We start from the raw sequence: 56553 nt of genomic DNA, 5'->3' as shown, positions 1-56553 counted from the left end.
AGGTGTTTTTTTATCCTTAAAGCCAGCTTCCCTGAAAGAGGAGATTTTCCCGCCCAGATGGCCACGGTAGCTTCGCGTTTTAGGGAAAGGAAGATATCTCCGCCGTTTTCAACCACTATTTCCGAAGTAAGGCCTTGGTCAAGTAAAGTTTTTCCAATCTCCTGGGCAATGGCCCCTGCTACCGCCGCCATGGGTCCTGTTCCCGCAAGTTTTCCTGCCTTTATCATTTTTCTTGCCAGAGAAGGTGCGCTTTCGTCCTGAGAAATCGGGGTAAGTGAAGTGAGGAATTCAGGCCTTCTGGCAATGTAGTCTTCAAGCTCTTTGCGCAGAGAAAAAAGAAGAGCCAGCGTTTCTGAGGAAAGATCTCTTTCGGCAAGGACCATAAGGTCTGATTCGTGTAAAATCACCCTGAAAGAGACCAGATTTTTAGTTTTTATACGTGTACGGTAGTCTCTAAGTTCAAAATTCATGGTAGCGTAAAGGTACAATTAAGCTAAAATACAAACACGATGCCAAAAGTTAACAGCGTAAATATAGCAGATTTTTCAATAGGTGGGGGAATCCCTCTTCTTATTGCAGGTCCCTGTGTGCTTGAAGACCTTGAAACCGCCCTGGCTTGTGCTTTTTCAATGAAAGAGGCGGCAGAAAAAGCAGGTTTTAACTATATTTTTAAAGCCTCTTTTGACAAGGCCAACCGAACTTCTCTTTCTTCCTATCGGGGGCCGGGCCTTGAAAAAGGCCTTACCATGCTGGCAGAAATCAAGCGCAAGGCCGAAGTCCCCGTTACTTCAGACATACACGAACCCTGGCAGGCCGAAGCAGTAAAAGAAGTCCTTGACCTCATCCAGATTCCGGCTTTCCTTTGCCGCCAAACAGATCTTATCGTGGCCGCGGCCCGTACCGGAAAACCCGTAAACATCAAAAAAGGCCAGTTTGTTTCGCCTTGGGATATGTACTACGCGGTGGAAAAGGCCCGTAAGGCCGGGGCTTCAGGCGTCCTTTTGACAGAACGAGGCTACACCTTTGGCTATCGTAACCTGGTGGTTGATATGCGGTCCTTTCCTATTATGCGAAGTTTTAGGGTGCCGGTAATCTTTGATGCTACTCACAGTGTGCAGCTTCCAGGAGGTGGTGGCGGCGCTTCGGGGGGAGAGCGTGAATTTATAGCCCCTTTAGCGCGTGCTGCGGTAGCTGTTGGGGTAGATGGTATCTTTATGGAAGTTCACCCTGATCCAGAAAGGGCCCTTTGTGATGGTCCTAACTCTTTGCGCCTGGAAGAAGCCAAAGAGCTTCTCTTCGTGTTAAAAGATCTTTACGAAGTGGTAAAAAAATATGATGTCCTTCCCTGAAGAAATCCTTAAAAGAGCTTCCAAAATCAAACTTTTGTTGCTAGATGTTGACGGAATTTTGACAGATGGTCGCATTATTATTGACGCTAGCGGGAGTGAGATAAAACACTTTTGTGTAAGAGACGGTATGGGTATCAAGCTTTTACAAATGGCAGGCATTGAAGTGGGGCTGCTCTCCAGTCGAACTTCTCTTCCAGTTTCTCACAGGGCCCAGGAACTGGGGATAGACCTTATTATTCAGGGAGAAAAAGACAAGCTCTCTCTTTATGAGAAGATAAAGCAGGAAAAGTCTCTAAAAGACGAAGAGATTGCTTTTATGGGAGATGATTGGGTTGATATACCGGTGCTTGCCAGAGTAGGGTTGGCTATTTCAGTGCCAGAAGCCTGGCCACCCGTAAAAGATTATGCCCATTACGTGACCAAACAAAATGGCGGCTACGGGGCGGTAAGGGAAGTTTGCGACCTTATCCTTGCGGCTTGCGGAAAATGGGAGGAAATCTTTAAATGTTTCGCACCATCTTCACCGCGTTGTTTCTGATGATAGTACTTGCCGCTTGTTCTCCGCAGTTAAAGCCATCCAAAACGCTTCCCAAAGGCGAGAACAAACAAATTCACGCTTTTTTAAAGCAAGAAGAAAAAAAGCCGGAAATAGAAATAAAAAAGCTTCATTATGTCCTTTATGAGCAAGGCCAACTTAAATGGAACGTTTGGGCTCAAGAGGCGCAGTTTTTTGGACGTTCTCATATCAAACTTTACCAACTAAAACTATGTGCAGCGCCTGATATGAATTTTTGCATTTCAGCAGACAAAGGAGACTGGCTAGCAAAAGACGGAAAATTTGTTTTTGAAGGCCAAGTGGTCCTTAATACCAAAACCAAAGGCAGGCTTTTAACTAATTATCTTGTTTACTTTCCTAAAGACCAAAAACTTAAAACCAAGGCCTTTGTTCAGATCATAAAAGATGGTCTAATCATAAAAGGGCGGGGTTTTAGCTACGATATAAAAACTGGTGTTATGAAAGTCTTTGAAAAAACAAGGGTTGAGATCAATGCGTAAAGCTCTTTTTTGGGCAATGATGATCTTTCTTTTTTCTAGTGGCGTAGTTTTTGCCAAGGATGCTATTTCCATTAAAGCCGAACGGATGGAGGCCCTTGAGACCAAAAATCAGGTGATTTTTACGGGCAACGTTGAGGTCAAGAAGAAAGATTTTACCCTTTACGCGGATAAACTTTTGGTTTTTTACCAGGAAAAAAATGGCAAACGAGAGGTAGAAAAACTCGAAGCCTTTGGCCGTGTAAAAATAAAAAGGGGCAATTTAATCGCCTTTGCCAAAAAGGCCACCTATTTGAAAGCTAAAGAAGAATTGATCCTTGAAGGAGACCCGGTAGTTTGGGAAGGGGACAACAGCGTTAAAGGGGCGCGTATCATCCTTTATCTTGCTGAAGACCGCTATATTGCAGAGTCGTCTCCTGAGGCGCCAGCAGAGGCGATAATCTTTGCAGAATAAGATGAAAGAAGTTCAAAGACTAAAAGCCCAGGGGCTTCGCAAAAAATTCAAACGTCGAGAGGTGGTGTGCGGCGTAAGTCTTGAAGTTCCCAAGGGAAAAGTTGTAGGGCTACTTGGGCCAAATGGGGCGGGAAAAACAACCACTTTTTATATGATTTGCGGGCTTCTCCCTGTTGATGAAGGCCAAGTCCTTCTTAACGACAAAGATATTACCAAGATGCCCATGCATGCACGCGCCTGGGAAGGTATCATCTATCTTCCTCAGGAGCCCTCTGTTTTTAGGCGTCTTACGGTGGCAGAAAACGTTCTCTTGGTCCTTGAAATTTTAAAAATTTCCAGGCGTGAAAGAGAAACAAGGCTTGCTACGCTTCTTGAAGATTTTGGCCTTGAACGTTTGAGGGATCAACTGGCTTATGCTTTGTCAGGGGGCGAGCGACGCCGGGTAGAAATCATGCGCGCGCTTGCGAGAGAGCCAGAATTTTTGCTTCTGGATGAGCCTTTTGCCGGAATTGATCCCATCGCCGTGGCAGATTTAAAAGAAATAATCAAAAAACTAAAAGAAAATGGTCTTGGCATATTGATATCAGATCATAACGTCCGGGAAACCTTGCTAGTTTGTGATTATGCTTATATTGTTGCCGAGGGCAAAGTCATTGCCCAGGGAAAACCGCAGGAAATTGCTGAAAATCAACTGGCAAAAGAATTATACCTAGGAAAGGATTTCAGGTTAAACTAAAGATATGGCGCTTGAATTAAGACAACATTTGAAACTTACCCAGCAGCTGGTGCTGACACCCCAGTTGCAGCAGGCGATAAAGCTCTTGCAGCTAAATCGCATAGAACTTGAACAGGTAATCCAGCAGGAAGTAGAACAAAACCCAGTCCTTGAACAGGAAATAATCGAGCCCAAGACAGTTTCTTTAGATGAAGTTGGTGCTTCTTTTGAAGCTGAAAATGGTTTGAATCTTGCTTCAGAAAGTCCCCTTGGTCCAGAGGCCGTTAAAGACTTTGACTGGGAAGCCTATTTTCAGGATACCGGAAGCTCTTATCCAAGCTTTGCCTTTGAGCAAAAAGAAGCCATCGATTACGAAAGAAGGCTCACCAGGACAGAAGATCTTGTCTCTCACCTCTTGTGGCAGCTTTATCTTTCAGACCTCCCCGAAGAAGACCGCAAAATAGGCGAATACATCATTGGCAATCTTGATGAAAGGGGTTTTCTCACGGTCTTGCCTGGCGAAATTGCCGCTGACCTAGGGGTTGACGAAGAGCGTGTTTTACGGGTCCTAAAAAGGATCCAGTTTTTTGATCCCGTGGGAGTGGCAGCACGTGACTTGAAAGAGTGCCTACTTATCCAGCTTGAACACTTAGGGCTTAAAGATTCGCTTGCAGCTAAGATCGTCAAAGATCATCTCCATCTTTTGGAACGAAATAACATTGCCCAGCTTGCCAAGGTCTTAAAGGTTTCTCCTGAAGAAGTTGAGGCCGCGATAGAGGTCATCAGGGGGCTTGAACCAAGGCCTGCCCGCAATTTTTCGGATACAGAACCTCAGTACATTGAACCAGACGTTACGGTGTTTAAAGAAGGTGGAGAGTGGGTGGTGCGCCTAATAGATGAAGGTTACTCGCGTTTGCGCATAAGTCCCTATTACCGCAAACTCCTCCAGGACGAATCAACTCCCCTTTCGGTTAAGCAATACATTAAGAAAAAATTACAAGCAGCTACCTGGTTTATAAAAAGTCTTGAACAACGCAACCGCACCCTTCTAAAAGTTTCCGAAAGCATTATGCGTTTTCAAAGGGACTTTTTAGAAAAGGGAATTACTGCTCTTAAACCACTTGTACTCCGAGATGTAGCCCTTGATGTTCAGCTTCACGAATCAACTGTCAGCAGAGTTACCACGGGCAAATACATCGACACGCCCCACGGTATTTTCGAATTAAAGTTTTTCTTTTCGTCGGGATATCGCAGTAGCACGGGAGATGAAATTGCTGCAGAGAGCGTAAAGCAATACATCAAGGAAATTATTGCTTCAGAGGACCCCAAAAAGCCTTATAGTGATCAAAAAATAGCCGATCTTTTAAAAGAGAAATACAACATAAAAATAGCCAGGCGCACAGTGGCTAAATACCGCGATCAGATGGGGATATTACCGGCTAGCAGGCGCAAAAATAAATAAAGCAAGGGGCACAGTCATGAAAAGATTTCATGAACAATATATTATAGATGAGAAAGGCCAAAAAACAGCAGTAATCCTTCCAATTGAGGAATATGAGGAACTTTTAGAAGATCTGCACGACCTTGCAATTATTGCCGAAAGAAGAGATGAGCCTGTAATTGATTTTGATGAGCTCAAAAAGCGTTTAAAAGAAAATGGAATTATACAAGATTAAGTGGAAAAGATCGGCAGAAAGTGACTTGCGGGCTATTGATCCCCAGCAAATTATCAAGATTCTTAGATCTGTTGAAGCCCTTGCTTATAATCCGTTTCCGGTACAGTGTAGGAAACTTCGAGGGTCAGAAAGAGCCTATCGTATCAGGGTGGGAAATTACAGGGTTATTTACAAAGTGGATACCAAGGCAAAAACGGTGATTATTTATCACGTACGCCATCGTAAAGAGGCATATCGGTGATTAGGCTGTATTTTTAAAGATAAATATTGTCATAATGCTTAATGCTTGGATGAATGATTATTAAAAATCGCTATGAAAATATTTTTTAACAGAAGGAGGTTTTATGCAGATTAACGTTACCTTTCGCCATTTAGATTCTTCTCCAGGCCTTAAAGAATACGTCCAGAAACGTCTTTCCAAACTTGAAAAATATTTTAACGGTCCTGCGGAAGCAAACGTGATCCTTAAGGCCGAAAAATTCCGTCAGCAGGCAGAGGTCTCGATTGTCGGTGACGGATTCAATATAAACGGCAAAGAAGAAACTCAAGATATGTATGAAGCCATTGATTTGGTGGTGGCCAAGCTTGAAGCTCAGATCAAAAAATTGCGCGAAAAAAGAAAGGGCCGCAAGAAAGGAGCTCCTAAGGAAGTAGAAGCTCCTTTGGCAAGTTCTTTTGAACCCCTTGAAGAAGAATTACCTATTGAGGTTGAGCGCGTTTTTGTGAAGCCTATGTCTGTGGAAGAGGCAATAGAACAACTCAAAGCTACTGGTCGAGAGTTTTTGGTCTTTAATAACCCTGATACCAACTCGGTTAACGTGATTTATCGCCGCGGGGAAGAACGATTCGTATTGGTACTTCCTGAATTTTCATGATGAATGAAGGGGGCTTGGCCCCCTTTTATAGGTGAGGTTATGAGAATTAGTGATCTTCTGATTGATAGTTGCTTTTTGCGAGATTTTAATGCCAAAGACAAATGGGAGTTTTTTGAAAAGATTGCCAACTGCCTTGGAAAAGAGCTCAATATCCCGCCAGAAGCTATTAAAAAGGCCTTAGAAGAGCGTGAAAAACTTGGTAGCACTGCTATAGGAGGGGGCGTTGCCATCCCTCACAGTAGGGTTTCGGGGTTAGAAAAAATTGCCATTGCCCTGGCGATAAAAGAAGACGGTCTAAATTTTGATGCTCCTGATAAATTGCCGGTTAAACTGATTTTTGTGGTACTTGCTCCTGAAAATGAATCCAACCTTTACCTAAAAACCCTGGCCCAGCTTGCTCGCATTTTGAAACAAGAAAAAATAAAAGAAAATCTCCTTAAAGCCCAAAGCCCTGAAGAAGTCAAGAGGATTTTATCCGAAGTTGACTACGGATACTAAAAAAAACATCCAAACAGTTATTATTACCGGGCTTTCTGGTTCAGGGAAAAGTACGGTTTTGCGAGCTTTTGAAGATTTGGGCTTCTTTGGGGTGGACAACCTCCCTGTAGAACTTCTGCCGGCTTTTCTTGATATTAAAAGCAAACAGCTGACTGACAAAAATTCCTTGCGTTTAGCCTTGGTAATGGATGTGCGCGAAGAGTCTTTTGTCAAAAGCTGCAAAGATATTTTTGACCAGGTAAAAAAAGAAGGCTATCACCTTGAGATAGTCTTTTTAGAAGCAAGTGATGAGGTCCTTATTGCACGTTTTTCCCAGACAAGAAGGCCCCATCCCCTGGCTCCCCGTTCTCCTTTGGCAGAGGCCTTAAAGCTTGAAAGAGCTCTTTTAGCAGATGTAAAAGAGATTGCCGACGTGGTGATTGATACTTCGAAATTTAACGTTCATCAGCTACGTCGTGAGATTAAAGAACGTTTTGGCCCCCGCAAAGATCTTACTTCGCTTTTGGTGCATCTTATGTCCTTTGGTTTTAAATACGGTGTTCCTCCAGAGGCCCACATTTTGTTTGACGTGCGCTTTTTGGCCAATCCTTACTTTGATCCAGCCCTCAAACCCCTAAGTGGTCTTGATGAAAAAATAAGAAAATATGTTTTAGGGGTCCCTGAAACCACGCAATTTCTTGCTCTTTCAGAGCAATATTTGCGTTTTCTGCTTCCTCAATACGAAAAAGAAGGAAAAACATATTTAGTGGTAGGCATAGGTTGTACGGGTGGTAGGCATCGTTCTGTTGTTATTGCCCAAGAGATTGGTGCTATGATAAAAGAATGGGGTTGGGACACCATTATCACGCACCGGGACATTGACAAGGAGGCCGCAAAATGACGGGTATTATCATCGCGGGCCACGGGCGCTTACCAGAAGAAATCCTTACCATCTGTGCTTTTATCCTGGGGAAGATACAAAATGTCGAAAGTGTGGCGATTGATCCCTCTGAACCACCTGAAGAAATCCACAATCGTTTAGCAGAAGCTATTAAAAGGCTTGATCAAGGGCAGGGGGTGGTTATCCTGACAGACCTTTTTGGGGGTACACCTTCAAATATTGCGCTATCGTTTCTACAAAAAGGCCGGATAGAAGTGGTTTCAGGGGTTAATTTACCTATGGTGATCAAGGCCATCCAACACCAAGACTCCCCCGCGGCTGAGCTTGCACCTATTTTGGTTGAAGCCGGGCGTAAGGCTATTACCAAAGCCTCCGATATTCTGGAATAAGATTGCGTTTTAAAAAAGACTTAGAACTTAAGCTTAGGCCTGCACGAAAAGAAGACCTAAAGGAAATTCTAACTATAGAGCGTCTATCTTTTCCCACTCCCTGGCAGCCAAGTCATTTTTTTGCTGAGCTTTATAAAGAGAATGCCCATTTTTGGGTGCTTTTAAAGGGAGAAAAGATTATCGGGTATACTTGCTTTTGGATAATTCAGGACGAGGCGCATCTTGCTAACGTGGCCATTCATCCGTCTTTTCGTGGTAAAGGCTATGGTTCTTTTCTTTTTATTCATTTTTTGCGCTTCCTCAGGCGAAAAGGAGTAAAGAGGGTTTTTTTAGAAGTACGCGAAAGAAATAAGATTGCCCAACGCTTTTACGAGAAGTTTGGCTTTAAAAAAGATGGAATCCGGAAAAATTACTATCAGGATACCAAAGAACATGCCATTTTGATGCACAAATGTTTATAATATTTTTAGAATCCCACCAAAAGGAGGAAAAAGATGGGGGTAAAAGTAGGCATTAACGGTTTTGGTCGTATTGGTAGGGGTATATTCAGGGCCCATCTTAAGTATCCAGAATTCAAGGATATTGAGATTGTTGGCATAAATGACCTTACTGACACGAGAACATTGGCGCATTTGCTTAAATACGATTCACTCTTTGGCACCCTGCCAAACAAAATCGAATACACAGAAAATTCTATTATTGTTGACGGCAAAAAGATAAGAGTTTTTTCAGAGCCAGAGCCAGGGAAAATTCCTTGGGCGGAGGTTGGCGCTGAGTATGTTATTGAATCCACCGGCCGTTTTACTGATGCCAATTTGGCCCGGGCCCACCGGGAAGCCGGGGCCAAAAAGGTCATTATTACGGCTCCTGCTAAAAATGAAGATTTCACCGTAGTGCTTGGAGTTAACGAAGACGATTACGATCCTATCAATCACCACGTAGTGTCAAATGCCTCCTGTACCACTAACTGCTTGGCTCCAGTGGCCAAAGTTTTGCTTGATCATTTTGGCATTAAGCGGGGGCTTGTTACCACGGTACATGCCTATACCAATGATCAGCGCATCCTTGATTTTCCACATAAAGATTTGCGCAGGGCACGTGCCGCAGCAGTCAACATGATTCCCACCAAAACAGGCGCAGCTGCAGCTGTGGGCAAGGTAATTCCTGAGCTTCAGGGCAAGTTTGATGGCCTGGCGGTAAGGGTTCCCACTCCTGATGTCTCTTTGGTGGATTTGGTAGCAGAGCTTGAGCGTGAAACCACGGTAACTGAAGTGAACGAAGCCTTCAAAGCTGCCCAGAGCCGCTATCTTGCTTATACCGAAGAGCCCCTTGTTTCAACGGACTTTTTAGGAGATCAGCACTCAGCCGTGGTAGATGGCCTTTGCACCAGAGTAATTGAAGGCCGTATGGTCAAAGTTATGGCCTGGTATGACAACGAATGGGGCTATGCCAACCGGGTGCTTGATTTAATCCTTTATATGGAATCCAAGAAAGTTTAATTTTTGGGGGCCCGGGTTCCCGGGCCCTTGCGGAGGTAGCATGAAGACAGATACTTTTACCTCTAAAGCCCTCATCGCTAACCTGAAAGAAACCGCTGTTAAAGAATTTCCTATCCCCGAAGAGCATTGGGTTCTTCTGGAAGTGGTAAGCGGATACCAAGGTTTAGAGGCCCAAGCAGTTTCCCTTATCAAGGAGATTAATCACCCCTATCGTAATTTGCGCCTGGTTATTGCAGATTTGCGTTCATTTATTCTTAAAAATTTCCGCGTGATTGCCAAAAAAGAGAAAGGCCCCCAGGCTTTAGAGGTTGCAGCTAGCATTTTGCTTGACATCATACAAAAGGAAAAAACTGACGAGATAATTAAGCAAGCTGCAGAAGCTCTGTTGGCCATCTTGGACAAGATGGCAATTTCTCTTTCTTCTCCTGATATTTCTCGATTCTGGCAGGTTTTTGAACTTGTCTTTTCAAGTTTAAAAAGGCTTCCTTCTCACAAATTACTCCATTTTTTGAGGAGTTATTTCTCTTTTAAAAAGCTAGCCAAAAAACTCCTTACCAAAGAAATTAGCCCTGCTGAGAAAGAGCTTTTGGCGGATTTCCTAAGTTACACTCTGAAAGTTACTTATGAATACTGGCTTTCAGAGCTAGACCCTGCAAAGTGGATAGAAGACGAATGTTTTTGTGCTTTAGGGCCACGCAGTAAGGACTATTTTGTTTTGGTTGAGCCAATCTCTCATGAGAGCCTAAGAAAATATCTCAAAACGCTAGAGGAGCTAAAAGAAAAAAAAGACCTTGAAGCATTACTTTTACTCCCTGATTATCTTGATATCCTGCGTTTTTACAAGGACTTGCCAGACAAGGTCAAGGCCCTTTCCCACGGGACTGATACTGAAGACCCCTTTCACAATATCAAGATTCTTGTGCTTTTTAAAATCGTAGAGACCCCGGGTACAGAACCAATTCATGAAGACGCTTTGCAGCAGATAAATCGTGAGCTAGTTCAGATGATAAGGCGTGAGCCTTCGGAGACTCTTGATGATTTTATTATCAGGGCCTTTGCCCTTCTCAAAAAAAATATCAGGCGTTACCCGTGGACAGCGCTTCAGTGTATTCGCAATATGGGTTTTGAAATTCTTGACAGGGGGGATCCTCGTTTAGCAGAGCTATTCCTTGAAGAAGTGGTCAAGTTTGGTTTTCAGCCTCCTGAGATAAAAGGCGTTGATAAAGAATGGCATCTCATATGCAATCCAGCTCATATTCTCAATATCAGGACCTGGCTTGATATTATTTCGCACCATCCCAAATGGTGTACCACGCTGCTTTCGGCCCTGATTATTAACTTGCAACTAGCAGGGACCTGTATTCGGGATACGGATCTTTTCCAAAAGGACGTATCAAAGCTTTTGAATAGCGAGATTGAACCGGTGTATAACTTGGTTAAACAATTTTGCCGCATTTTGCCGGTTTATTACAACGAAATAGGGGCAGAGGGTCTTTTAAGAGATGTTTCCACAGAGCTTGACGAAATCCATTCCCGGAAAGACGAACTCATACATTTTTTGCGTAAGCAGAGCCACGTTGAAAGTTCCAACCTAATCATTGATTTTATCGAAGCAATTTTTAATTTCTGGCTCACCAAAGACAAAAAACCGCTAAAGCCTTTTATTCCCTTTGAATTATACGAACGCTTGCCCACCACTGGACCATATATCGATCCGGTTCATGAAATTCTGGTAGCGTTCTGGCAAAAGGCCAACATCAGCAAGTTTCAGGATTTGCTTCCCTTAAAAGAAGAAGAAATCGAACAGATTCTTGCCGGGATTAATGCCCCGGAGAAAGAAAAACGGCGCGTTTTTCTCTTGATAAAGATGTATCAGCTTGAAGTACAAAAATACGGCTTTGATTTGTACGAACTTAAATCATACCTTGAGCAATCAAAGGCCTGGGGTTTTGAAGGAGTAGATAAGCTTCTTGAAGCATTGGAAAAAGGTAGCCGCAATGAAAAACTCGAAGCCCTGTTAGACTATTTAGAATACTTACAGGGGATAATTCTTTCGCCCCAAAAGTTTAATCCCCGCGAAGATATTTATTTTAAAAGACATATTGCTGCTAATATTCCTTCCATGTATGGCAGGTACCACGAAAAGAAGTTCGACGCCCTGGGGCTTACTTTTAGGCTCGAGGCCCTTGCCAATGTTTTATTTGAAGAGCTTGTGGCGGAAATTGACATTCCTTTTATCACGCGCTCGACCTTTTTTAAAATTTTAAAGATTCTTACCTACTTTCGCAGGGCCCTTCAAATAGAAGGAATTAGCTCTAAAAAATTCAATACCTATTTAGACTTACTTCAGGCTTCTCTTGTGGTAAGACGTTTCACTTATACGCAATATCTTGACATTTTTCGCGGATTACTTGAGGGGGTAAAAGACATAGCCAAGGTTTACTACATTAGTCCTCACCGGGAGAACCTGGCTATTATTTTGCGCCAGCTTGGGCGCAAAAATCTTTTGCCTAAATATCTGGCTGGGCACGAAAATCTTTCGGATGAGGAATTTTTCCATAGGGTTTCTGAGCGATTTATCAGGGATTTGATCGCACAGGCCTTTGGGCTCCAGGCTCTTGATAATTTTGTTGGAAGACTTTACCGCACCCTTCTTGAACAAAGGGAAAAGCTCTCACAGGAAGACTTGGATCTCTTAATGACCTATGATCCAGGCCGTGCTATTTGTCCCATTTATAAACCAAATCCCCTTACACAGGACCTCATCCATTTGGGCAACAAAGGCCATAATCTTTACCTATTGGCAACTTTAGGTATGAAAGTGCCTCCTGGGTTCATAATCACCACAGAGGCTTTTCGCTGTTACCGCGTAATAAAAAGATATCAAGCCACTTATGAAGATTTTCTCAGTCAAATACGCCAGGCCCTTAACCAGGTAGAAAGTCTAACTGGAAAACGATTTGGTGATCCCGAAAATCCCCTTTTAATTTCAGTGAGAAGTGGTGCTGCCATTTCTATGCCAGGCATGATGGCCACGGTTTTAAACGTGGGGAGCAATATTGAAATTATTGAAGGGCTTGCGCGCAAAACAGGTAATTTATGGTTTGCTTGGGATACTTATCGTCGTTTCCTGCAGAGTTGGGCTATGGCACATGGAGTGGAAAGAGAAACCTTTAACCGGCTAATGCGTGAACACAAAAACATTTATAAGGTCAAGAAAAAAAGAGAATTTAGCGGTGAGCAGATGCGCGAGCTAGCCCTCAAGTACCGCGAAGTAGTTAAAGAAAAAGGGGTCCCTCTGGTAGACGACCCCTGGGAGCAGCTCCTTATTTCCATTGATTTGGTTTTTTCTTCGTGGAATTCAGAAAAGGCGCGAGCTTATCGCCAGCTAATGGGAATTTCTGACTATTGGGGAACCGCTGCAATTGTCCAGGCTATGACCTTTGGGAACCTTTCCCTTGAAGCAGGGACAGGGGTTGTTTTTACCGCACCGCCTTTTGGAAAACTTTCCCGGGTGGCCCTTTGGGGGGATTATACTCCCGGAAATCAGGGAGAAGACATCGTTTCAGGGCTTGTTACCACCTATCCCATTTCTATTGAACAGAAGAAAAGAGAAGGCCGGGCAGATGAGCCTTCTTTAGAGGAAAAATTCCCTGAAATATACAAGTCCCTTTACAATATTGCCCAAGACCTCATTTACAACAAAAAGTGGTCTCACCAAGAAATCGAATTCACCTTTGAAGGCCCTGAGCCCGAAAAACTTTTTATCCTCCAAAGCCGTGATATGGTAACCAAGGAGGAGCGTCCTCGTATCAAGGTCTTTGTACGGACGCCTGCCTTGGAGAAGTCTTTTATTGGTCGTGGTATAGGGGTTTCTGGGGGAGCACTTTCCGGTCGCGTTGTTTTTACCTTGGAAGACATAAACGAATTACGCAAAGAATCTCCTGTCACGCCTCTTGTTTTACTTCGTTTTGATACCGTTCCTGATGACATCAAAGAAATTAGTGCGGCTGATGGACTTTTGACGGCAAGAGGTGGGCAGACTTCACATGCTGCTATTGTGGCCTCACGACTAGGTAAGACTTGTGTAGTAGGGTATGAAAACATGAGCATATACGAAGAAAAACGCTATGCCCGGCTTGATGGTCATATCGTTAAAAAGGGCGATTGGCTTAGCATAGACGGGGTTACTGGCCACGTTTACCTCGGCCGCCACGAGGTGCGCGAAGCAGCAGGCTTCCCTGAAGTGAGCAGCGTTTTTTAATTGCTAAGCAGGCCTTCCTGCTATTATAAATTTAGGTGTACATCTTTTTAAGAAAAAGTGAACTCTTAATGCTATGAAAGGAGGGTTTGATGCGGATAGAAATTAACGAACCACTACCTATGAAGTTAGGTATTAATGGCTTGGGACGTATTGGTAAGCTAACCCTTTGGCATCATGTGGCGCGCAAATCTTTTCAGGAAATAGTGGTCAACCTGGGCCGCAAGGCAGGGACATCTCTTCAAGACATAGCCAATTATATCGAAAAAGATTCCACCTACGGATGGCTCCCCGTTTATCTTTACGGGCATAAAGCCGAGCGAGTCATTGAAAATTTAAATGAAGACGAAGGTACGATGACCATAGACGGGGTCCCTGTGCGGATTTTGAGGGAGAAGCGAAATCCTGCTGAAATTGGCTGGAAAGAATACGGAGTGCGTCTGGTGGTGGATTCTACCGGGCGTTTTCGTGATCCCACTGCTTCTCCTGAGACTTCAGGTGGTGCCCTGCGAGGGCATCTTGTTTCAGGGGCAGAAAAAGTCATATTATCAGCACCTTTCAAGATAAAAGACAAAGAGCTTGGGATGCCAGATGATGCGGTAACCGTGGTTTATGGCATAAATGATGGCGATTTTTTGCCTGATAAGCATCGGGTTATCAGTGCCGCCTCATGCACCACAACCTGTCTGGCCTATATGATCAAACCTTTGCTTGATTATTTTGGGGTTAACCGCATACTTTCCGCCTCGATGGTCACGGTGCATGCCGCCACTGCTTCCCAAGCTGTGCTTGATAGAGTGCCCAAAGCAGGAGCTACGGATTTACGTAAAATTAGAAGCATCTTTAATAACATAATTCTTACCACTACCGGAGCTGCCAAGGCTTTATCCTTGGTCATTCCCGAAATGAAACAGGTTGGCTTTATTGCAGAGAGTGTACGCATTCCTACCAACACCGGAAGCCTTATTGTGCTGGTGGTTAATATCCAGGATGAAAGCCTTGAAAATCGCGTTACCAGGGAAGTTCTTCATAATATTTATGAAGAGGCGGCAAACGGGCCTTATCATCCTTATCTTAAATTCACCTTAGAACAAAATGTTTCTGCTGACATCATTGGCTATCCAAAGGCGGCAGCTATCATAGAGGGATCTGAAATCCATACCAGGACCGGGCTGGTACGGGTAGATTTAACCAAGGCCTGTGGCCCTGATGGGCAGAAACTTGAAGGGCTTACCTGTGCCCAAATAGAAATTCCAGTGACTCAGGCGGTAATTTATGGCTGGTATGATAACGAATTTGGGTCTTATACCAATATGCTTGGAGAGTTAACCCTCCATATAGCCCAGCAAATGCTTTAGGAGGGAAGACTATGAAAATAATCGACGAAATTCCTGTTGCGGAAAGGCGGGTTTTTTTAAGGGTCGATTACAACGTACCCCTTAAAGAAGGAAGGGTTGCTGATGATTCCCGCTTAAGAGCTACTTTTCCTACCATCAAATATGCGCTTTCTCAGCGAGCAAAAATAATCCTTGCTTCCCACCTTGGGCGTCCAAAGGGAAAAAGGGTTCCTGAGCTTTCTTTGGCTCCGGTGGCCCAAAGACTTGCCGAATTACTTGAGCAAGAAGTAAAATTTGCTCCCGATTGTGTGGGAGAAGAAGTTGGGGAACTTGTTTCCACTCTTAAGCCAGGGGAAATCCTGCTTCTTGAAAATTTGCGTTTTCATGAGGGTGAGACCAAAAACGACCCGGAATTTGCCAAAGCCCTGGCACGGCTTGCAGATGTTTACGTAAACGATGCTTTTGGCGTGTGTCATAGGGCCCACGCATCGGTGGTAGGAATTACAGAGTATGTCGAAACTTGTGGGGCGGGGTATCTTCTTGCCCGTGAGGTTAAATATCTTTCAAGCTTCCTTGAAAATCCACAAAAACCAGCGGCGTTGGTCATTGGCGGGGCTAAGGTTTCCACCAAAATAGGGCTTTTGATGAATCTCTTACCACGTATCGATAAGCTCATTATTGGTGGGGCAATGGCCAACACTTTTTTGATAGCCGAGGGGTTTAGTCTGGGAACTTCTTTTTACGAAGAAGAACACCTAGAAGAAGCCCGTAAGATACTTTCTGCTGCTCAGGAAAAGGGTGTAAAGGTATATCTTCCCGTGGATTTAGTAGTGGCAAACTCTAAAGAGGCTGAAAAAGGAGAAAACGTTAGCATTTTCGAAGTACCAGAGAACATGGCAGCTTTTGATATCGGGAAAGAAACCCGCAAACTTTTTACCCGGGCCTTAAGTGGACTTGGTACGATGGTGTGGAATGGCCCTTTGGGGCTTTTTGAAAATCCGGCTTTTGCCAAAGGCACTATAAAAGTAGCGCGTAAGGTTGCGGCAGAAAATGCCATTACCATGGCAGGGGGAGGGGACACGTTACGGGCGTTAAAAGAGGCTGGCGTATCTCGCGCTTTTTCTTATCTTTCTACAGGAGGCGGAGCTTTTCTTGAATTTTTAGAAGGAAAAGTTCTCCCTGGTATAGCAGCGCTTGAGAAGAAATAACGAGGAGGCAAGACATGAAGAGGAGACCCTTAATTGCAGGAAACTGGAAAATGTATAAAACCGTACCTGAAACACTGGCGTATATTGAAACCTTTAAGCCTCTAGTGGCTGGAGTTGAGGATAGGGACATCATGCTTGCTCCTCCCTTTACTTCGTTAGATGCGGCGGAAAGGGCCCTTGAGGGGTCAAACATTGCCCTGGGAGCACAAAATTGCCATTATGCCGATGAAGGGGCCTTTACCGGTGAAATCTCACCCCGCATGCTTGCGGATATCGGGGTAACCTATGTTATTTTAGGGCATTCTGAACGGCGGCATCTTTTTGGTGAATCTAACGAACTTATAAGAAAAAAAGTCGAAAGTGTTTTGCGCTATGAACTTATTCCTATTCTTTGTATTGGTGAAACCTTAGAAGAACGCGAGGCTGGTAAAACACTTTCAGTGCTTGAGAGCCAACTAAAAGAAGGTCTGGCTGGTTTTTCTGCTGAAGATCTTAAAAATCTCGTAATTGCTTATGAGCCCGTTTGGGCCATTGGCACAGGAAAAACTGCTACCCCTGAGCAAGCCCAAGAGGCCCATGCTTTTTGTCGTAAAATACTGGCTGAGATGTTTGGTGAAGATTTCTCTGAGAGGACAAGAATTCTTTATGGGGGTAGCGTAAAGCCAGAAAATGTTGTAGGTCTAATGGCACGTCCTGATATAGACGGAGCCCTGGTAGGAGGGGCTTCTCTTAAACCGGATTCTTTTGCCAAAATAGTTAATTTTGGGAGGATGGAATAGGAATATGTTTACGGTTCTGGTAGTTGTGCACGTAATTGTCTGTATCTTCTTAGTAGGTGTTGTTTTGGTGAATGTGAGCAAGGGCTCGGAAGTAGGGGCCGTTTTTAGTGGCAGCCAGGCTATCTTTGGGGGAGCTGGCCCTGGAACATTTTTAAACAAAGTTACCACAGTCCTTGCTATTTTATTTTTTACTACTTCTTTGGCACTTACCTATCTTTCAACAAAGCGCACAAATACTATCATGAACGAAGTGCCAAAGTTAGAAATACCTGCACCGCAAAAAGCCCCCGCTCCGCAGGTACCTACTACTCCTGAATCAAAGCCTGAACAGGTACCTGTTCCTACTCCCCAGCAAGGTAAATAAGAAAAAGGCAGGCTTAAGCCTGCCTTTTAACTACTTTGCAAATCTTTTATCGCTTGTCTGGCTTTTTCTTTTGAATTGTAAGATCCAACCAACTGATATCCTGATTTTATTAAATATTCTTTACGCCACTCGTTAACATATATTGCCATAAAAATCGAGCCGCCCAGCTGTATTATGCTTACGGCTAATTCAGCATTGTACCTATCAGGAATAGCAACTTCAGCGAGAATACTTAGACTTAAAAAACACAGGGCAAGTAATAAGCCGTGTTTCCATAGCCTTTTATAGAAAAGATATAAAACGCCAAAAAGAAGTGCCCAAAGGTTAAAGCCATCTTTTACTATTTCAAATCCTTTAAGACTATGTTTATACACGTGCCACATAAGCTATCCTGCGTAATTATGTTACATGTGACCCTGCAAAATTTCCGAGATCAGTATTTGTAAGCGCAACTGTAGGGGATCCGTTCCCATTTTTCGAAACGAAAAATGGGAACGGATCCTAGACATAAGCAAAGTTGTTTTGCAAAGGTCTCATAATGTTTTTTAAAAGATCAGCTCTAATGCTTTTTAAGCTCTTTCTTATGGTTCTCTGGTAAGAAAATTTGATGATGATCAATTTCTAACGGTCTATCGCCGTCGAGGTTAAACAATTTGCGGGTAAAATCAACTACCTGTTGTCCGTCTTTATGATATCGATTTTTAAGGTAGATGATAGGGTCATGTAAAAGTTTGTTGACTAAAGATTTAGTTAGAATATCAAGAGCTTCAAGGTCTTCTTGGCAAAGTTTGGTTTTTAAATGAGAAATAGTTTTTTCTAGTTCTCTTTTTCTTATTTCTTCGGCTTTTTTCCGTAGGGCAACTATAGTGGGGTATATTTCTAATTGTTCTAGCCAACTCAAAAACTTTATAACTTCTTCTTCTATGATGCGTTCAGCTCTGATTGCTTCTTTTTGTCTAAAGGCAAGATTTTCTTCAACAACGGCTTTTAAATCGTCTATATCATAGACAAATACATTTTCTATGTCGTTAGCTTTGGGATCTATATCCCTGGGAACTGCGATATCGATAAAAAATAAGGGACGCATTTTGCGGGGGCGCATAAGTTTTTTTATCTGCTTAGCACTTAAGATATAGTTTGGAGCTCCGGTGGAAGAGATGACAATGTCAACCTTTAAAAGGTAGTCTTCTATTTCTTCAAGACTTATTGCTTCACCTTTAAAATGTTTGGCAAGTTCAATGGCACGGGCCAGGGTACGATTGGCAACAATTAGTTTTTCGATTCCTTGAGCGAGTAAGTGCTGAGCCGCAAGCTCAGCCATCTCTCCTGCCCCAATTAACATGGCCTTTTTGCCAGAAAGCTCGCCAAATATTTTTTTGGCAAGCTCAACGGCAGCATAGCTTACTGAAACTGCGTGGCTGCCGATACCAGTTTCAGAACGAATGCGCTTGGCTACGGAAAAAGTTTTGTGAAGAAGGCGATTCAGGATAACACCGGTTGCCCTTCTTTTAGCCGCGCGCCGGTAAGCATCTTTAAGTTGGCCAAGAATTTGGGGTTCCCCTAATACAAGGGAATCAAGCCCTGAGGCCACGCGGAACAGATGCCTTATGGTTTCTTCGTTATGAAAATAATAGAGATGAGGCTCAAAGAGGGAGATTTCTATGTCATTGGCACGCCCCCAGGCCTTTTTGCTCATTTCAAGGGCCGCCTGAGGCTCTCTCGTAACTAAATACAATTCAACACGGTTGCAGGTTGAAAGAAAAAGGGCTTCCCGCACCACTGGTATTTTTAGAAATACATCCAAGGGGTCTATATCTTTTCCAGCAAAGGCAAGTTTTTCTCTAACCTCAATAGGGGCGGTGCGATGATTAAGCCCGATAGCGATAATGTGATCTTTAACCGTGCCATTCGACATAGGTATGTGCCCCTGGAATGTAAAGATTTATAATAAAAAACGAGATTAGCCAAGCAAGAAAACCGATTAAAGAGAGCCAGGCGGCTTTTCTTCCCCGCCAACCTACTGCGAGCCTTTCGTGCAAAAGGGCCGCGTAGATAAGCCACATAATTAACGACCAGGTTTCTTTGGGGTCCCAGCTCCAGTAGTCACCCCAGGCCTTTTCTGCCCAGGCCGCTCCGGTGATAATGCCGACAGTCAACAAAGGAAAGCCTATTTTTAGGGAAATTTCATTAACCCGGTCAAGTACTTCAAGAGATGGTAGTCGCTTAAACCAACCACCTAGTTTTTTCTTTTTAATTTGGCGTTCCTGGATGAGATAAAGCAACCCACTTGCAGCCGCGAGAATAAAAAAGCCATATGAGATAAGAGATATAGCGGCGTGGATTGGGAGCCAGTAACTACGGAGTACCGGTGGAAGGGGAAAGATTTCTTTCGGGCATAACGAAGAATAAAGCATAAGAAGCGCGGCGATCGGTGTGATTACTGATCCCAGAATACGTACTTGTTTTAAGCGCTTTTCGATTATGAGATAGGCCAGCACAATAGCCCAGCTCAAAAAAGACGTTGCCTCAAAAAGGTTGGTAAGAGGGGGATGGCCCGCTTCGATCCACCGACTAATAATGCTCAGGGTGTGAAAACTAAATCCCAAAATCAGGGTATAAAGAGCGCCTTTGGCTGCCTCGCGTTTAAGGGTGTAGGCGTATACAAAAAAGCCTACCGTGGCGACGCAATACACAATAAGAGCAAGTTTAAAGAAAAGGATATTCATAAGCCATAAGGTGCCATATTTCGGCTTTCTTGTGAAGGAGCTAGATTTTGAGCTTGCGCTTTAAGTAAAAGAATTTAAGCCTTTGGCTGGCACTTTTATTGCCTTTTTTAAGGTAGCCTTGGTGCATTTTGTGAAGGAAAAGATCAATTTGGAGATAATGTGGTACGGGCTTGAGTCCGGGTTTTCCTAGGATGATTCTCAACGCTTCCATAGCAGCCAGGGCACTGCAAAGATAACACGCAATCACCGAGGCAGGCCCCTGGCCTGCTTTAAGGTCAATACTTTTGAGGTCAAGATATTTGAGAAAAAAGGGCTTGGGGGCAAGCCCTAAAGCAAAGAGCAAGGCTTTTTCCATAGGAGACATGTCGGGTTTAATGGCGAAATATTCTTCAAAAGATGGGCTTTCTTCGGGGTGAAATACAAGCAAAGAGGCACTAAAGCCCAAGGGAGCCGCGGTGATAAGGGGGATTCCCTTTTCTCTGGCTGTATCATAAAGGAGCTTGCGGGCTTCTAAGGCAAAAAATTCGATCCCATCAATAACAACGTCAACTCCTTCTAAAAAGGCGTTAATATTTTCAGGTGTTATGCCTTCCTCGTAGAATTCTAATTGGAGAAAGGGGTTTATGCGGAAGGCTTCCTCAAGCATTACTTTGCCTTTTGGGCGGCCTAAAGTATCAACCCTGGCACCGTATTGGCGACTGATATTGCGAGGCTCAAAGACATCAAACTCGGCAATTTTGAAACGACCAACACCTGAGCGGGCAAGGCTTATTAAGTGGGTCCCCCCTACGCCCCCAAGGCCTGGAATAGCAACGGTGGCGTGTTTTAGCCGTTCTTGTTCTTCCTGGGAAATAAGGCCGCGTTGAGGGCGAAAGACCTCTTCGAAGAAATCTTTTTCGCTTTTAATACCAAAATTGGTAAGTCTTCTGCCTATATTGCTTTTTTTGATTATATGCCACATAGCTTTTATTTTTATCGTGTCAGGATATGAAAAAGTTTAATGAAAGCTATGGCATTTTGGCAGGAGTTGACGGGTGTAGCAAGGGCTGGTGTGTGGCCCTGGGTTTTTTACGAAAAGCAACAGGTGCTTTTACAGCCGAAAAAATTCTTTTCTGTCGGGATATTACTGAGGTTTTTAATCTTGGAGCAGAAGTTTACGCTATCGATATGCCTATAGGGCTCCCTATGGAACACAAACCCGGGGGCAGGAAATGCGACCGTTTGGCAAGAAAGCTGCTTGGCCCACGCCGAGCCAGTATTTTTACCCCACCTCCAAGAAAGGCCTTTTCTTTTAAAAGTTATGAAGCTTTATCTCAAAGCGGGATTAGAATTTCGCGCCAGAGTTTTAATATCCTTCCGAAGATTAAAGAGCTTGATCTTTACTTGAGAAAATGCAGGCCCAAAAGTATCTACGAAACCCATCCAGAACTCGTATTTTTTAGGCTTCATGGAGATTTTTTGCCTTCAAAGCACACTTCTTCGGGATTAAATCTTCGCGTGGCACTTCTTGTTGGGACCTATTTGTTTCGCAGTCTTGAAAGGAATCTCAATGCGATAAAAGGGAACTTGCGCCTGGACGTATTGGATGCTTATGCCTGTCTTTTGGCTGCTAAACGAATTTATGAAGATAAGGCCCAAAGAGTTCCTGAAAACATTGAAAAAGATGCGTTTGGCTTGGAAATGGCTATCTGGTTTTAGTTTCTTTAAGAAAGCTTGGTAATGATTTTGCATCCTACCAGGTCTCCCCAAACATTTACCGAGGTGCGCAACATATCTAAAAAGCGATCTACCGCTAAGATAAGACCTATCCCTTCCAAGGGGAGACCAACTGCTTGAAGCACTAAAGTCATAGTCACTAATCCTGCACTGGGAATTCCTGCAGCCCCTATGGAAGCAAGGGTCGCTGTAAGAAAAATTAGAATCTGTTCATGAAGCCCTAAGGGTACGTGGTAAATATTGGCAATGAACATAGCTGCTACTGCTTCGTAAAGGGCTGTTCCATCCATGTTGACCGTAGCTCCCAGGGGCAAAACAAAGCCTGCAATCTTTTTGGGGACTTTGGCTTTTTCTTCCGCGACTTCTAAAGATATAGGAAGAGTAGCTGAGCTTGAAGCGGTGGAGAAGGCCACCATAGGGGCCTCGCGGATCTTGAAAAAATATCGCCAGGGTTTTTCTCGGGCAAAAAGAAAAAGAAGCAAACTCAGGGTAAATGCTGCGTGAAAGAAAAGAGCCAAAACTACCGTAATCACGTAGGAAGAAAGTTCCAAAATGGGGGTGATCCCCTTTTCAGCCACGATATTGCTTACAATGGCGAAGACCCCCAAGGGGGTCAAACGTATAATCCAACGTATGAGGGCAATCAGGGCGTCATTCACCGCTTCAAAAAAGCTAAAGAGATTAGTGCGAGATTTTTCATTCAAAGAGAGGGTTGCCAGCCCAAAAACAAAAGCAAAAAAGATAGTGGGGAGGACATCTCCTTGAGCAAGGCTTTTTACAGGGTTTTCAGGGATGAGGCTCTTTACTAAATCAGTAATGGTTAGTCCTTTTACCGCAATTTGTTGGGTGGTCTTTTCAAAGTTAGCATTTGCACCGGGCCTAAAGACATTTACAAAGACAAGGCCCGTAATAACTGCAAGAGAAGTAGTGGCCATGTAGTAGGCCAAGGTTTTAAGGCCTATGTTTTTAATACGGCTAATATTTCCTAGGCCAGCAAGGCTGGTGTAAACAGAGGCGAAGATTAAAGGGGCAATGACCATTTTTAGAAGTCTTAGAAAGATATCGCCAATCAAAGCTATTTTTGGAGGTAACCCTGGTGCGGAGAGCCCTATAAAAATGGCTAAAACAATGGCTAAAAGGGTCTGGTTTTCTATGCTTTTTAAGAAACGCATTAATTTGCGTTTAACATATTGAAGCTAAATCGAGAAGAGGGGGAGGCCGGCAACCCGGCCTCTATTATTTGGTGAGAGTTTTTTCGAAAATACGTTCACTTTTTATGGCTGAAGCTTCGGCCCGCTCAGCAGCAACTTCTGCCCTTTGAGCAGCAGCTTGGGCGGTGTTTGCTGCTGCTTTGGCTTCTTCCACCAGGGGATAGACCTTTTCACTGACAGGTTTAGGAAGTTCACCGGTGGCATAAGCTAAAGCAAAGCTTCCAACTAAACTGCGTACGGCTTCGTTAATGGCCTTAGCAAAAAGTTCATAGGCAGTTTTGTCTGTCCAGATGTTATTAGGGGCCACTTCTACTTCGGTGCGCCCGGTCCAGACTACTTCGCCGGAGACAGCGTCTTGGACATACAAACGGAGCTGGACTTTTGCCACAGAAGTTTTGCCATTTAAAGCAGCTAAGGCTCCTGCAGCTGCTCCTATTCCGGCTCCCTCCCAGGAAGCGTCTATCAAGCCACCTGCGATGCCACCTGTGGCAATGTAGTTTATGCCTTCATAAGCATCTGAAGAAGCAGCTCCGAAAATTGTGCGAGAACCTATTTTAAAAACAAAGGGCAAGATACCACTTTGAACTGGATTGAGGCTTCTTATTTTTTTGTTTGAAAAAGCTACAATTCTTCCTCGTACGATGTAACGTGCGCCAAAGGTCTTGCCCAAATCTTGAATTATTTCTTGGTTAAGAGGGGATGTTTTCTCCTGAGAAAGATTTTTTTGGTTGTGAACAATGGCCTTCCAAATTTCTGCTTTCATTTCTGGAGACCAATCGTTGTTGAGCTCGTTCCAAAGACCGCGAGACATGTTGTAGCTTTCGATTTTTTTGATGATTCCCTTCTTTAGGAGAAATTGATTTACGTCTTCTTGGGGCACAGTTGAAAATCCAGCCTTAAGAAATTCGTCTTCTAAGGCTTCGTTGATAAGCACATTTTTGCGCCAAGATTCCCAAATGTTTGAAGAACTGTAGTCTGCAAAGGGAAGAATTACTATTTTGGCAAGTGTTTGGGTGCCAGAAGGTGGTTTAACAGGTGCAAGAGTTTGTTTGACGCGATACTCTTGGCATCCCGCTAAAAGAAAGGCAAAACAAAGTAGCATTGAAAAGATAAGATTCTTTCGCATGGGCCACCTCTTAATGAGCTTTTATCTTTGGTATCGAACGATTTGACAGAAAAGTTTAATAAAAGTTCGGGGAAGAATTTTTTTTAAAGCATCAATATGCTTTTGCAAAATGGGGATCCCATGAGATTGCTTCGCTTCGCTCGCAGTGACAATTTTCAAAATGTCACCAGTTTTCTGCTCCTGGTAATAAAAACTCTTATTTCTAAGAGTTGTTAGGATCCGTTTGTTTTTTTATTCCGAAAATGGGAACGGATCCCATGCAGTTTTGCTTGCATCACTGATCTCGGCAATTCTGTGAAGGTCTCTGGATAATGGAAATGTAAGGGGAATGGGGCTTGCTAGGATTTGGCAGTCTAGGGGAAGTGTCTTGAAAAAAGAGGGGGCACCCCCCTCTTTTTTACCCAAGGATGATTTTTTGAAATTCTTCAAAGCCTACACGTTCGATAAGGCGTCCTAAACGGTCGCCTTTTTTGGCATTTTCTTCATAGAACTTGATGATTTTATCTGCAATGGCTAGGGCTTCTTCGGTTGAGACGTTGTCAACCAATTTGCGATAAAGCATAGGCCTTGCTCCGCCACATCCACCAACCATTACAGTCCAACCTTTAGGTTTCCCAATAAATCCAAGGTCTTTGATACAGGTTTCCGCACAGTCATTTACGCATCCAGAGACGCCGATTTTAAACTTAGCCGGAAGTTGATAGCCGTGATAGCGCTTATCGAGTTCTGCGCCAAGGCCCAGTGAATCTTGCTGCCCGAGCCTGCAAAAGGTTGTCCCAGGGCATACTTTGATACTGCGTACACAGGCTCCCACCGCAGCTCCAGGATCTACTCCCAGTTCTTCCCAGACTTTATCGATGTCTTCTTCCTTGAGGCCAACTAAGGCTATGCGATCCGCACTGGTAAGTTTCATGGCCTTTACATTGTATTTGACTGCGATTTCGGCAATTTTTTGTAGAAATTCGGGGGTAACAACCCCTAAAGGCACATGAGGTACGATAGCATAGGTTTCTTTGTCTCTTTGGAGCACTGCTCCCTTTTCTCCGTCTTTAAGCATTTTTATCCTCCTTTTTGTCAAAAACTAATTTTTGGGCTTCTATCAAAGTGGTTTGCGAAAATTTTTCGCGTACCAAACGATTTACATCTTGAAGAAGGTTGCCTAAAAGGCAGCTTTTTCCATCGCAAAGGGGCTTGCGAAAAAGACAACGCTGGTCTTCAAGGGGACCACTAATTATTTCGTAAATTTCAAGCAAGGTTATATCCTCAGGAGCTTTATTTAGTACGTATCCTCCCCGAGGGCCTCGGGTAGCTTTTAGTAGCCCAGCCCTGGCAAGCGCTTGCAAGACTTTTGAAAGATGGGCCTCAGAAGCTTCAAGGATTTCAGCTATTTCTTTTACTCGTTTGGGTTTCCCGGGTTCCTTGGCAAGGTATGCCATGGCATGCAAACCCAGCGCTAAAGCATCTGAAATCCTGAGAATATGGCTAGCCATTTAAAGCCTCCTTGAAGATATTTAAATATTTAAATACCATTGTTGTTCGTATTGTCAAGAGAAAAATACCAAGAAGATCTTTGCAAAACATTTTTTTCGCGAAAATGGAAGCGGATCTTTAACGACGTCGAGTGTTTAATGTTCTCAGTAGTATTTTTACGATTTGTGGATAGTATCTTGCTATGATGGCCCAAAAATCATAATATGCCAATATGAATCGTAAGTTTGGCATAAAACAAATAAGAAATATTGGCATAATCGCCCATATTGACGCTGGAAAAACCACCCTTACCGAACGCATCCTCTATTACACCGGAAAGATTCATAAAATTGGCGAGGTCCATGAAGGCCAAGCCACCATGGATTATCTTCCCGAAGAACAGGAGCGCGGCATTACCATCACCGCAGCGTGTACTACCTGTTACTGGCGGGATGCCGAGATACATATCATAGACACCCCAGGCCACGTGGACTTTACCATTGAAGTTGAAAGAAGTCTGCGTGTGCTTGACGGGGCGATAGGGGTTTTTTGTGCGGTAGGGGGCGTTGAGCCTCAATCTGAAACAGTGTGGCACCAGGCCGAGCGTTTTAAAATCCCTAAAATGGCATTTATCAACAAAATGGACCGGATAGGTGCCAATTTTTGGGGAACGATTGAGCAAATGCGCGAGAAACTCGGTGCTAACCCTATCATTTTAACCCTGCCTTATGGCGCCGAAGATAGCTTTAAAGGTGTGATTGACGTTTTGCAGGAAAAATTAATCCTCTGGGATGAAGCCAGTCGTGGCGAAAAGTATTCATTTCATCCTGTCCCGGATGAAATGAAAGAGGAGGTCTCAAAAGTTCGCCAAGAACTTATCGAAACTGTTGTCGAATTCGATGAAGCCCTTATGGAAAAATATCTCGCCGATGAGCCGCTTACCACTGAAGAAATAAAAGGCCTTGTTCGTACGGCCACTTTGTCCCTTAAAGTTGTGCCTGTTTATTGTGGCTCAGCCTTAAAAAACAAAGGAGTCCAACCTTTGCTTGACGGGATTGTAGATTTTTTGCCCTCACCCCTTGATGTTCCGCCTATAAAAGGCATAAATCCGCAAACAGGCAAGGAAGAGCTCCGCTATCCCGATGAAAAAGAACCTCTTGCTGCCCTTGCTTTTAAGGTTCAGCTTTTTGAAGGGCGCAAGATGGTCTATTTGCGCATTTATTCAGGGGTCCTTGAAGTAGGAAAGACTGTACTTAACGTCACCCAAAACAAAAAAGAAAAAGTTGCGCGCCTTTTCCTTATGCATGCTGCCAAACGCACGCGTTTAGAAAGAGCTCGTGTGGGAGATATTGTAGCGGCCATGGGACTTAAGCATACCATAACCGGAGACACTTTAAGCGATCCTGAACATCCTATTTTGCTTGAATCTATCGGTGCTTATGAGCCTGTTATTTCCATTGCGGTTGAGCCTAAGACCCGTGCAGAAGAAGAAAAAGTTGCCGAAGCCCTGGCCAAAATTGCCCAGGAGGATCCCACCTTTCGCATAAAAATAGACGAAGATACCGGACAGAGAATCATCTCAGGTATGGGAGAACTACATATAGAGGTCATCCTTGAACGCCTGCGCCGCGAATTTGGTCTTGATCTTCTTGTTGGAAAACCTCAGGTTGTCTATCGCGAAACCATAACCAAAGAAGCAGAAGTAGAAGAAACTTTCGATGAAACTGTTGGAGAAACAAGACTTTGTGCTCGGGGAAAAATTCTGGTAAGGCCGCGAAAGCGAGGCTCAGGCAATATCGTAGGTGTTCTCTGTCCGCCTGAAAAGATTTCAGAAGAGCAAAAGAAGCTTCTCATTGAAACCATAGAAGGACAGCTTAAGGCAAGTGGCCCGCTGGGTTATCCGGTCACTGATGTTGAGGTAATGGTTCTTGACCTTGATTTTCCTGCAGGCGGTTTTCAAGAAATGGCTGCGCGAGCAGCACTTGTCAAAGCGCTTAACAAGGCCTTAAAAGAGGCTTCGCCCAAGCTCCTTGAACCCATCATGGAGGTAGAGGTCACGGTGCCTTCAGAATTCTTAGGCGAAGTGATCAGCGACCTTAACCAGCGCCAGGGACATGTGTTTGCCATAGAGGCCAGAGAACCTGTTCAGGTGGTAAGGGCCTACGTGCCTCTTGCAGAGATGTTCGGTTATTCCACGGATCTTCGTTCTGCCACCCAGGGAAGGGCTAGTTTTACCATGCATTTTGCTCGTTTTGACGAGCGCGAGAACCTGAAGCCGTAAGTTTTTCTGCGTTTTTTAATTTAAGGGCAACCTGGGTGCGCAAAGGGTCGTTTTCAGGCAATCTCTTGTAGGCCAGCTGTAAATGATAAAGGGCAACTTTTCTTTCGCCTTTTAACTTAAAGTGAAGGAAAAATTGATAATGGGCGTAACCAGGTTTTCCCAGGCTGGCGTAGAGTTGTCCGAAATAGTAGTGAAACTCAGCGTTGTCTTCAAAGTCTTTAGCTAATTTTTTGAAAAGCGCTAAGGCTTTGTCATACTCTTTGGTCTCTTGATAGCAGCGAGCTAAAAGATAAAGGGCACTTTTTCGGTAGGGATAACGCTTGGTATATCTTTCAAGCATAGGAAGGCACTTATCGTATGCCCCGGCCTCAAAATAAATCTCTGCCAGGTCAAGCTTGAAGTCGTCTTTGTCAGGTAAGAGTTCGATAACATAAGACATTTCACGTGCAGCCTCGTCAAAGCGCCGAAGCTTTGCAAGAGATAGGGCTAAACCGTAATGAAGCATGGGATCGTTCGGGCTTTTTCGTATCTCTTCTTGATAACGCACTAAAAGGCTTCCGGCGTCATGGGTCAAAACTTTGACGCGTACCTGAATACGTCTTAGGCGGAAAGGATCAGGTTTGTAGGTAACCTTCGGCTTATAATATTCGATCATGCTTTCAAGATAAGAGATTCGTTCTGCAGTACCTGGGTGGGTTAGGAGATAGCTTGGGGTAGTACTAGAAAGTAGCCAACGATGCCTTACTATTTTGTTGAAGACTTCTACGAAACCACGAGGATCATAGCCAGCCGCGGTAAGGTATTGAAAACCAAGTCGGTCAGCTTCTTCTTCGTCAGCGCGGCTATAAGAAAGGGCTTTTGTCATTGCTAATGCCGATGAGGTAACAGCCACGGCCTGTCCAGCTTGCCCGCCACCTAATAGAAGCCCTGCAATAGTTACTGCTACCGTAGCAAGGTTTAGCCTTGTTAGTTTTTCTATGCGTTTGGCAAGATGCCTCGCCTGAACATGGGCAAGTTCGTGGGCAAGCACTCCGGCTAGTTCGTCTTCCCGGTCAATTTCTTCCAGAAGCCCGGTGTTTACGAAAATCATCCCGCCAGGTACGGCAAAGGCGTTAAGACTCGGGTCCTTCACCACGTAAAACTTGAAAGGGAAATAATGCGGACCAATATGGGCAATGATTCTTTCTCCTACATCCTGAACGTAGCCAACAATTTCAGGATCATCCAATAGGACTCCCTGTTTCTGCAATGTTTCCAGGACTTTTTGCCCGAGCTTTGCTTCGTCTTCGTGGCTCATTAGGGCAAAGGCGGGATATTGAAACAGGAATAAAAAAACAAGGCTTAATGCTATTAGTTTTTTCATGAATACAAATATAAGAACAAATCAGGAGTTGCCAAATAGGGAAAATAAAAAAGGCGGCCTGCAGGCCGCCTTTTAGGTTACTTAGAATTCAGGGGCAGGAGGTGCGCCGGCCCCAGCTTTTTCTTCTTTGGGTTTTTCTGCCACCATGGCTTCGGTGGTAAGGAGCAAGCCGGAAACAGAAGCAGCATTCTGAAGGGCAGTACGGCTTACCTTCTTAGGATCGATGATACCGGCTTCCATTAAGTCTTTGAATTCGCCGGTGGCCGCGTCAAAACCAACAGCACCGCTTTCAGCCTTGACCTTTTCCACAATGATGGAGCCTTCAAAGCCAGCGTTATAGGCAATCTGGCGGAGAGGCTCTTCAAGGGCACGGCGGATAATATCAACACCGTGCTGTTCGTCGCCATCTGCTTCTACTTTGTCAAGGGCAGGCAAGCAGCGGATGAAGGCAGTACCACCACCAGGAACAATACCTTCTTCCACGGCAGCTTTGGTAGCGTTGAGGGCGTCTTCCACGCGGGCCTTTTTCTCTTTCATTTCGGTTTCAGTAGCAGCACCTACATAGATAACCGCTACACCACCCACCAACTTGGCCAAACGTTCCTGGAGTTTTTCACGGTCATAGTCAGAGGTAGTTTCTTCAATCTGAGCGCGGATCTGTTTCACGCGGGCCTCAATGGCCTCTTTAGAACCAGCACCATCCACAATGGTGGTGTGCTCTTTGTCAACAATGATCCTGCGTGCACGGCCAAGCTGATCAAGGGTGGCGTTTTCAAGCTTGAAGCCGAGCTCTTCAGAGATCACCTGGCCACCGGTCAAGATGGCAATGTCTTCAAGCATGGCTTTGCGGCGTTCACCAAAGCCGGGGGCTTTTACCGCGCAGCACTGAAGTACGCCGCGAATCTTGTTGACTACAAGGGTAGCAAGGGCTTCGCCTTCAACGTCTTCAGCAATTACAAGAAGAGGCTTCCCGGAACGAACGACCTGTTCGAGAATGGGAAGCAGATCCTTCATGGAGCTGATCTTCTTATCGTGGATGAGGATATAGGCATCCTCAAGCACGCATTCCATTTTGTCAGGATCGGTTACAAAGTAGGGAGAGATGTACCCACGGTCAAACTGCATACCTTCAACAACTTCAAGGTAGGTCTCAAGGCTTTTGGATTCTTCAACAGTGATAACACCTTCTTTGCCGACTTTGTCCATAGCGTCGGCAATGATGTTTCCGATTTCAGGATCATTGTTTGCAGAGATAGTAGCTACCTGAGCGATTTCCTGACGGGTCTTGCAAGGCTTAGCGAGCTTTTCGAGCTCTTCAACCACTACGTTTACAGCCTTGTCAATCCCGCGCTTAAGAGCCATGGGGTTGATGCCAGCAGTAACAAGCTTGGTGCCCTCACGGAAGATACACTGAGCAAGGATAGTAGCAGTGGTGGTACCGTCACCAGCAACATCGCTGGTTTTGGAGGCCACCTCTTTTACCATCTGGGCCCCCATGTTTTCAAACTTACATTCAAGTTCGATTTCTTTAGCAACAGTAACACCGTCTTTGGTAATGGTGGGAGAACCAAAAGCCTTTTCAAGTACAACGTTACGCCCTTTAGGGCCGAGAGTTACTTTTACCGCATCAGCGAGTTTATTTACGCCAGAGAGCAAAGCTTCACGAGCTTTCTGGCCGTAAAGAATTTCCTTTGCCGCCATATTCCCAACCTCCTTTTTTCAAATTTTTTAGTTGTGGGGAATTTGATTAATCTTCGATGATGGCAAGAACATCATCCTCACGCATGATGAGATACTCTTCGCCTTCGATCTTTACTTCGGTGCCGGCATACTTACCGAACAAAATACGATCGCCTTCTTTTACGCTAAGAGGCAACTTCTGGCCGTTTTCAAGGATACGACCATCACCTACCGCAATGACTTTGCCCATAATGGGTTTTTCTTTGGCAGTGTCCGGGATGATGATGCCGCTTTTGGTGCGCTCTTCTTCTTCAATGCGCTGCACAAGAATGCGATCGTGAAGCGGTTTTACCTTCATGTTCATACCCCCTCCTTTGGGATTTTTTATTAGCACTCACTCTTGACGGCTGCTAATATAATCACGGGATTTAGCTTTGCAAGGGGTGCTTTTTTAAATTTTTTGACGCAGAGCATAAAAAATTGCAACGAATAAGATGAGCATGGAAAGGAAGATAAAACTCTCTAACGAAAAAAATGCAGGAGGAGAGCCATCACCAAGGGTATTTGAAAGGGCAGGGATAGAGAGAAAGAAAAGAAATAAAAGGGTTTCCAAGATAACAAACGTGCGGAGAAAGGCGTTTAATTGTTTTTTGAACTGCCATCGTTGCTTAATTTCTTCTTTTTCTTTTTCAAGGGCGGAAATGATTTCTTCGATTTTTTCTATTTGTCTGCGAGCCGGTTTAATACTGCGGCTTACATCGCCTTGAAGAAAGTGAGAAAGTTTGGCAAGTTCCTCACGCAGGAGATCTAGTTTTTGTTTGTAGCTATATTCTTCGCGGCGATAGGGGTAAGTCCGCCAGAAATATTCAAGCTTATCATATGAACGTTTTAGCTTTTGATATTTGCCCCTCAGGGCTTTGGCCTGCCTGAACAGATAGCCCTGAAGTTCAAGAGAAAGTTCAAGGGCTTTTTTTTCAGCTAAAATAAGACTTAGAAAGCCGCCTTCATATATTTCTTTGCGCAGGTTAGCAATACGTTCTTCTAGTTCTTTAATGTCTTCTTCTGGGAGAAATTTGATCAGGGGCCTCAAGTTGTTTTCGGCCTGGGCCAATTTGGTGATGGCTTCCTTTTGGCAATCCTCAAAAATCGTCGTTATTTGTTTTTCAAGGTCAGGGGCAAAAGGGAAAAAAGCCCCTTCTGAGAGAATCAGGGGTATGGCTTCGTTTTCTTGGAAAAGGGCCGTAACCAGATTTTTGGCCTTTTCTGGGGAGAACTTGACCAGGGTGCGGGCCAGATGAAATTTAGCTGGCCAGAAAAAGCGATCAAAGCGCAATGCTTCCTGGTAATATTCTTCGGCCTCAAGGCCTTTGTTTTCTATTTCATGGAGCCATCCTCTCCAAAAAGAGAGATACGCCTTTAGAAAGGGCGTTTTTGCAAGGGATTTTGCCTTTTCCACGTAAAAAAGGGATTCGGTAATATTTCCTTCATAAGCGCTACAAAACAAAAGGCCAAGTATGGCAAAAATATCGCGATTTAAATCAAAGGAATTAAAGCGCTTTTTGGCCTGAGAAATATTGCCCTGGTAAAGGGCTTCAAGCCCCAAATAGAGATTTCCTCCTCGGGAAGGGAGAAATTTTTTAGGCATCTGGGCATAGCTTTCAGGATTGGCTGCGAATACGAAATGTAAAAAGCCAGGTCTTAGATAAAAAAGGCGTTTGCTAAAAAAAGCCTCGGTTTCTTTCGTTATGCCTTCTTGAAAATATTGATTAAGGGTCTTGAAAAGTGTCTGGGGGCTTTGTTTGAGACACCTAAAGATAATTTCAAAAACCTCTTTTTCCTTTATGCCAGGACATTTCCCAGGGGGGTGCCATCTAAGGCCGCAAAAAGGGCAGGGGCTATAAGGCCCTATCAAGAGCAAGTCCCTAAAGGAAAATTCAGTTTCAACATAGCTTGTTTCTGGAAACCTTAGTTCAAAAAAATCTTTCCAAGGGATAAGACTTGCCGTAAAAGGCCACTTGTCTAGCACATCTTTGATTTTTTCTGCATGCTTTTGAGAGAGATAAACGCGACCCGGACGCACAAGGCCTTTTTGCCCGGAAGATACAAAAGAAACAGGAAGAATCTTGCTAGAATTTCCCAGTAGTTTCTTCAAGTTGGCAAAAAAAGTATTAAGCCCTACAAAGTCTTGAGGGCTTAGGTCAAGTTCCTTGTCTTTGGCATGAAAGATGTTTTTAAGAAGCTTTTTTACGTTTTTCTCTAGTTCTTCCTGAGAAAGAACATAAAAAACCGTATTTATTTCCGGGAAAATTTTCACACTTAATTTCATATTATCTTCATCGAAAAAAAAGGAAAAAGGTTAAAAATCTTCTTTCATCGTGAGGAAGATTAGGCCGCAAACCCCAATGGAGATAGCGGCATCAGCAAGGTTAAAAGCAGGCCAATGGTAAGGGCCAAGGTAAAAATCCAGAAAATCAAACACCATTCCATGAAAGACCCTGTCTATCAGATTGCCTAGGGCGCCTCCGGCAATAAGCCCGCAAAAGATTTGCTTAGCTTTCGAGCCCTTGTGCGAGAGTATGTAAAGCCCAAAAGCTGCGAAGAGATTTATGCCCATGAGCAGGTACTTGGCCCATGAGGGATGTTTTCCAAAAAAACCAAAGGCAATACCAGGGTTCCACACGTAAACCATGTTAGAAAACCCCGGGACAATGGGCTTTACCTCGCCCGGGGCTAGTATAGCTTGCATAAAAAACTTGCTTACCTGGTCAATTACCAGGACGGCAAGCGCTGCTATGAAGAAATACTTGCTAGAAATTCTTTCCATGATTTTTCAAGCACCTGATAGCAGCGTTCACAAACCTTGAGCTGACTTTCATTTTTTCCTACGGTTTCACTCCATTTCCAGCAACGTTCACATTTTTCTCCGCTGGCATGACGCACAAGCACTTTAAGCGGCATCTCTTCGCTTTGATAAACTACTTCGTCTCCTTGCCCTTTTACGGTGTCAGCAACAGCAAACTGGGACACGATAGCCAGATAGGTCAAAGTGTCCTGGTTTTCTTTTAAAAATTGGGCAAGCTCTTGGTTATCGGTAGCGACTGTTACTTCGGCTTCCAGGGAGTTGCCAATGATTTTATGCTCTTTACGGGCAATCTCAAGGGCCTTGGTGATTTCGCTGCGAATTTCCATGAGCTTATCCCATTTTGTGAGAAAGGCTTCCTCGGCTTCCACTAAGACGGGCTCTGGAAAATGGGATAAGTGGACACTTTCGGCGTCTTTGGGGCCGGGGATATATTGCCAGATTTCATCCGCCGTGAAAGAAAGAATAGGGGCCATAAGGCGTGTGATGGCAGTGAGTGCTTCGTAAAGTACGGTTTGGGCCGCGCGTCTTGCAGGTGAGTTAGGGCTTTCGCAATAAAGGGTGTCCCTGCTTATGTCAATAAAAAGCGCCGAGAGATCTACCGCACAAAACTGATGGATGCCATGGGAGATAATGTGAAAGTCAAAGTCATCGTAAGCTTTGCGGGCGCGTTTAATCAGGCGTGAGAGTCGGTAAAGCATAAAACGTTCAAATTCCGGAAGTTCCTCTATGGGGACTTTATCTTTTTCTGGGTCAAAATCAAAAAGGTTGCCCAGCATAAAACGGCAGGTGTTGCGGATTTTTCGGTAGGCTTCTGTTAGCCTGGCAAGTATTTCGTCAGAAAGCCTAATATCATCGCGATAGTCTTCTGCAGCCACCCAAAGCCTTAGAATTTCTGCACCGTAACGCTTGATGATTTTTTCTGGTGGAATGACATTTCCGAGGGATTTTGACATCTTACGCCCCTGGCCATCCACCACGAAACCATGGGTGAGCACTGCTTCGTAAGGGGCACGTCCGCGAGTTCCAACCGCACAGAGCAAAGAGCTTTGAAACCAGCCTCGATGCTGGTCTGAGCCTTCAAGGTAAAGCTCGGCAGGAAACTTTAGTTCTTCGCGTTTTTCCAACACCGCGGCAAAGGAAACTCCCGAGTCAAACCAGACGTCTAATATGTCTTCTTCCTTGCGAAACTCTTTTCCGCCACATTTCGGACAAACGGTGTCCTCAGGGAGTAGCTCTGAAGTGTCCTTTTCAAACCAGATGTCCGCACCGTATTCTTCAAAAAGCTCAAGGACTTTTTCGTAATATTTTTTGTCACGCAGAATTTCTCCACAAGACGTGCAAATAAAAACCGTAAGGGGCACACCCCAGGACCGCTGACGTGAAAGACACCAGTCAGGCCGCTTTTCTACCATGTTTCTTATGCGCTCACGCCCCCAGTGGGGAATCCAGCGCACCTTGTCTATCCATTCAAGGGCCTTTTGGCGCAGATTGTTTGCTTCCATGGAGATGAACCATTGTTCGGTAGCTCGGAAGATAACAGGTTTTTTACAACGCCAACAATGGGGATAGCTATGTTCTATTTCGGATGAATAAAGAAGTTTTTCCTCGCGTTTCAGGATTTCAATTATTTTTGCGTTAGCTTTGAAAATATGTTCTCCGCCAATTTCAGGGAGGTCTTTGTCAAAAAATCCCTCTGGGTCAACAGGGGCATAGATATCAAGGCCGTATTTTAGCCCGGTTTCATAGTCTTCTTCACCGTGGCCTGGGGCTGTGTGTACACAGCCAGTTCCTGCATCAAGGGTCACGTAATCCGCAAGAACGATCAGTGATTTACGGGGCAAAAAGGGATGTTTAAGGTGCTTCTTCTCAAGGCTTTGAGCCTCAATGCGAGCGATAATAGGAGGGACTTTTTCAAGGCCAAGCTCCGCCGCAAGGGCAGAAAGCCTTCCTTCTGCCAAAATAAGAATTTCGTCGTTTAACTCCACGGCTACATAAGAGAACTCAGGGTTAAAAGCTACGGCGAGGTTTGCTGGAAGCGTCCAGGGGGTAGTGGTCCAGATGACTACGGAAACTTTTTTATTGCGCAGTTCTTCCGGCAAGGCGAAAAGGGCGTCTTCTTCTAATGGAAATTTTACGTAAATAGATGGTGAACGGTGCATTTCGTATTCTACTTCGGCTTCTGCTAAGGCGGTAACACAGTGCGGGCACCAAAAAACAGGTTTTTTACGACGATAGACTGAACCCTGGGACAAAAAATTTACGAATTCCCGGGCTATGGTAGCCTCATAGGCAAAGTTCATGGTGAGGTAAGGATTTTCCCAGTCACCGATTACACCCAGGCGTTTAAATTCACTGCGCTGAATATCAATCCAACGTTTGGCGTATTCGCGGCAGTGCTGACGAATGGTAAGTTTGGGAAGTTCGCCTCTTTTGACTTTTAGTTCTTTTTCCACGTTAAGTTCAATGGGAAGTCCGTGACAATCCCATCCTGGCACGTAGGGGGCGTTGAAGCCTGCCATGTGCTTTGATTTTACGATGAAATCTTTAAGCACTTTATTCAACGCGGTACCCATGTGAATATGGCCATTGGCATACGGAGGGCCGTCATGCAATATGAAAAGAGGTGCCCCTTTACGGGCTTTGAGCTTTTGCTGATAAAGCCCCATTTCTTCCCATCTTTTGAGGAATTCAGGTTCTCTTTTGGCAAGGTTGGCCTTCATGGGAAAATCGGTCTTAGGCAAATTCAAGGTGTTTTTCCAGTCAGCTTTTTCGCCCATTTTTGCACCTCTTTTGGATTTTTAATTTGTTTCGCATAGTAGAAACGTTCCGCAAAACTGGCAAGGGTTAACTAAGCCATTTGGCAAGTTTTAGGGAAAGTTCTTTGCGAGTGATAGGCTTTTCAAGGAAGTCATTAAAGCCGGCTCTTTGGGCCTTTCTTTCAATTTCAGCCACTACGTGGGCAGTCAAAGCGATGATAGGTTTATCAAATCCTTTTTCGCGCAATTTTTTAGCCACTTCTAGGCCATCAATCCCTGGCATTAAAATATCAAGAATTAAAAGATCGAATTCGTGTTTTTCAGCCATTTCCAAAGCTTCAAGACCGTCAGAAGCCACTTTTACTTCGAGCCCCAATTTTTGAAGAGTTTTTTTGAGGTAGAGTTGATTAACAGGGTTATCCTCTGCAAGAAGCACATGGCCTTTTAGTTTTTTGGGTGGGGCTATGATACTTTTTTCATCAGAGGCAGCTTTTTTCAACGGAACTTCCAGGCAAAAGGTAGCTCCTTTGCCCAGTCCCTTGCTTTCAGCCCAGAGTTTTCCTCCCAGCAATTTGGCCAGTCGTTCAGATATAGCTAAGCCAAGGCCTGTCCCAAGATAGGGACGGTCAAAGGTCTCTTCCAAACGTTCATAAGGGGTAAAGATTCGTTCTAGATTTTCCGGAGCAATGCCTTTGCCGGTGTCTTTTACACAAAAGCGAATAAAGAAAAAGTTTTCTCCTTCTCGAATTTTTTCTACTGTAAGAGAAATTTTGCCTTTATCTGTAAACTTGATCGCATTACTTAAAAGGTTTATCAGGATCTGACGTATTTTAGTGCGATCTCCTTTAACTATCTGAGGCAAATTTTCGGAAAAGTTTAATTCCATTTGAATGCCCTTTTGGACCAATTCTTGGGAAAATATTTGGATACATTCTTCGCAAAATTCTTTTAAGTTAAAAACTTCTTCGTGGAGTTCTTCTTTTCCTGCTTCTAGTTTTGCAAAATTAAGAGTTTCATCTATAAGTTCTTTGAGACTTTTAAGGGCTGTTTCTAAGTGTAGCAGTTTTTTCTGTTCTTTCTCGGGGAGATCTGCTTCTTTTAGTAGCTCTACCATTCCCAAAGCTGCACTCATAGGAGTTCTGATTTCATGTGAAACATTGGCTAAAAATTTAGTTTTGGCTTGGCTTGCATTTTCTGCCCTACGTGCTTCTTCTTTCCACTGCTTGATGGCTTTTTCCAGACTTTCTCTGTATTTGTTAACGCTTTCTACCAGTTCATTGAATGCTTCTAAAAGATCTTCTATTTCTTTTGGACCTTTGATTTTCTTTGTAAATGGTGTTAATGTTTTTTCTTCTCTTATGCGCTTTATATGTCTTGCGAGGTTAAGAATAGGGATAGTAACAAAGTAGTAGTAGAGGTACAGTAGGAGACACAAAATAATTGCTAATGTTAAGCTGACTATAGTAAAATTTATTAAGGCTTTTTTAACAATAGCTTCGTGAATTGTATCGTCTATTGCAACTTCTATTTTAGCATTGATACCTTCTTTTTTGCCAAAATTATAGGAAATTATCTTTCCCTTCATCTTTCCTACAAAAATTTCAAGTTTTGGGTTTTTCTTTTGATTTTTTTTACCAAGGATTTTGTCTATTTCTCTAAGATCTTTATAAAAACGGGGTTCTTGCCATGTGACTCTGGCACCATTTATAAAATCGAACTGCAGTAGATCCTCTAAAACTCTTTTTATTTCTTTTTCTACTTTGTATTTTAGTTGCGGTGTAAGTACTTGAGATGTATGTTTTAGTAATAATTCTATAGTTGTTTTTCTTTCTTCAAGGAGCTGTTTTCGTAAAACATATGTCCCCCAAATTGTTGAAGTTAAGGCGATAGTTAGTGAAATTAATACTGCTATAATGAAAAGTAGTTTGAGTGAAAATAGGGAATAATTACGAGTTATATTTGGCATTTGAATAGTCGATGAATGTTATTTTGTTTAGAATTTTTGCAGGTATTTTTATGCCAATTTTTTGCCAGGTATTATAGTTAGCTATAATGCAAGCATTTCTCCTTTCAAGATCAAGAGAAAGAGCAACGCCTTCTGAGACTAGTTCTGGAAGATGTGATACAGTGAATATTTTTTTATTGGTGGCGAGAGTGATTAGTTCAGAAATACCTTCTATTAATCCGGCAATATAAAAGATGTCGAATTTTTTATTATTAATCATCTTCTGAACTTCTTTTTTGTTGTTGACATAGACTGGCTCGAAAATATCTTTATTTTTTTCAAAAAAAGATCTTACCGTATCATTTACAATATTTTGGTCTTGAAAAGCACTTTTAATTTCCGGAACAAGTACTAATATTTTTATTTTTTTCTTGTTTTTGAGGTTTTCTTCCAGTCTTACAAAGCGTTTTAAAAGAGAAAGGGTTAAATACGCCTTTTGGGATTCGATGGTTATAAGAGTGCTTGCTAAGGCGACTTTTACGCCTAAAAAAAAGATAATTATGATTAAACTATATTTTCGCCCGCCCACTTTTTTAGCCTTTAGCTAAAAACGTATCCTTAATCCCACTTCTGCGTATCGTCCGTTTTCTCGGTAATCATCAGGAATAGCTCCGTAATTAGACGGATACCTAATATTGTCATTAAAAAGATTGGTAATGCCAAGCCATAATTTGGCACGTTTTGTTATATCATAGATGAGTTTTAGATTTACGTTAGTATACCCTTTTAGTTTTGGGCGAGGGTCTGCTATGTAGCTGTTAGAGTCAATATTAGTCGGATTATATTTTTCTCGCCAACGTGAGCCCACGTAATTTACGCCTAAGTTTACTTCTAAAGGAATGTTGCCAAAAGAATAGGAGATAAAACCTCCACCCAGGACATTGGCTACGTATGGTCTCGGTTCGTCAAATTCGTTTTCTCCCCATTGGTAGCTGGCATAAAGATAGATATCCCAGTTGAGTCCCCGGTAACGGTAAGAAATTTCTCCACCGCTAACGCGTTCATCTCCGCCCTGGCGAAAGTGCCATCCTGGCAAATTAGAAGGGGCTCTGCGTCCAAGGACATCTTTTAACCACATGTGATACATGCTTAAACTGAGCCTTTGTCGGTGATCAGGTTTCCAGATAAAAACACTCTCGATTGAATCTAACTTTTCAGGTTTGAGGTCAGGGTTTCCTGAAACTAGAGGTTTGTGGTTGTTATAAAGTGAATTGAGGTCTGGCACGCGAAAGCCGCGTCCGTAAATGAGCTTAGTGGCAAACTTGGGGCTTAAGCGGTGTATCCAGACAATACGAGGGCTTAGCTGGCCAGAGAAGCCACTGTATTTGTCATACCGAAGCCCGAAATTAAGTTCATTTTTTTGGGAAATTTGCCACTGGTCCTGCAAAAATATGGCCCACATTTCTTCGTCTTCTTTAGGCCAGGGGTCTTTTAAGCGGGTTAATCCAGAAAGAGGGTCTAATTCTGGTAGAGTCCTGTTGGCATAAAATGATACCGAGCGGATGGCGTTTTCTAAGGTTTCTGCCCCCCAAAAAAGGCAATGATTGCCAAAATGCCGGTGAAATCTTATGCCCCATATTGTTTCGCGCAGACGTACTTTCTCAGTGGCCACTGTTGGCTGGTCAAATGCAGGTAGTGTTTCAGGGGGAGCAGGATGAAAAACGTAATATTTTCCATAGTCTAAAAAATTTTGCCGCCAATTAAGATAAAGATGGGCATCTGTCTGGAAAGGGAGCTCAAAGTCATAAGTGAACTGCCCTCCCACTTGTTCTAGTTGGCCCCTGGGGGCTTCTGTGCGAGGCAGACGGTCTGTTATGCCGTAATAACGGGAAAGGTCAACGAAAATCCTGAAAAATTTGAACCCCAAGTCTTTATGTTTGAGTCTTAGTTCTTGCCAGTTTGTTTCCTGACCGGTGTTGACTTCGCCAGGGATCCCCAGGACATCTCTAACCTTAAAAGAATCTCCGTCAGAATTACTTGCCCCTACACTGAATTGGATATCCCAGTCTCCTTTTACCAAGCCACCTGAAGCAAAGCCTCTACGAGAATCAAAGCTTCCTATGGCACCGCCGACTTCGCCACCGTTTGCCCACTTGCGGGGGATGAGATTTATCACACCGCCCATGGCATAGGAGCCGTAAACCGCAGAGGATGGGCCAAGGGATATTTCTATCCTTTCCAGGATATCTACCGGCATGGCACCAATGAAATTTAAGGCCCGCCTGGTGAGAAGGACATTTAAGGGTTGCCCGTCCCACAGAATAAGCACGCGTCTGTCAGAATAATTTCCCCTTACAATTAAGTGAAACGTGCCGTTGTTTTCTCTGATAACCTCAAGGCCAGGGACAAAGCGTAAAAGCTCAGCAATGGTGGTAGCTCCAGTACGTTCAATGCTCTGACGGTCAAAAACAATAAAAGTAGACGGGACTTCGTCGATATTCAGGCCAAACTCTAAGGCCTTTTCCGTGGCTTCCTTTAGAAAGGCTTCCAGTTCTCCAGCTGCTTTGGCAAGGGTTGTCTGAAAATCTTTGTCTGAGAGGAATTTTTGATCCGAAAAAAAAAGTTTGATCTGTTCGTTAAACGTATCTTTGGAGGACTTAGGAGAGTCGCCAGGGATTTGCCCTGCCCATATGACGCGACTAACAAAGACCAAGAAAAATAAGCCTAAAATGATAGCTCGGATCAATTTCCCCTCGCTAATACTGGGAACATTTTTAGCCGACATTCCTAAGGGATCCTTCCCATCTTTCGGAACGAAAAATGGGAACGGATCCTTAACGATGTCGGGCGTTTAATGCACCCGTTAATAACTGAGTTTTGTCAAGGCTTCAGAAATACGGGCCACACCCTTTAATATTTCTTCATCGGCACTGGCAAAGGAAATCCTTAAGCAGCGGTCATCACCAAAGGCAACTCCAGGAACCGTGGCTACTTTTGCCTCTTCAAGCAGGTACTCGCAAATGCTAAGAGAGTCTTTTATTTCCGTGCCATCAGGGGTTTTACGGCCATAGTAGGCTGAAAAGTCAATGAAGGCGTAGAAAGTTCCCATAGGTTTGGGAAGCTCAAGACCTGGAATCTTTTTGACTTCTTCGTAAAGTAAATTGGCCCGGCGTTTAAAGGCCTTACACATTTCAGCTACACAATCCTGTGGTCCCAAAAGGGCTTCAAGGGCGGCCTTCTGGGCCACAGAAGTGGCGTTTGAAGTGCTCTGGCCTTGGATGCGTGAGACCGCAGCAATGATTTCCTCGGGCCCGATGGCCCAGCCAATGCGCCAACCCGTCATGGCATAAGTCTTTGAGACCCCGTTAACCATAATAACCTGGTCTTTCAAATCGGGAGCTACGGTAAGGATGTTCTCAGGGGCCTTTCCGTCAAAACGAAGCTTATCGTAAATATCGTCTGAGATGACGATAAGACCCTTTTCTTTGCAAAGTCCTGCCAAATCCTTTAAAAAGCCGGTGCTATAAATCTGTCCGGTGGGGTTTGAAGGGCTATTTACGATGATGCCCTTGGTTTTTGGGGTACAGGCTGCTGCTATATCGGAAATATCGGGTTCAAAATTTTTTTCTTTGGTGGAGGGCACAATTACCGGCTTTGCGCCAGAGAGTTCTACAATCGGGGGATAAGAGACCCAATAGGGCGCAAGGATCAAGACCTCATCGCCTTCTTCAAAAAGGGCCTGGGCTAGGTTAAAAAGTGCCTGCTTGGCACCACAGCTTACTACCACTTGCTCGGGCTCGTATTTAAGCCCGTAATCTTTTTCCAGGCGCGCTACCACAGCTTCTCTAAGCTCAGGGATCCCTGCTACCGGGGTGTATCTGGTAAAGCCTTCTTCAATGGCTTTGATGGCAGCGGCTTTGATGTGCTCAGGGGTGTCGAAATCAGGCTCTCCAGCAGAAAGGTTAATAATGTCAATGCCTTTGGCTTTTAAGGCCTTGGCCTTGGCGTTTACCGCTAAGGTGGCTGAGGGTTTAAGTTGTTTGACCCTGGTTGCTAGTTTTTCTTTCACGGGAAGCCCTCCTTTTGGTTTGATAGACTACTTCCTTTAAAAAAAGCCCCTGTGGTGGCGCAGGTGGGGGAGCAAGGGAGCGGTCTTTGGCTTCCATTATACTTGCCAGTTCTTGGGCAGAAAGTTTACCAAGCCCCACTTGCACCAGTGCCCCTACGATATTTCTTACCATATACCGTAAAAAGCCACGCCCGGAAATCTCAAAACGAAGCATGCCCGCGACTCCAGGCACCCTTTTTAGCTCTGCGGATAAAACCGTGCGGATAGTGCTTTTGGTTTCAGTGCCAGTTTTGCGAAAGCTGGCAAAGTCTTTCTGGCCTATAAAAAGCGGCAAAACCTCGCGCATGGCCTCAAGGTCAAGCTTTTGGGGGACCCACCAGGAATAAAGTCGTACTAACGGGTTCCTGATGGGGTGATTGTAGATTTGGTAGTAGTAGGTCTTGTACTTGGCGTCGTACTGGGCGTTAAATTTGATAGGGACTTCCTCAACTTTAAATACCGAGATGTCTTTGGGAAGCAAAGCATTAAGCGCCCGGTGCAGGTCTTCAAGGGGCATTTTGCTCGTGGTCAAAAAATTGGCCACCTGACCTAAAGCATGAACTCCTGCATCAGTGCGCCCTGCCGCCCGAAGCTTTATACGATGACCTAAAAGGCGCCTTAAGGTGTCTTCTAGGACTCCCTGGATAGTGGGGCCTACTTTTTGTTTTTGCCAGCCAAGATAATTGGTGCCGTCGTAGGCAATGGTAAGCTTGATATTGCGCATGGTTAAGGAAAAAGCGGCCTGGTATCTAAAGCGAGCTCTTCTGGAAAACCTGCCATAAGGTTCATGTTTTGCACGGCCTGGCCGCTTGCTCCTTTGACGAGATTGTCAATAGCTGAGACTAAAATTACGCGCCTGGTACGCTGATCGAATTTTAAGCCGATAGCACAAAGATTTGTGCCGCGCACATGGGCGGTGTTTGGGAAGATGCCCTCAGGGAGAATTTTAACAAAAACTTCATCTGCGTAAAAATCAACAAGACAGCTTCGCAGAGTTTTTTCGTCTATGTTTTCTTTTGCCTTTGCATATATCGTGGCCAGGATGCCGCGGTTCATGGGGACAAGATGGGTCGTAAAGTTAACCTTGAGATTTTTCCTAGAAGCCTCGGAAAGGACTTGTTCTATCTCAGGGGTGTGGCGGTGGGTGGCTACGTTATAAGCGCAAAAGTCTTCGTTTACTTCGCAAAAGATAAGTCTCAGTTTGGCACTCCTTCCGGCGCCTGAGACACCGCTTTTGGCATCGATAATGATACTTTCCTCTTGAATAAGCCTGGCCTTAAGCAGGGGAATCAGGGGCAAAGTGCTTGCCGTGGGATAGCATCCAGGGTTGGCAATAAGCTTGGCTCTTTTAATTTCTTCGCGATAAATTTCGGGCAATCCGTAAACAGCCTGGGGCAAAAGCTCTGGGGCCTCGTGTGCTGTCTTATACCAGGTTTCGTAGATGCTTTGGTCTTTAAGGCGGAAGTCTGCCGAAAGGTCGATTACCTTAAGCCCTGCCTCTAAAAAGGATTTGGCTGCTTTGGCCGCCGCCCCATGGGGCACGCACAAAAAAACTAGCTCTGCCTTTTGGGCAATTTTTTCGGGAGCTGGTTCTTCAAAGATGAGCTCACCAAATTTCCCTTCAAAAGGAAATATCTCAGCGACTTTTTTCCCGGCTTCTTTGCGTGAGGTAACAGCACTTACTTCTACCTCAGGGTGTTTGGCAAGGATCCGTAGAAGTTCAAGCCCGGTATAGCCTGTGGCTCCTATGATGGCGACGTTTAACATGACAAAATAATAAAGGGGAGCAAAAGCTCCCCTGTTTGTTTTTTAGCGTTTGGAGTACTGTTGACCGCGTCTGGCACCCCGCAGCCCGTATTTTTTGCGTTCTTTTACGCGGGCATCGCGGGTAAGGAAACCAGCCTTTTTAAGGGAAGGCCTCAGTTCTTCGTTGTAAACGATAAGGGCACGCGCCACGCCATGCCTTATGGCTTCGGCCTGAGCTGATTTGCCTCCACCTTTTACCGTGCAGACTATGTCAAACTTGCCCGCAGTACCTGTGATGTTAAAAGGCTGTTCTACCACGTGGCGGGCAACTACCGTGTCAGAAAAGTATTCGTCAAAATCTTTGTTGTTAACCCTGAAATTTCCACTACCAGGGATCAGCCAAACCCTGGCAATAGCAGTCTTTCTTTTGCCGGTGGCATAAAATCTTTCGGTATTTTTAGCCATTTCTTCTCACCTCTTAAATTTCTAGGACTTTTGGTTTTTGAGCAGTATGAGGATGGCTCTCTCCGCGATAAATCTTTAGCTTTTTGAGCATTTTGCGTCCCAGGCGATTTTTCGGAAGCATTCTTTTTACCGCCAGGCGCAACACTTCTTCGGGCTTTTGCTCAAGCATTTTCTTGGCTGGCGTAAGCTTAATGCCTCCCATGTAGCCAGAGTGCCGCCAGTAAATCTTCTGGTCAAGCTTATGCCCGGTAAGTTTGATTTTGTCCGCGTTGATGACCACGATGAAATCCCCGGCATCTACGTGTGGGGTGAAATCTGGGCGATGTTTGCCCCGCAGACGCTGGGCAATTAGGCTTGCAAGACGCCCCAAGACCTTTCCTTTGGCGTCGATAACGTACCAGTTTCTTTCAACTTCTTCTTTTTTGAGCATCGGGGTCTGCGATGTAAATATTGCCATTTTTACTCCTCCATGCTAAATCGGCTCAAACTCTTTAAAAGATTGGGCCCTTTTTGTCAAGAAAGCGCCATAAAATTTAAACCCGTCTTGTAAAAATTGCAATCACTCTCCAATCTTTGGAATGCTTCCACGGGCCAGGGAAACTTTATAAACGCGGTAAAATATGGCAAGGCCTAAAGCAAGATAACATGCATTTAACAAAAAGGCCTTTTCAAGTAAGGAAATACTGAGTTCTTGTTTAAGGATTACCGCGCGCATGCCCTCAAAAACATAAGCTGCAGGAACAAAGGCCGCTATTTTCTGTAAAAAATGCGGCAGCACCTCAACCGGATAAAAGACCGCAGAAACAGGTAAAAACAGAAAAGAAAGTGCCCAGGCGAGTATCTCGGCTTCTTGGCCAAAGCGAAGGATGCAGGCCATGGTGACCAGGCCAATGGCCCAGCCCATAGCGCACAAATTCAACACGAAGAAAAGAAGCCAGAGCCCCATTTTAAAGATCGCAAAGCCGAAGCAGGCCCCAGCAATGCCAGCCATCACTAAAAAGGCTAGGCTCACCTTTATGATGCTGATACACAAAAGCCCGGCCAGGTATTCTGAAACTTTGAGGGGGGAGACAAAAAGATTTATCAAATTTCGCGCCCAAATGTCTTCAAGAAAAGAAACCGATATGCCCTGTTGGGCGCGCAAAAGGATGTTCCAGAGAATAAGTCCGCCGAGAAAAAAAGAAGCATAAGGATTTATGCCCTGGCTTTCCCTCTCCAAATAAAGCGTAATGAAACCCCAGAGAAGAAGATCAACAGTTGGCCAGTAAAATACGTCTAAAACGCGAGTGAAGCTCCGTCGGTAAAGAAAAATCTGTCTTAAAACCACAGCATAAATGCGACGAGGGTTCATAGTACGGCCTTAAAATAAAGCTCTTCGAGATTTTTACTCTTGAATTTAGCAAGGAGTTCTTCTTTGGTGCCAATGGCTTTTATTTGTCCCTTTTTTAGCATCAGGATTCGGTCGGCAAAGCGTTCTATCTCCGGGAGATTATGTGAGGTTATGATGATAGCGGTTTGCTGCTTTTTGGATAGATCCCTTAAGAGTTTGCGGGTATGTTCGGCTATTTCTGGGTCAAGACCAGCAGTGGGTTCATCAAGCAGTAAAATGCTGGGATCGTTAAGTAAAGCTTTAGCAAGAGTTAGGCGTGTCATTTGGCCGGAAGAAAGATGCCGCGTTGGTTTCTGGCGTATTTCGTAAAGCCCGAAAAGTTTGAGAAGATAAGCGATCTTTTCTTTAGCCTGGGAGACTCCGTAAAGATGGGCATAAACCAAAAGATTTTCGTAAAGGTTAAGTGATAAGGGGAGGCCTACGTAATTTGAGGCGAAATTGACTTTGGCAAGCACTTTTGAACGGTTTTGCCAGAGCTCAAGGCCAAAATAGATAATCTTTCCGGAGGAGGGGGTGATAAGGCCCAGCAGACAGTTGATGAGGGTGGTTTTCCCCGCGCCATTTGGGCCTACGATACCGAGTATTTCACCGGGGCAGAGGGTAAACGAAATGTTTTTAAGAGCCCAAAAGGAATTGAAATTTTTGCTTAGGTCTTTTACTTCGAGGATGTGTTCCATAGTGGAAAGAGTTGGATCCCGGGGGTGGACTCGAACCACCACTATGGGGGCCAAAACCCCATGTCCTGCCGATTAGACGACCCGGGATCACGTTTGGTCTTTAAAAGATAACTTAAAAGTGCCTACTTGCAAGTCTAAAGAAATACACGTGCTAACTCTTCGGCTTCTTTTTGGGCTCGCAAAAGCATATTGAGTGCTTGATCTTTGGGGATGTTAAATTGCTGCTTGGCTATTTCAGCTACAGTTTCTTTTTCAATTTCGTTTTGTTCGCGGCTGTAGCGTAGGTGGGAGGCTAAAAAGACCGCTGGTTCTACTTTGTCTTCGTGGTGGGCTGAAATGGCTTCGCTTAAATAAGCGGGAAGATCCCATTCTTCTGCCACAAGGTGTCCGATGTCCTGATGGTCATAGCCAAAGGTCTTTCTTTCAAGTTCTGTGACATCGACATCAGGGTCGGTGTTCCAAGTTTCTAACACCGGACAGTAGTTATCTTTACTGAGATGTATAATGATTGGAACAGCTACATCTTGAAGGAGTCCGGCGCTAAAGGCTTCCACGCTTGAATGAGGATGTAAGACCTGGGCGAACTTTCTGGCAAAACTTCCTCTTTTGGCGGCCGTAAGCCAAAAGAGGGTATGATCAAGGCACGGAGCATCAAAAGGGGGAAGGGCTTCTTTTACCGCTAGCGGCAAAAGGAGAGATTCCAGGCGAGCGCGCCCTAAAAGGGCTACGGCATGTTCGATATTAGTGACCTGGCGCGGGAGCCCAAAGGCTGCAGAGTTGACTGTGCGGAGGATTTTTAAGTGAAGTCCTGGGTCTGCCGCCACCCTACGGGCTATTTCCGGCACACTGGTGTGCGGGTCTCTTATGGCCTCCAGAGCTAATAAGGCTGCCTTAGGTAGATAAGGGAGTTCAAAGCCCTTTAGTTTCTTTTTCAGTTCTTCCCGGGGATTTTTCTTCCTTTTTAAAAGACCTAATAAACCCATTAATCGGCCCTCCTGGCGATACGGTTAGTAAAAATGGCCAAAAGGCCACCAAGCATGACATACCCTGTAATTACCTCACAAATAGCTATTATTTGCCCTGGCAAGGAATTGGGGATGACGTCTCCATATCCCAAAGTGGTAAGTGTGACCACACTGTAATAAAGGGGAGAGAGCGGAGTCGGGTATTTTCCGTAGTCAACTCCTACCAGGTGATACAAATAAGCAAAAAAAAGGACTTGGAACAAAATAAAAAGACACCAGCGTTTTAAGCTTCTTCCGCAATCAGAAGTAAGCCACCAGAGAAAATAAATGATTTTGGCGGTACGTCCTTGTTGGCGAAACTCTTCAAGATAATTTTCATCCATTATGTGTCGTCTGATGAGATAGGCGCCGGAAAAGTTGATATCGCGAATATCTACCCCGGTCCAGATAGCATTTTGGTAGCCCTTGAGCATACGAATGTGGGCGCCGCGCAGGTTGGCATCTTTAAAAATGGCCTTTGCTACGTTGCTGAGGTTGAGATGTGCCTCTTGTAAATTAGCGCTAGAGAAGTCCGCACCCGAAAGGTTGGCTTCTCTTATGCGGGCGCGTGAGAAGTTGGCGCATTTGGCATCGGCATATTCAAGGTTGGCTTTGGTAAAGGTTGCATGTTGGAAATTCCCATTAAAAAGCCTGGCATTTTTTAGATTAGCCAGGCCAAAACCAGCATTTTCGGCTTTTACACCCTCAAGATTTGCTCCTTCAAGGTTTGCTCCGGTGAAATCGGCGTTTGTTAAATCAGCCCCTGTAAAAATAGCGTTTTTTAAATTTGCTCGAAAAAAACGTGCGCCGGCTAGGTTTTGCCCGCTAAAATCTTTGCCGCTTAAGTCTTGCCCGCTGAAGTCTAATGTGTTCTCGTTGCCTATTTGCCTTACAGCTTCCATTTCGCCACCCTTAAAGGCGTATCGTAATTTGAGCCAAATTCTTTAAGTGGGCAGTCATTCTGGAAGAATTTTTCCGATAACGGGGTAGCGAAGGATTTTTCCGGGATCCCTTGCTTGGAACACTGATCTCAGCCTTTTGCAAAAGGCGCTAATAATACCCTAAAAGTATGATTTTTTTGTTCAACTTTGTTGACCATAGAGTTAAGTTGTGTTAACACAATTCCCATCTTAGAACGCTTTTAAGGAGAGAGCCCATGATCGAAGTCAGGCTTCATGGTCGAGGAGGTCAGGGTGCCGTCACTTCGGCAGAATTAATTGCCATTTCTGCCATTAACCAGGACAAATACGCCCAGGCCTTTCCTAGTTTTGGTCCGGAGCGTCGTGGTGCTCCGGTAATGGCGTTTGTTCGGGTTAGTGAAGAGCGCATTCACACCCGCGAAAAAGTTTATACGCCAGATATTGTAGTAGTCCTTGATCCGTCTCTTCCAACTATTGTCAATGTTACTGATGGATTGAAAGAAAATGGCTGGGTTATCTTGAATTCGCATAAAGACGAAAAAGAATTGCGCGAGATTTTGGGCGGTTACCAAGGAAAACTCGCCGTGGTTGATGCCACAAAGATTGCTATGGAAGAGCTTGGCCTTCCTATTACCAATACCACCATGTTAGGGGCCTTTCTTAAGGCAACCCACTTAGTTGACCAAAAATTTTTAGAAGAAGCCCTTGAGCACCGTTTTGGTCGGTTAGCAGAGAAGAATAAAGCAGCTATGGCCAGAGCCATTAAAGAGACAAAACTTTACACATAAGGAGTAAGAGATGGGTAAAGACCAAGGAATGATGCCCTGGAAAGAGGTTCCTTTTGGGCTCTATATTTTAGAGCCTGGTAATAGTGCAGAGTTTAAAACAGGGAACTGGCGTTCTATGAGGCCAGTGCTTGATAAAGAAAAATGTGTCAAATGTGGTACCTGCTACATTATGTGTCCCGATATGTGTTATGACCAGCGCGATGAGGAAGGCTACTATCTGGTAAACCTTTATTATTGTAAGGGCTGCGGGATATGCATGGCCACCTGTCCGAAGAATGCCATTAGCATGGTTATGGAGGAGGTATAAGTTATGTCAAAAAAGATAGCCAAAGAAGTTTCCATTGCCATTGCCGACGCCGTTAAACTGGCGCGGGCAGAAGTTATCGCTGCATACCCCATTACCCCGCAGACCCATATCGTAGAGCACCTAAGCGAATTAGTTGCCAGTGGCGAGCTTGATGCTGAATATATCACCGTTGAATCCGAGCATTCTGCGATCAGTGCGGCGACAGGGGCTGTGGCCACAGGAGCACGCACCTTTACCTCTACCGCGGCTCAAGGGCTTGCCTTGATGCACGAGATTCTTTTTATCACCTCAGCCTTAAGGCTCCCTGTGGTAATGGTGGTAGCTAACAGAGCCCTTTCTGCGCCCATTAGCATCTGGAATGACCACAGTGACATCATGGCTGAGCGGGATATCGGCTGGATCCAGGTCTTTGCCGAAAACGGTCAGGAAGCTGTTGATTTAACCATCCAGGCCTTCCGTATAGCTGAAGACCGCAACGTGATGTTTCCCATGATTGTGAACATTGACGGCTTTACCCTCTCTCACGTGATTGAGCCAATAATCTTGCCGGACCAGGAAGAAGTAGACGCCTTTTTGCCACCCTTTAAACCCAAGTATAAGCTTGATCCACGGAAACCTATCTCCATGGGTCCTGTGGGGATCCCTGAAATTTATTTTGAAGCCAAAAAAGCTCAGGACGAAGCCTTTAAAAACACTCCGCGGGTGATTAAGCGGGTGTGGAAGGATTGGGCCAATCGTTTTGGCCGGGAATATAATGCCGTAGAGACATATCGCATGGAAGATGCTGAAGTTGCCCTTTTGATAATGGGTAGCCTTGCTGAAACTGCTATGACAGCTATTGATAAGATGCGCGATGAAGGCAAGAAGGTTGGGCTGGTGCGCATAAGGCTTTGGCGGCCGTTTCCTGTGCAGGAATTTCGCAAGGCTGTATCTGGGGTCAAAGTATTAGGAGTTATTGACCGAGCGCTTACTCCTGGCGCAGTGGGTGGCCCAGTTGGCACGGAAGTCAAAGGCGCCCTTTATAATGCTGCCAGGCGTCCCCGGGTAGTTAACTTCATTGCAGGCCTTGGTGGCCGCGATGTCACGGTTGAGGATTTTGAAGAAATGGCCGAAAGAGCCGCTTTTTATATGAAAAAGCGGCCTAAAGAAGCTTACGAAATGATAGGGGTGCGGGAATCATGATACCAGAATTCACAAAATTCAAAGGTTTCTCTATTAAAAATTTGCCTGAGGTGGAGCCTATTGCTCCAGGACACAGGGCTTGTCAGGGATGTGGTGAGATTTTGGCCTTGCGTATGGCCATGAAGGCCTTAGGCACAGACGTCATAGTCTGCAATGCCACTGGTTGTATGGAGATCGTCACTTCTCCTTTTCCTCATACTTCTTGGCGCGTCCCGTGGATACATATTGCCTTTGAAAACACGGCCGCAGTTGCCTCCGGGGTAGAAGCGGCTTTAAAGGTCCTCAAACGCCGCGGGCGTTTTCCAAAGAGCCGCCATGTAGACGTCATCGCGGTGGCAGGTGACGGGGGCACCGCAGATATTGGGCTTCAGGCGCTTTCTGGAGCCCTAGAACGCGGTCATGATTTCGTTTATATCTGCCTTGACAACGAAGCTTATATGAACACAGGAGTCCAGCGCTCAAGTTGTACTCCCTTTGGCGCTATGACCACCACCAGCCCTCCAGGAGAAAGAAGTTTTGGCCAGATGACTTGGAAAAAGAACGTCCCTCAGATAGCGGTGGCGCACGGTATTCCCTATGTTGCTACGGCTAGTCCGGCCTTTTTCCTTGACCTCATGAATAAGGTCAAAAAAGCTGCGCTGGTAAAAGGCCCCGCTTATGTGCATATTTATTCTCCGTGTCCAACTGGCTGGGGTACTCGCGGCGAAGATTCCATCAAACTTGCACGTCTTGCAGTAGATACCAAGATATTCCCTCTTTATGAGGTGATCGAAGGAAAATACTACATTACGCGCAAGATTACCAAACCTAAGCCGGTAGAGGAGTATCTAAAGGCCCAGCGCCGTTTCAGACACCTAACCCCTGAGATTATTGCGGAGATTCAAAGAAAAGTTGACGCTGATTACGAAAGGCTTTTGAAGCTTGCTGAGCTTTAGCTACTAACAGAGGGCGGTTTTTCCGCCCTTTGTTTTCTATTGCTGGGAGCATTTTTTTATCCGATATTATACTGACGATTTCGGAAGAATAAGACACTAACCAAAAAAGGGCTTGACAGTAATAAATTAGCTCGTTATTTAATTAAAGCGCATGCGGGAGTAGCTCAGTTGGTAGAGCGCCACCTTGCCAAGGTGGATGTCGCGGGTTCAAGTCCCGTCTCCCGCTCCACTAATCCTCGATTATCTTGCGGAAACGTAAGGCATCGTCTCTCATATAAACGTTGTTGAAAAGAAGGCATATCTTTTGTGCTTTGGCCGCAAAAACCCAGTCTTTGAGTTTCAGGAGTTCTTCATCAGAGTAGCGGTGTTTGTAGTTTATTTTACCGGTCTTGTCTTTTTTCCCGTGTAGTCTGAGATAAAGAAAAGAAAGCTTAGGGAAAAATGATTCCCGCAAATCGTTTGCGAGGAACGGATCAAACACAGGGACGATTTGGATGTTTTGCCACAAGTCTTCAAGTAGTCTTTGGTCTTGCCAACGAATTTCAAGGCCAATCCTTGCGGGCAAAACATCGCGGGCCTTTGCCAAAAAATTGGCGAAATGCTCTTTTTCCTCACGACAAAAAGAAGGTAGCTGAAATAGGACAAAGTCTATACCAAGTTCTGTGCAGAGTTCTTTTGTTCTTTCAAGAAAGGTAAGGGTGAGTTCATTTAATTTGAGGCAACCAATTTTATCCTTTTCTTTTTTTAGATCTTCTAATTTGAATTCTGAACGTTTCCAGGTGGGAGAGCGCAAAGGGTGCGTAAATATCTGATGGGCTTTTAATGAAAGATATGCTCCCTTTTCTTTGCCAGCCTTTAAATGAGTTTTCCAATTCCTAATTTGTTTTTGAGAAGGGAAACGATAAAAAGTCGCGTTTATTTCCAGGGCAGAGTAGTGATCGAAAAATTTTTTCAAACTTATTACCTGTCCACACGTACCCACGTAGATTTTTTTCATAAATTTGACCCTCCTGTAATTTGCCTGTCCCTTTTATTTGGTTAAGATAAGTCGTTGATGCGAGCAGTCATCCAGCGTGTCAAAGAAGCCGCAGTTTCAGTAAATGGTGAGGAGATCTCCAGAATCGGGCAGGGTTTTCTTGTTTTGCTCGGGGTCTCAAAAGAAGACACTACCAAAGACGTAAGCTATTTGGCACGAAAGATTGTAGGGCTTCGGGTTTTTGAAGACCAAGCTGGTAAGCTGAATCTTTCCTTGAAGGATGTAGAAGGCGAGGTGCTTTTGGTTTCAAACTTCACGCTTTATGGTGATTGCCGCAAAGGAAATCGGCCCTCTTTTGATAAGGCCGCTCTTCCTGAGCAGGCAGAAAAACTATACCTAGAACTTGCCGAAGAACTCATGTCTTACGGCATTCCGGTTAAAACGGGCAAATTTCGCGCTATGATGGAAATATCGCTGATAAATGACGGCCCGGTAACGCTTCTGCTTGACAGCAAAAAGGTATTTTGAGATGGAATTTAAGCCTTCACAAAAAAATTTTCTCCACGTAAAAGTCTCTCGTGACACCCAAATCAACTGGAAACAATTTGTTACAGATACTCTGCTTGGTGTATATGAAGACGAAGACAAGACGGTTCTTGTTTTTCAAACAGAAGATATTAACAAGACCCTGCGCGAGATACTTGATTTTGCCCCTCAAGCAGATATTCAGGAAACAGGTCTTTATCCCTCTCCTGGACCTATCTCTGGTTACCGGATTATCTATACGCCTGAGATAGCGGTTGTTTCCCCGGGAAAAGACGTCGTCCCAGGCAAAGGAGATCTTATTATCAGGGCGGATCTTTCTTTTGGAAGTGGTTTTCACCCCACCACCTCTCTTTCAATTGTTCTTCTTAACGAAGTCTTGAAGGAAAGGCAAATGCCTCGTGTTTTTGATCTCGGCACAGGAAGCGGCGTGCTTGCCCTTTGTGCCGCAAAGCTTGGGGCGCAAAAGATAATTGCCGCAGATATTGACTGGCGGGCGTGCCTTGAGGCCAAGGCCAATGTATTTGCAAATGGCTATAGCAAAAAAATCCTTGTCATGTGTGGCTCCTTTGACGCTGTGAAACCCAAATGCTTTGATCTTTTGCTCGCCAACTTAACCATTGGAACGATTTTGACTATTGGCAAGGATTTTCCCGAGCTCCTTGCCCCAGGCGGAGAGATGATCCTTTCCGGCTTTACCGAAGGCCAAATTGAAGAAGTAATGTCTCTTTTTCCTCAAGCAACTTTGCGTGATAAAAGAACCGAAGAAGGCTGGGCTGCCATCAGGCTTGCCCTTTAGGTTTGAAACTTCGGCGTGCTACCAAAATAAGAGTAATAGCCACCCTTAAATTGCAAACTATCGCTAAAATCCAGAATAATTCCCGTATAAGCCCTAGAAATACCATTACCATGATAAAAAAGACCCTTTCGTCTCGTTTCCCTGGTAGATTGCGTAAAAAGGGGATGTCCTGGTAAATATCTCTTCCAAAGGCCCCCTTGTAGCGTTCGGCAACGTAGCTCACCATAAAAGAGCCAAAAATTGCCATGAGCCCAAAGGCTTTGTCCCACAAGGGTTCTGGTTGCCATATCAAAAAGAGCCCGGCAAGAAAGAAAAAATCCACAAAACGATCAAGTACAGAGTCAAGCCAGCCACCAAAGGGGCTTGTGCGCAAAGAAGCTCGGGCTATTTCACCATCCATCCCATCGAGCATGGAGCTTAACTGGTAAAGAAAGGCTGCCCACCGTGGGCTTACAAAGAGCATAGCTGCGGCGAAAATACCAAGCAGTGTGGTTAGCACCGTGGCCTGATTGGGGGTAAGAAAATGGCATACCTTTGCGCTAACCCAGGTAGAAACTTTGCGATTAAGATGACGGGAGATAAATCCGTCGCCAGCACCCTTTGGAGCAAGGCGAATTAACTCTTCGGTGGCGCGCTTTAAGTCCTCAGGGGTGTCCACGTCCATCCAGAAAAAGCCGGAAAGGATGCTGCAGGGAATTTTTGCCTGACACATTATTTCAGAAAGAGAAATCTCTTCTTTGTGGTCAATGAGCTTTTCTGCGGCGGTAAAAACGTCTTTTTCCAGGATGAAAAAGCCTGTGTCAAAGCCAGTAAAATTAGTAAGGTCTTTCCCAAGAGATATAACGCGTCCGTTTTGGCAAAGGGCCTTGGTAGCTTCTTCTGGATTTATGAAAAGCCCTTTTTCGTCAACTATAAGGCCCCTTTTTTTAATGGCATGTTTTATAAAAGCGGGTTCGTATATGTGATCTCCCATGGTAAGCACAAAACGTCCTGAAACATAATTTTTGGCAAGATAAAATGAGTAGCCGTTTCCCCGTTCTGGGATAGGGTTTTCAACCAGAATAATGTTGAACTGCTTGTTTTTTTGAGCAAATTCTTCGTAATATTTTCGGTGGGCTGGGTTTATAATTATTATGAAATCTTGGATTCCTTCCTGGTTTAGGAGATAAATATGACGGAAAAGGATTTCCCTGCCAGCCACTTTGAGCAGTGGCTTGGGATAGTTTTTCGTATAGGGCCTGAGCCTTGTGCCAAGGCCAGCGGCAAGTATTACCCCTTGCATAGAAGATCCCTCCCGGAGTAAACCTTGAGCGAATTAAATATAAGCACTAATTCCTGCGGGCCAATTGTTTCTTTTCATCCCCTGGTGAAAGGGGATTTTAATTTCTGGGCGCACACCGCGGTAACAGAAGAAGTTTTGGCGGCCTTAGGCCAGGCAAAGGTTGTCATCTGGCCGCAGGTGTTCACCAAAGAGCTTTACTTTTACTCCCAAAATATCGGCCTTTTACTTTTCCCTGACTACCGAGTGCGTTTCATGTTTCCAGGCAAAGGGGGGCAGTTTCTACTTTTTAAGGCCCTTGGGCTTCCTTGCCCTAAGACTATCTATGTCCCCAAAATCGCAGCCTTTGGACCACATCCTGCTACGGCTAAGATAGATTTGCCGGCGTTTCCTTTCGTGCTTAAGAGCGATGCCGAACACGAAGGAAGAGGCGTTTTCCTCGTAAGAGATGATAGAGATTTCAATAATGGGCTTTCTTATATCAAATGCCGCGAAAGAGAAGGCTCTTTTGGGTTTTTAATTCAAGAATACATTGCTTCGCCTTATGATCTCCGCGTAGTTGTTTTTGGAAAAAACTTTTATCCCTTCTGGCGGGCGTGTGAAGACGATTTCAGGACGAACCTTGTCCAGGGGGGGAGAAAAATTCCGTGCCCTGACGCAAACTTAGAAGAAAAGGCCCTGCAAATAACAGCGATTCTTTGTGAAAAAACCGGCACAAACCTTGCGGCCATAGATTTTTTAATAGATGAGCGCCGAGGTCCCCTTTTAAACGAGATCAATTTTGTTTTCGGGCGCAGACTTCTGGGCCAAAAATACGAAGAATTCTTTTTTAAGGCGGTAAAGGAATTTTTGGCTGATTTATCTTAGTAGACTTTACAGAATACCTTAATTGAAGCCCGTTCCAGGATCTCTTAAATACAAGGTAACCAAATTTCAAAACATGTTCCTTTTCCTTCGGTG

Annotated in this window: 57 protein-coding genes and 2 tRNA genes (1 of these 59 only partly in view); 29 read left to right on the top strand and 30 right to left on the bottom strand. The window is 44.5% G+C overall.

What is annotated here, in order from left to right; all coding sequences use genetic code 11:
- Positions 1–470 carry the 5' portion of a UPF0280 family protein gene (locus H528_RS0102480; protein WP_022852769.1) on the bottom strand. 268 nt of this gene lie to the left of the window's left edge, so the window shows 470 of its 738 coding nt (coding positions 1–470); it begins with the start codon at positions 468–470; the stop codon falls past the left edge of the window.
- Between the two features lie 39 nt (positions 471–509).
- Here H528_RS0102480 and kdsA point away from each other — a divergent pair, with 39 nt between their 5' ends.
- The 19 genes from kdsA to secG all read left to right on the top strand — a co-directional run bounded on the left by kdsA (position 510) and on the right by secG (position 17337).
- Positions 510–1349 carry a 3-deoxy-8-phosphooctulonate synthase gene (kdsA, locus tag H528_RS0102475; RefSeq protein ID WP_022852768.1) on the top strand — a complete coding sequence of 280 codons (840 nt, stop codon included), beginning with the start codon at positions 510–512 and terminating at the stop codon, positions 1347–1349.
- Positions 1333–1887: a KdsC family phosphatase gene (locus H528_RS0102470; RefSeq protein ID WP_022852767.1), complete on the top strand. Its 555-nt coding sequence runs from the start codon at positions 1333–1335 to the stop codon at positions 1885–1887. Before kdsA ends, H528_RS0102470 begins: the two co-directional genes overlap by 17 nt.
- Entirely contained in the window at positions 1854–2405 is a 552-nt protein-coding gene (gene lptC / locus H528_RS0102465) for an LPS export ABC transporter periplasmic protein LptC (RefSeq protein WP_084677626.1), read from the top strand. The genes H528_RS0102470 and lptC overlap by 34 nt, the downstream gene beginning before the upstream one ends.
- The gene (gene lptA, locus H528_RS0102460; RefSeq protein WP_022852765.1) at positions 2398–2856 is read left to right on the top strand and encodes a lipopolysaccharide transport periplasmic protein LptA; all 459 of its coding nucleotides are present in this window, start codon (positions 2398–2400) and stop codon (positions 2854–2856) included. The genes lptC and lptA overlap by 8 nt, the downstream gene beginning before the upstream one ends.
- A 1-nt stretch (position 2857) precedes the next feature.
- On the top strand, positions 2858–3592 hold the full coding sequence (gene lptB / locus H528_RS0102455; RefSeq protein ID WP_022852764.1) for an LPS export ABC transporter ATP-binding protein: 735 nt from the start codon (positions 2858–2860) through the stop codon (positions 3590–3592).
- 4 nt (positions 3593–3596) lie between these two features.
- On the top strand, positions 3597–5033 hold the full coding sequence (rpoN, locus tag H528_RS0102450; RefSeq protein WP_022852763.1) for an RNA polymerase factor sigma-54: 1437 nt from the start codon (positions 3597–3599) through the stop codon (positions 5031–5033).
- Positions 5034–5049: 16 nt separating this feature from the next.
- On the top strand, positions 5050–5247 hold the full coding sequence (locus H528_RS0102445; protein ID WP_022852762.1) for a hypothetical protein: 198 nt from the start codon (positions 5050–5052) through the stop codon (positions 5245–5247).
- A complete protein-coding gene (locus H528_RS0102440; protein ID WP_022852761.1) occupies positions 5228–5488 on the top strand; it encodes a type II toxin-antitoxin system RelE family toxin in 261 nt (86 codons plus the stop codon). Before H528_RS0102445 ends, H528_RS0102440 begins: the two co-directional genes overlap by 20 nt.
- Positions 5489–5591: 103 nt before the next feature.
- Complete coding sequence (gene hpf, locus H528_RS0102435) at positions 5592–6122, top strand: ribosome hibernation-promoting factor, HPF/YfiA family (RefSeq protein WP_022852760.1); 531 nt, start codon at positions 5592–5594, stop codon at positions 6120–6122.
- Between the two features lie 39 nt (positions 6123–6161).
- The gene (locus H528_RS12340) at positions 6162–6620 is read left to right on the top strand and encodes a PTS sugar transporter subunit IIA (RefSeq protein ID WP_169352762.1); all 459 of its coding nucleotides are present in this window, start codon (positions 6162–6164) and stop codon (positions 6618–6620) included.
- Positions 6604–7500, top strand: a complete 897-nt coding sequence (gene rapZ / locus H528_RS0102425) for an RNase adapter RapZ (protein WP_022852758.1) — start codon at positions 6604–6606, stop codon at positions 7498–7500. The genes H528_RS12340 and rapZ overlap by 17 nt, the downstream gene beginning before the upstream one ends.
- Complete coding sequence (locus H528_RS0102420; RefSeq protein ID WP_022852757.1) at positions 7497–7889, top strand: PTS sugar transporter subunit IIA; 393 nt, start codon at positions 7497–7499, stop codon at positions 7887–7889. Before rapZ ends, H528_RS0102420 begins: the two co-directional genes overlap by 4 nt.
- A 2-nt stretch (positions 7890–7891) precedes the next feature.
- Positions 7892–8350: a ribosomal protein S18-alanine N-acetyltransferase gene (rimI, locus tag H528_RS0102415; RefSeq protein WP_022852756.1), complete on the top strand. Its 459-nt coding sequence runs from the start codon at positions 7892–7894 to the stop codon at positions 8348–8350.
- 33 nt (positions 8351–8383) lie between these two features.
- Positions 8384–9388 carry a type I glyceraldehyde-3-phosphate dehydrogenase gene (gene gap / locus H528_RS0102410; RefSeq protein WP_022852755.1) on the top strand — a complete coding sequence of 335 codons (1005 nt, stop codon included), beginning with the start codon at positions 8384–8386 and terminating at the stop codon, positions 9386–9388.
- Positions 9389–9428: 40 nt separating this feature from the next.
- The gene (locus tag H528_RS12335; protein ID WP_022852754.1) at positions 9429–13652 is read left to right on the top strand and encodes a PEP/pyruvate-binding domain-containing protein; all 4224 of its coding nucleotides are present in this window, start codon (positions 9429–9431) and stop codon (positions 13650–13652) included.
- A gap of 119 nt (positions 13653–13771) precedes the next feature.
- A complete protein-coding gene (locus H528_RS0102400; protein WP_028845734.1) occupies positions 13772–15007 on the top strand; it encodes a glyceraldehyde 3-phosphate dehydrogenase NAD-binding domain-containing protein in 1236 nt (411 codons plus the stop codon).
- An 11-nt stretch (positions 15008–15018) separates the two neighbouring features.
- Positions 15019–16194: a phosphoglycerate kinase gene (locus H528_RS0102395; protein WP_022852752.1), complete on the top strand. Its 1176-nt coding sequence runs from the start codon at positions 15019–15021 to the stop codon at positions 16192–16194.
- A gap of 14 nt (positions 16195–16208) precedes the next feature.
- Complete coding sequence (tpiA, locus tag H528_RS0102390) at positions 16209–16973, top strand: triose-phosphate isomerase (protein WP_022852751.1); 765 nt, start codon at positions 16209–16211, stop codon at positions 16971–16973.
- Positions 16974–16977: 4 nt separating this feature from the next.
- Complete coding sequence (gene secG, locus H528_RS0102385; RefSeq protein WP_022852750.1) at positions 16978–17337, top strand: preprotein translocase subunit SecG; 360 nt, start codon at positions 16978–16980, stop codon at positions 17335–17337.
- A gap of 26 nt (positions 17338–17363) precedes the next feature.
- Here the strand turns inward: secG and H528_RS0102380 are convergent, their stop codons facing one another.
- From H528_RS0102380 to H528_RS12330, 4 genes are all read right to left on the bottom strand, one after another.
- On the bottom strand, positions 17364–17720 hold the full coding sequence (locus H528_RS0102380) for a DUF2628 domain-containing protein (protein WP_022852749.1): 357 nt from the start codon (positions 17718–17720) through the stop codon (positions 17364–17366).
- 176 nt (positions 17721–17896) lie between these two features.
- Positions 17897–19252: a glutamyl-tRNA reductase gene (gene hemA, locus H528_RS0102375; protein ID WP_022852748.1), complete on the bottom strand. Its 1356-nt coding sequence runs from the start codon at positions 19250–19252 to the stop codon at positions 17897–17899.
- Positions 19233–20030, bottom strand: a complete 798-nt coding sequence (ccsB, locus tag H528_RS0102370; RefSeq protein WP_218969815.1) for a c-type cytochrome biogenesis protein CcsB — start codon at positions 20028–20030, stop codon at positions 19233–19235. The genes hemA and ccsB overlap by 20 nt, the downstream gene beginning before the upstream one ends.
- A gap of 73 nt (positions 20031–20103) precedes the next feature.
- The gene (locus tag H528_RS12330; RefSeq protein ID WP_051132469.1) at positions 20104–21024 is read right to left on the bottom strand and encodes a ThiF family adenylyltransferase; all 921 of its coding nucleotides are present in this window, start codon (positions 21022–21024) and stop codon (positions 20104–20106) included.
- A 26-nt stretch (positions 21025–21050) separates the two neighbouring features.
- Between H528_RS12330 and H528_RS12325 the strand changes: the two genes are divergently transcribed.
- Entirely contained in the window at positions 21051–21761 is a 711-nt protein-coding gene (locus H528_RS12325; protein WP_022852747.1) for a DUF429 domain-containing protein, read from the top strand.
- Positions 21762–21766: 5 nt separating this feature from the next.
- On the opposite strand, the gene H528_RS0102355 is transcribed toward H528_RS12325, so the two are convergent.
- From H528_RS0102355 to H528_RS12320, 4 genes are all read right to left on the bottom strand, one after another.
- Complete coding sequence (locus H528_RS0102355; RefSeq protein ID WP_022852746.1) at positions 21767–22951, bottom strand: dicarboxylate/amino acid:cation symporter; 1185 nt, start codon at positions 22949–22951, stop codon at positions 21767–21769.
- Positions 22952–23015: 64 nt separating this feature from the next.
- Positions 23016–24116, bottom strand: coding sequence for a hypothetical protein (locus tag H528_RS0102350; RefSeq protein ID WP_022852745.1), 1101 nt, complete (start codon positions 24114–24116; stop codon positions 23016–23018).
- A gap of 397 nt (positions 24117–24513) precedes the next feature.
- Positions 24514–25173 (bottom strand): nitrite/sulfite reductase domain-containing protein, encoded by a 660-nt coding sequence (locus H528_RS0102345; protein WP_022852744.1) that lies wholly within the window; start codon positions 25171–25173, stop codon positions 24514–24516.
- Positions 25166–25606 (bottom strand): RrF2 family transcriptional regulator, encoded by a 441-nt coding sequence (locus tag H528_RS12320; RefSeq protein WP_022852743.1) that lies wholly within the window; start codon positions 25604–25606, stop codon positions 25166–25168. The genes H528_RS0102345 and H528_RS12320 overlap by 8 nt, the downstream gene beginning before the upstream one ends.
- 212 nt (positions 25607–25818) lie before the next feature.
- On the opposite strand from H528_RS12320, the gene fusA reads away from it, so the two are divergent.
- Positions 25819–27867, top strand: coding sequence for an elongation factor G (fusA, locus tag H528_RS0102335; protein WP_022852742.1), 2049 nt, complete (start codon positions 25819–25821; stop codon positions 27865–27867).
- Here the strand turns inward: fusA and H528_RS13925 are convergent.
- From H528_RS13925 to H528_RS13920, 19 genes are all read right to left on the bottom strand, one after another.
- Positions 27818–29230 carry a M48 family metallopeptidase gene (locus H528_RS13925; RefSeq protein ID WP_022852741.1) on the bottom strand — a complete coding sequence of 471 codons (1413 nt, stop codon included), beginning with the start codon at positions 29228–29230 and terminating at the stop codon, positions 27818–27820. The two genes, fusA and H528_RS13925, sit on opposite strands and share 50 nt — an antisense overlap.
- An 81-nt stretch (positions 29231–29311) precedes the next feature.
- Positions 29312–30931, bottom strand: coding sequence for a chaperonin GroEL (gene groL / locus H528_RS0102325; protein ID WP_022852740.1), 1620 nt, complete (start codon positions 30929–30931; stop codon positions 29312–29314).
- Positions 30932–30977: 46 nt separating this feature from the next.
- A complete protein-coding gene (groES, locus tag H528_RS0102320) occupies positions 30978–31268 on the bottom strand; it encodes a co-chaperone GroES (protein WP_013907992.1) in 291 nt (96 codons plus the stop codon).
- A 93-nt stretch (positions 31269–31361) separates the two neighbouring features.
- Positions 31362–33236, bottom strand: coding sequence for an AAA family ATPase (locus H528_RS0102315; RefSeq protein ID WP_022852738.1), 1875 nt, complete (start codon positions 33234–33236; stop codon positions 31362–31364).
- Positions 33237–33266: 30 nt separating this feature from the next.
- Entirely contained in the window at positions 33267–33734 is a 468-nt protein-coding gene (lspA, locus tag H528_RS0102310) for a signal peptidase II (protein WP_022852737.1), read from the bottom strand.
- Positions 33701–36550 carry an isoleucine--tRNA ligase gene (gene ileS, locus H528_RS0102305; protein ID WP_022852736.1) on the bottom strand — a complete coding sequence of 950 codons (2850 nt, stop codon included), beginning with the start codon at positions 36548–36550 and terminating at the stop codon, positions 33701–33703. The genes lspA and ileS overlap by 34 nt, the downstream gene beginning before the upstream one ends.
- Positions 36551–36617: 67 nt before the next feature.
- The gene (locus H528_RS0102300) at positions 36618–38495 is read right to left on the bottom strand and encodes a HAMP domain-containing hybrid sensor histidine kinase/response regulator (RefSeq protein WP_022852735.1); all 1878 of its coding nucleotides are present in this window, start codon (positions 38493–38495) and stop codon (positions 36618–36620) included.
- Positions 38476–39063 carry a YfiR/HmsC family protein gene (locus H528_RS0102295; RefSeq protein WP_022852734.1) on the bottom strand — a complete coding sequence of 196 codons (588 nt, stop codon included), beginning with the start codon at positions 39061–39063 and terminating at the stop codon, positions 38476–38478. Before H528_RS0102295 ends, H528_RS0102300 begins: the two co-directional genes overlap by 20 nt.
- Before the next feature lie 15 nt (positions 39064–39078).
- Complete coding sequence (locus H528_RS0102290) at positions 39079–41220, bottom strand: TonB-dependent receptor (protein ID WP_169352761.1); 2142 nt, start codon at positions 41218–41220, stop codon at positions 39079–39081.
- A 117-nt stretch (positions 41221–41337) separates the two neighbouring features.
- Positions 41338–42543: a pyridoxal phosphate-dependent aminotransferase gene (locus H528_RS0102285; protein ID WP_022852732.1), complete on the bottom strand. Its 1206-nt coding sequence runs from the start codon at positions 42541–42543 to the stop codon at positions 41338–41340.
- Positions 42506–43306, bottom strand: coding sequence for a tRNA pseudouridine(38-40) synthase TruA (gene truA / locus H528_RS12310; RefSeq protein WP_022852731.1), 801 nt, complete (start codon positions 43304–43306; stop codon positions 42506–42508). Before truA ends, H528_RS0102285 begins: the two co-directional genes overlap by 38 nt.
- Positions 43307–43308: 2 nt before the next feature.
- A complete protein-coding gene (gene argC, locus H528_RS0102275; RefSeq protein WP_022852730.1) occupies positions 43309–44349 on the bottom strand; it encodes an N-acetyl-gamma-glutamyl-phosphate reductase in 1041 nt (346 codons plus the stop codon).
- Between the two features lie 42 nt (positions 44350–44391).
- A complete protein-coding gene (gene rpsI / locus H528_RS0102270; RefSeq protein ID WP_022852729.1) occupies positions 44392–44793 on the bottom strand; it encodes a 30S ribosomal protein S9 in 402 nt (133 codons plus the stop codon).
- Positions 44794–44806: 13 nt separating this feature from the next.
- Complete coding sequence (rplM, locus tag H528_RS0102265) at positions 44807–45250, bottom strand: 50S ribosomal protein L13 (protein ID WP_028845732.1); 444 nt, start codon at positions 45248–45250, stop codon at positions 44807–44809.
- Between the two features lie 102 nt (positions 45251–45352).
- Positions 45353–46144: an ABC transporter permease gene (locus tag H528_RS0102255; RefSeq protein ID WP_022852727.1), complete on the bottom strand. Its 792-nt coding sequence runs from the start codon at positions 46142–46144 to the stop codon at positions 45353–45355.
- A complete protein-coding gene (locus H528_RS0102250; protein WP_028845731.1) occupies positions 46141–46860 on the bottom strand; it encodes an ABC transporter ATP-binding protein in 720 nt (239 codons plus the stop codon). The genes H528_RS0102255 and H528_RS0102250 overlap by 4 nt, the downstream gene beginning before the upstream one ends.
- 12 nt (positions 46861–46872) lie before the next feature.
- Positions 46873–46947: transfer RNA gene (locus H528_RS0102245), tRNA-Gln, on the bottom strand.
- Positions 46948–46994: 47 nt separating this feature from the next.
- Entirely contained in the window at positions 46995–47843 is an 849-nt protein-coding gene (locus H528_RS0102240; RefSeq protein WP_022852726.1) for an HDOD domain-containing protein, read from the bottom strand.
- Positions 47843–48766, bottom strand: coding sequence for a pentapeptide repeat-containing protein (locus H528_RS13920; protein WP_022852725.1), 924 nt, complete (start codon positions 48764–48766; stop codon positions 47843–47845). The genes H528_RS0102240 and H528_RS13920 overlap by 1 nt, the downstream gene beginning before the upstream one ends.
- A gap of 254 nt (positions 48767–49020) precedes the next feature.
- Here H528_RS13920 and H528_RS0102230 point away from each other — a divergent pair, with 254 nt between their 5' ends.
- The 5 genes from H528_RS0102230 to H528_RS0102210 all read left to right on the top strand — a co-directional run bounded on the left by H528_RS0102230 (position 49021) and on the right by H528_RS0102210 (position 52225).
- Positions 49021–49572, top strand: a complete 552-nt coding sequence (locus tag H528_RS0102230) for a 2-oxoacid:acceptor oxidoreductase family protein (RefSeq protein ID WP_022852724.1) — start codon at positions 49021–49023, stop codon at positions 49570–49572.
- A gap of 10 nt (positions 49573–49582) precedes the next feature.
- A complete protein-coding gene (locus H528_RS0102225; RefSeq protein ID WP_022852723.1) occupies positions 49583–49879 on the top strand; it encodes a 4Fe-4S binding protein in 297 nt (98 codons plus the stop codon).
- 3 nt (positions 49880–49882) lie between these two features.
- Complete coding sequence (porA, locus tag H528_RS0102220) at positions 49883–51061, top strand: 2-ketoisovalerate ferredoxin oxidoreductase subunit alpha (protein ID WP_022852722.1); 1179 nt, start codon at positions 49883–49885, stop codon at positions 51059–51061.
- Positions 51058–51996 carry a pyruvate synthase subunit PorB gene (gene porB / locus H528_RS0102215; protein ID WP_022852721.1) on the top strand — a complete coding sequence of 313 codons (939 nt, stop codon included), beginning with the start codon at positions 51058–51060 and terminating at the stop codon, positions 51994–51996. The genes porA and porB overlap by 4 nt, the downstream gene beginning before the upstream one ends.
- Before the next feature lie 153 nt (positions 51997–52149).
- Positions 52150–52225: transfer RNA gene (locus H528_RS0102210), tRNA-Gly, on the top strand.
- Here H528_RS0102210 and H528_RS0102205 read toward each other — a convergent pair.
- Positions 52226–52993 carry a DUF72 domain-containing protein gene (locus tag H528_RS0102205; RefSeq protein WP_022852720.1) on the bottom strand — a complete coding sequence of 256 codons (768 nt, stop codon included), beginning with the start codon at positions 52991–52993 and terminating at the stop codon, positions 52226–52228.
- Positions 52994–53050: 57 nt separating this feature from the next.
- On the opposite strand from H528_RS0102205, the gene dtd reads away from it, so the two are divergent.
- On the top strand, positions 53051–53500 hold the full coding sequence (gene dtd, locus H528_RS0102200) for a D-aminoacyl-tRNA deacylase (protein ID WP_022852719.1): 450 nt from the start codon (positions 53051–53053) through the stop codon (positions 53498–53500).
- Between the two features lies 1 nt (position 53501).
- On the top strand, positions 53502–54314 hold the full coding sequence (locus tag H528_RS0102195) for a 50S ribosomal protein L11 methyltransferase (protein ID WP_022852718.1): 813 nt from the start codon (positions 53502–53504) through the stop codon (positions 54312–54314).
- On the opposite strand, the gene H528_RS0102190 is transcribed toward H528_RS0102195, so the two are convergent.
- Positions 54298–55596 (bottom strand): bifunctional L-myo-inositol-1-phosphate cytidylyltransferase/CDP-L-myo-inositol myo-inositolphosphotransferase, encoded by a 1299-nt coding sequence (locus H528_RS0102190; protein WP_022852717.1) that lies wholly within the window; start codon positions 55594–55596, stop codon positions 54298–54300. The two genes, H528_RS0102195 and H528_RS0102190, sit on opposite strands and share 17 nt — an antisense overlap.
- Before the next feature lie 24 nt (positions 55597–55620).
- Between H528_RS0102190 and H528_RS0102185 the strand changes: the two genes are divergently transcribed.
- Positions 55621–56460 carry an ATP-grasp domain-containing protein gene (locus tag H528_RS0102185; protein ID WP_022852716.1) on the top strand — a complete coding sequence of 280 codons (840 nt, stop codon included), beginning with the start codon at positions 55621–55623 and terminating at the stop codon, positions 56458–56460.
- Positions 56461–56553 lie beyond the last annotated feature (93 nt).

The organism is Thermodesulfatator atlanticus DSM 21156 (genome assembly GCF_000421585.1).
Lineage (GTDB): Bacteria > Desulfobacterota > Thermodesulfobacteria > Thermodesulfobacteriales > Thermodesulfatatoraceae > Thermodesulfatator > Thermodesulfatator atlanticus.
Note: the sequence above shows the minus strand (reverse complement) of the source record. Positions and strands in the feature narration are given on the sequence as shown.

Bases quoted from the DNA above. Each gene is read 5' to 3' on its own strand.
- kdsA (WP_022852768.1), top strand. From the start codon at position 510: ATGCCAAAAGTTAACAGCGTAAATATAGCAGATTTTTCAATAGGTGGG.
- H528_RS0102470 (WP_022852767.1), top strand. From the start codon at position 1,333: ATGATGTCCTTCCCTGAAGAAATCCTTAAAAGAGCTTCCAAAATCAAA.
- lptC (WP_084677626.1), top strand. From the start codon at position 1,854: ATGTTTCGCACCATCTTCACCGCGTTGTTTCTGATGATAGTACTTGCC.
- lptA (WP_022852765.1), top strand. From the start codon at position 2,398: ATGCGTAAAGCTCTTTTTTGGGCAATGATGATCTTTCTTTTTTCTAGT.
- lptB (WP_022852764.1), top strand. From the start codon at position 2,858: ATGAAAGAAGTTCAAAGACTAAAAGCCCAGGGGCTTCGCAAAAAATTC.
- rpoN (WP_022852763.1), top strand. From the start codon at position 3,597: ATGGCGCTTGAATTAAGACAACATTTGAAACTTACCCAGCAGCTGGTG.
- H528_RS0102445 (WP_022852762.1), top strand. From the start codon at position 5,050: ATGAAAAGATTTCATGAACAATATATTATAGATGAGAAAGGCCAAAAA.
- H528_RS0102440 (WP_022852761.1), top strand. From the start codon at position 5,228: ATGGAATTATACAAGATTAAGTGGAAAAGATCGGCAGAAAGTGACTTG.
- hpf (WP_022852760.1), top strand. From the start codon at position 5,592: ATGCAGATTAACGTTACCTTTCGCCATTTAGATTCTTCTCCAGGCCTT.
- H528_RS12340 (WP_169352762.1), top strand. From the start codon at position 6,162: ATGAGAATTAGTGATCTTCTGATTGATAGTTGCTTTTTGCGAGATTTT.
- H528_RS0102420 (WP_022852757.1), top strand. From the start codon at position 7,497: ATGACGGGTATTATCATCGCGGGCCACGGGCGCTTACCAGAAGAAATC.
- gap (WP_022852755.1), top strand. From the start codon at position 8,384: ATGGGGGTAAAAGTAGGCATTAACGGTTTTGGTCGTATTGGTAGGGGT.
- H528_RS12335 (WP_022852754.1), top strand. From the start codon at position 9,429: ATGAAGACAGATACTTTTACCTCTAAAGCCCTCATCGCTAACCTGAAA.
- H528_RS0102400 (WP_028845734.1), top strand. From the start codon at position 13,772: ATGAAGTTAGGTATTAATGGCTTGGGACGTATTGGTAAGCTAACCCTT.
- H528_RS0102395 (WP_022852752.1), top strand. From the start codon at position 15,019: ATGAAAATAATCGACGAAATTCCTGTTGCGGAAAGGCGGGTTTTTTTA.
- tpiA (WP_022852751.1), top strand. From the start codon at position 16,209: ATGAAGAGGAGACCCTTAATTGCAGGAAACTGGAAAATGTATAAAACC.
- secG (WP_022852750.1), top strand. From the start codon at position 16,978: ATGTTTACGGTTCTGGTAGTTGTGCACGTAATTGTCTGTATCTTCTTA.
- H528_RS0102380 (WP_022852749.1), bottom strand. From the start codon at position 17,720: ATGTGGCACGTGTATAAACATAGTCTTAAAGGATTTGAAATAGTAAAA.
- hemA (WP_022852748.1), bottom strand. From the start codon at position 19,252: ATGTCGAATGGCACGGTTAAAGATCACATTATCGCTATCGGGCTTAAT.
- H528_RS12330 (WP_051132469.1), bottom strand. From the start codon at position 21,024: ATGTGGCATATAATCAAAAAAAGCAATATAGGCAGAAGACTTACCAAT.
- H528_RS12325 (WP_022852747.1), top strand. From the start codon at position 21,051: ATGAAAAAGTTTAATGAAAGCTATGGCATTTTGGCAGGAGTTGACGGG.
- H528_RS0102355 (WP_022852746.1), bottom strand. From the start codon at position 22,951: ATGCGTTTCTTAAAAAGCATAGAAAACCAGACCCTTTTAGCCATTGTT.
- H528_RS0102350 (WP_022852745.1), bottom strand. From the start codon at position 24,116: ATGCGAAAGAATCTTATCTTTTCAATGCTACTTTGTTTTGCCTTTCTT.
- H528_RS0102345 (WP_022852744.1), bottom strand. From the start codon at position 25,173: ATGCTTAAAGACGGAGAAAAGGGAGCAGTGCTCCAAAGAGACAAAGAA.
- H528_RS12320 (WP_022852743.1), bottom strand. From the start codon at position 25,606: ATGGCTAGCCATATTCTCAGGATTTCAGATGCTTTAGCGCTGGGTTTG.
- fusA (WP_022852742.1), top strand. From the start codon at position 25,819: ATGAATCGTAAGTTTGGCATAAAACAAATAAGAAATATTGGCATAATC.
- H528_RS13925 (WP_022852741.1), bottom strand. From the start codon at position 29,230: ATGAAAAAACTAATAGCATTAAGCCTTGTTTTTTTATTCCTGTTTCAA.
- groL (WP_022852740.1), bottom strand. From the start codon at position 30,931: ATGGCGGCAAAGGAAATTCTTTACGGCCAGAAAGCTCGTGAAGCTTTG.
- groES (WP_013907992.1), bottom strand. From the start codon at position 31,268: ATGAAGGTAAAACCGCTTCACGATCGCATTCTTGTGCAGCGCATTGAA.
- H528_RS0102315 (WP_022852738.1), bottom strand. From the start codon at position 33,236: ATGAAATTAAGTGTGAAAATTTTCCCGGAAATAAATACGGTTTTTTAT.
- lspA (WP_022852737.1), bottom strand. From the start codon at position 33,734: ATGGAAAGAATTTCTAGCAAGTATTTCTTCATAGCAGCGCTTGCCGTC.
- ileS (WP_022852736.1), bottom strand. From the start codon at position 36,550: ATGGGCGAAAAAGCTGACTGGAAAAACACCTTGAATTTGCCTAAGACC.
- H528_RS0102300 (WP_022852735.1), bottom strand. From the start codon at position 38,495: ATGCCAAATATAACTCGTAATTATTCCCTATTTTCACTCAAACTACTT.
- truA (WP_022852731.1), bottom strand. From the start codon at position 43,306: ATGCGCAATATCAAGCTTACCATTGCCTACGACGGCACCAATTATCTT.
- argC (WP_022852730.1), bottom strand. From the start codon at position 44,349: ATGTTAAACGTCGCCATCATAGGAGCCACAGGCTATACCGGGCTTGAA.
- rpsI (WP_022852729.1), bottom strand. From the start codon at position 44,793: ATGGCTAAAAATACCGAAAGATTTTATGCCACCGGCAAAAGAAAGACT.
- rplM (WP_028845732.1), bottom strand. From the start codon at position 45,250: ATGGCAATATTTACATCGCAGACCCCGATGCTCAAAAAAGAAGAAGTT.
- H528_RS0102255 (WP_022852727.1), bottom strand. From the start codon at position 46,144: ATGAACCCTCGTCGCATTTATGCTGTGGTTTTAAGACAGATTTTTCTT.
- H528_RS0102250 (WP_028845731.1), bottom strand. From the start codon at position 46,860: ATGGAACACATCCTCGAAGTAAAAGACCTAAGCAAAAATTTCAATTCC.
- H528_RS0102240 (WP_022852726.1), bottom strand. From the start codon at position 47,843: ATGGGTTTATTAGGTCTTTTAAAAAGGAAGAAAAATCCCCGGGAAGAA.
- H528_RS13920 (WP_022852725.1), bottom strand. From the start codon at position 48,766: ATGGAAGCTGTAAGGCAAATAGGCAACGAGAACACATTAGACTTCAGC.
- H528_RS0102230 (WP_022852724.1), top strand. From the start codon at position 49,021: ATGATCGAAGTCAGGCTTCATGGTCGAGGAGGTCAGGGTGCCGTCACT.
- H528_RS0102225 (WP_022852723.1), top strand. From the start codon at position 49,583: ATGGGTAAAGACCAAGGAATGATGCCCTGGAAAGAGGTTCCTTTTGGG.
- porA (WP_022852722.1), top strand. From the start codon at position 49,883: ATGTCAAAAAAGATAGCCAAAGAAGTTTCCATTGCCATTGCCGACGCC.
- porB (WP_022852721.1), top strand. From the start codon at position 51,058: ATGATACCAGAATTCACAAAATTCAAAGGTTTCTCTATTAAAAATTTG.
- H528_RS0102205 (WP_022852720.1), bottom strand. From the start codon at position 52,993: ATGAAAAAAATCTACGTGGGTACGTGTGGACAGGTAATAAGTTTGAAA.
- dtd (WP_022852719.1), top strand. From the start codon at position 53,051: ATGCGAGCAGTCATCCAGCGTGTCAAAGAAGCCGCAGTTTCAGTAAAT.
- H528_RS0102195 (WP_022852718.1), top strand. From the start codon at position 53,502: ATGGAATTTAAGCCTTCACAAAAAAATTTTCTCCACGTAAAAGTCTCT.
- H528_RS0102190 (WP_022852717.1), bottom strand. From the start codon at position 55,596: ATGCAAGGGGTAATACTTGCCGCTGGCCTTGGCACAAGGCTCAGGCCC.